This is a genomic window from Pseudomonas sp. MTM4, from assembly GCF_019355055.1.
Lineage (GTDB): Bacteria > Pseudomonadota > Gammaproteobacteria > Pseudomonadales > Pseudomonadaceae > Stutzerimonas.
This window is the reverse complement of sequence record NZ_CP048411.1, coordinates 575,624-633,294: the sequence shown is the minus strand read 5'-3', so window position 1 is coordinate 633,294 and position 57,671 is coordinate 575,624. Positions and strand designations below refer to the sequence as shown.

General features: G+C 58.9%; 50 protein-coding genes and 1 pseudogene (2 of these 51 running past the window's edge). 28 read left to right on the top strand and 23 right to left on the bottom strand.

Annotation, left to right across the window (positions count from 1 at the left end; translation table 11 throughout):
* The 5 genes in view from GYM54_RS02885 to GYM54_RS02865 are tightly spaced (at most 26 nt apart) and all read left to right on the top strand, a layout consistent with a single transcriptional unit that may run on beyond the window.
* On the top strand, nucleotides 1–1,282 hold the 3' portion of the coding sequence (locus GYM54_RS02885) for an MFS transporter (RefSeq protein WP_197445005.1). It extends 284 nt beyond the left edge of the window; 1,282 of the gene's 1,566 nt are visible here — the last part of the coding sequence; its start codon lies off the left edge, out of view; its stop codon occupies nucleotides 1,280–1,282.
* A gap of 20 nt (nucleotides 1,283–1,302) precedes the next feature.
* Complete coding sequence (locus GYM54_RS02880) at nucleotides 1,303–2,349, top strand: HlyD family secretion protein (protein ID WP_197445004.1); 1,047 nt, start codon at nucleotides 1,303–1,305, stop codon at nucleotides 2,347–2,349.
* Nucleotides 2,350–2,375: 26 nt separating this feature from the next.
* On the top strand, nucleotides 2,376–2,696 hold the full coding sequence (locus tag GYM54_RS02875) for a DUF190 domain-containing protein (protein WP_197445003.1): 321 nt from the start codon (nucleotides 2,376–2,378) through the stop codon (nucleotides 2,694–2,696).
* 13 nt (nucleotides 2,697–2,709) lie between these two features.
* A complete protein-coding gene (locus GYM54_RS02870) occupies nucleotides 2,710–2,958 on the top strand; it encodes a hypothetical protein (RefSeq protein ID WP_197445002.1) in 249 nt (82 codons plus the stop codon).
* Between the two features lie 26 nt (nucleotides 2,959–2,984).
* Complete coding sequence (locus GYM54_RS02865; RefSeq protein ID WP_197445001.1) at nucleotides 2,985–3,722, top strand: SDR family oxidoreductase; 738 nt, start codon at nucleotides 2,985–2,987, stop codon at nucleotides 3,720–3,722.
* 93 nt (nucleotides 3,723–3,815) lie between these two features.
* Here GYM54_RS02865 and GYM54_RS02860 read toward each other — a convergent pair.
* The 4 genes and pseudogenes from GYM54_RS02860 to GYM54_RS02845 all read right to left on the bottom strand — a co-directional run.
* Nucleotides 3,816–5,198: pseudogene (locus GYM54_RS02860) on the bottom strand (glycoside hydrolase family 1 protein); the annotation flags it as partial.
* Between the two features lie 148 nt (nucleotides 5,199–5,346).
* Nucleotides 5,347–6,648 (bottom strand): NAD(P)/FAD-dependent oxidoreductase, encoded by a 1,302-nt coding sequence (locus GYM54_RS02855; protein WP_197444999.1) that lies wholly within the window; start codon nucleotides 6,646–6,648, stop codon nucleotides 5,347–5,349.
* Nucleotides 6,649–6,887: 239 nt separating this feature from the next.
* Nucleotides 6,888–8,339 (bottom strand): aldehyde dehydrogenase, encoded by a 1,452-nt coding sequence (locus tag GYM54_RS02850; protein WP_197444998.1) that lies wholly within the window; start codon nucleotides 8,337–8,339, stop codon nucleotides 6,888–6,890.
* Between the two features lie 46 nt (nucleotides 8,340–8,385).
* Nucleotides 8,386–9,525: an NAD(P)-dependent alcohol dehydrogenase gene (locus GYM54_RS02845; RefSeq protein ID WP_197444997.1), complete on the bottom strand. Its 1,140-nt coding sequence runs from the start codon at nucleotides 9,523–9,525 to the stop codon at nucleotides 8,386–8,388.
* Between the two features lie 190 nt (nucleotides 9,526–9,715).
* Between GYM54_RS02845 and GYM54_RS02840 the strand changes: the two genes are divergently transcribed.
* Nucleotides 9,716–10,651 (top strand): LysR family transcriptional regulator, encoded by a 936-nt coding sequence (locus GYM54_RS02840; protein ID WP_197444996.1) that lies wholly within the window; start codon nucleotides 9,716–9,718, stop codon nucleotides 10,649–10,651.
* A gap of 140 nt (nucleotides 10,652–10,791) precedes the next feature.
* Here GYM54_RS02840 and GYM54_RS02835 read toward each other — a convergent pair whose 3' ends face one another.
* Entirely contained in the window at nucleotides 10,792–11,787 is a 996-nt protein-coding gene (locus GYM54_RS02835; protein ID WP_231752166.1) for an alpha/beta fold hydrolase, read from the bottom strand.
* Nucleotides 11,788–12,615: 828 nt separating this feature from the next.
* Here GYM54_RS02835 and GYM54_RS02830 point away from each other — a divergent pair.
* Entirely contained in the window at nucleotides 12,616–13,551 is a 936-nt protein-coding gene (locus tag GYM54_RS02830) for a LysR family transcriptional regulator (RefSeq protein ID WP_197444995.1), read from the top strand.
* Nucleotides 13,552–13,798: 247 nt separating this feature from the next.
* The gene (locus GYM54_RS02825; RefSeq protein WP_197444994.1) at nucleotides 13,799–14,035 is read left to right on the top strand and encodes a DUF2790 domain-containing protein; all 237 of its coding nucleotides are present in this window, start codon (nucleotides 13,799–13,801) and stop codon (nucleotides 14,033–14,035) included.
* A 332-nt stretch (nucleotides 14,036–14,367) separates the two neighbouring features.
* Here GYM54_RS02825 and GYM54_RS21680 read toward each other — a convergent pair whose 3' ends face one another.
* Both GYM54_RS21680 and GYM54_RS02820 read right to left on the bottom strand, forming a co-directional pair.
* Entirely contained in the window at nucleotides 14,368–14,559 is a 192-nt protein-coding gene (locus GYM54_RS21680; RefSeq protein WP_231752179.1) for an AbrB/MazE/SpoVT family DNA-binding domain-containing protein, read from the bottom strand.
* 186 nt (nucleotides 14,560–14,745) lie between these two features.
* Nucleotides 14,746–15,705 (bottom strand): site-specific integrase, encoded by a 960-nt coding sequence (locus GYM54_RS02820; protein WP_197444993.1) that lies wholly within the window; start codon nucleotides 15,703–15,705, stop codon nucleotides 14,746–14,748.
* A 178-nt stretch (nucleotides 15,706–15,883) separates the two neighbouring features.
* Between GYM54_RS02820 and GYM54_RS02815 the strand changes: the two genes are divergently transcribed.
* Entirely contained in the window at nucleotides 15,884–16,873 is a 990-nt protein-coding gene (locus GYM54_RS02815; RefSeq protein WP_197444992.1) for a DNA-binding protein, read from the top strand.
* Nucleotides 16,874–16,942: 69 nt separating this feature from the next.
* Here the strand turns inward: GYM54_RS02815 and GYM54_RS02810 are convergent, their stop codons facing one another.
* Nucleotides 16,943–17,173 carry a helix-turn-helix domain-containing protein gene (locus GYM54_RS02810; protein WP_158188608.1) on the bottom strand — a complete coding sequence of 77 codons (231 nt, stop codon included), beginning with the start codon at nucleotides 17,171–17,173 and terminating at the stop codon, nucleotides 16,943–16,945.
* 101 nt (nucleotides 17,174–17,274) lie between these two features.
* Between GYM54_RS02810 and GYM54_RS02805 the strand changes: the two genes are divergently transcribed.
* Together GYM54_RS02805 and GYM54_RS02800 are read left to right on the top strand one after the other, a co-directional pair.
* A complete protein-coding gene (locus tag GYM54_RS02805) occupies nucleotides 17,275–17,859 on the top strand; it encodes a hypothetical protein (protein WP_197444991.1) in 585 nt (194 codons plus the stop codon).
* Complete coding sequence (locus GYM54_RS02800; RefSeq protein ID WP_197444990.1) at nucleotides 17,856–19,262, top strand: DEAD/DEAH box helicase; 1,407 nt, start codon at nucleotides 17,856–17,858, stop codon at nucleotides 19,260–19,262. Before GYM54_RS02805 ends, GYM54_RS02800 begins: the two co-directional genes overlap by 4 nt.
* A 96-nt stretch (nucleotides 19,263–19,358) precedes the next feature.
* On the opposite strand, the gene GYM54_RS21935 is transcribed toward GYM54_RS02800, so the two are convergent.
* The 4 genes from GYM54_RS21935 to GYM54_RS02785 form a co-directional block, all read right to left on the bottom strand.
* The gene (locus tag GYM54_RS21935; RefSeq protein ID WP_374105179.1) at nucleotides 19,359–20,408 is read right to left on the bottom strand and encodes a TniQ family protein; all 1,050 of its coding nucleotides are present in this window, start codon (nucleotides 20,406–20,408) and stop codon (nucleotides 19,359–19,361) included.
* A 2-nt stretch (nucleotides 20,409–20,410) separates the two neighbouring features.
* The gene (locus tag GYM54_RS02795) at nucleotides 20,411–21,244 is read right to left on the bottom strand and encodes a TniB family NTP-binding protein (protein WP_231752165.1); all 834 of its coding nucleotides are present in this window, start codon (nucleotides 21,242–21,244) and stop codon (nucleotides 20,411–20,413) included.
* A gap of 23 nt (nucleotides 21,245–21,267) precedes the next feature.
* Complete coding sequence (locus tag GYM54_RS02790) at nucleotides 21,268–23,088, bottom strand: Mu transposase C-terminal domain-containing protein (RefSeq protein ID WP_197444988.1); 1,821 nt, start codon at nucleotides 23,086–23,088, stop codon at nucleotides 21,268–21,270.
* Nucleotides 23,089–23,571: 483 nt separating this feature from the next.
* On the bottom strand, nucleotides 23,572–24,276 hold the full coding sequence (locus tag GYM54_RS02785; RefSeq protein ID WP_131648778.1) for a GntR family transcriptional regulator: 705 nt from the start codon (nucleotides 24,274–24,276) through the stop codon (nucleotides 23,572–23,574).
* A 157-nt stretch (nucleotides 24,277–24,433) separates the two neighbouring features.
* Here GYM54_RS02785 and GYM54_RS02780 point away from each other — a divergent pair, with 157 nt between their 5' ends.
* Together GYM54_RS02780 and GYM54_RS02775 are read left to right on the top strand one after the other, a co-directional pair.
* Entirely contained in the window at nucleotides 24,434–26,191 is a 1,758-nt protein-coding gene (locus GYM54_RS02780) for an IlvD/Edd family dehydratase (protein ID WP_181103550.1), read from the top strand.
* A 75-nt stretch (nucleotides 26,192–26,266) separates the two neighbouring features.
* On the top strand, nucleotides 26,267–27,619 hold the full coding sequence (locus GYM54_RS02775) for a gluconate:H+ symporter (RefSeq protein ID WP_181103552.1): 1,353 nt from the start codon (nucleotides 26,267–26,269) through the stop codon (nucleotides 27,617–27,619).
* Nucleotides 27,620–27,719: 100 nt separating this feature from the next.
* Here GYM54_RS02775 and GYM54_RS02770 read toward each other — a convergent pair whose 3' ends face one another.
* From GYM54_RS02770 to GYM54_RS02760, 3 genes are read right to left on the bottom strand one after another with little or no spacing between them, the layout of a single operon-like run.
* Entirely contained in the window at nucleotides 27,720–28,766 is a 1,047-nt protein-coding gene (locus GYM54_RS02770; RefSeq protein ID WP_181103554.1) for a low specificity L-threonine aldolase, read from the bottom strand.
* Between the two features lie 23 nt (nucleotides 28,767–28,789).
* Nucleotides 28,790–29,164, bottom strand: a complete 375-nt coding sequence (locus tag GYM54_RS02765; RefSeq protein WP_181103556.1) for a DUF202 domain-containing protein — start codon at nucleotides 29,162–29,164, stop codon at nucleotides 28,790–28,792.
* Nucleotides 29,165–29,166: 2 nt separating this feature from the next.
* On the bottom strand, nucleotides 29,167–29,535 hold the full coding sequence (locus tag GYM54_RS02760) for a YidH family protein (RefSeq protein ID WP_181103558.1): 369 nt from the start codon (nucleotides 29,533–29,535) through the stop codon (nucleotides 29,167–29,169).
* A gap of 160 nt (nucleotides 29,536–29,695) precedes the next feature.
* Here GYM54_RS02760 and GYM54_RS02755 point away from each other — a divergent pair, with 160 nt between their 5' ends.
* Nucleotides 29,696–30,187 (top strand): copper chaperone PCu(A)C, encoded by a 492-nt coding sequence (locus GYM54_RS02755; RefSeq protein WP_181103560.1) that lies wholly within the window; start codon nucleotides 29,696–29,698, stop codon nucleotides 30,185–30,187.
* Nucleotides 30,188–30,322: 135 nt separating this feature from the next.
* On the opposite strand, the gene gorA is transcribed toward GYM54_RS02755, so the two are convergent.
* Complete coding sequence (gene gorA, locus GYM54_RS02750; protein ID WP_131648771.1) at nucleotides 30,323–31,681, bottom strand: glutathione-disulfide reductase; 1,359 nt, start codon at nucleotides 31,679–31,681, stop codon at nucleotides 30,323–30,325.
* Between the two features lie 72 nt (nucleotides 31,682–31,753).
* Here gorA and GYM54_RS02745 point away from each other — a divergent pair, with 72 nt between their 5' ends.
* Entirely contained in the window at nucleotides 31,754–32,176 is a 423-nt protein-coding gene (locus tag GYM54_RS02745; RefSeq protein WP_131648770.1) for a VOC family protein, read from the top strand.
* Nucleotides 32,177–32,219: 43 nt separating this feature from the next.
* Here the strand turns inward: GYM54_RS02745 and galU are convergent, their stop codons facing one another.
* Nucleotides 32,220–33,059 carry a UTP--glucose-1-phosphate uridylyltransferase GalU gene (galU, locus tag GYM54_RS02740; protein ID WP_131648769.1) on the bottom strand — a complete coding sequence of 280 codons (840 nt, stop codon included), beginning with the start codon at nucleotides 33,057–33,059 and terminating at the stop codon, nucleotides 32,220–32,222.
* A gap of 489 nt (nucleotides 33,060–33,548) precedes the next feature.
* Between galU and hemN the strand changes: the two genes are divergently transcribed.
* The 4 genes from hemN to GYM54_RS02720 all read left to right on the top strand — a co-directional run bounded on the left by hemN (nucleotide 33,549) and on the right by GYM54_RS02720 (nucleotide 40,574).
* On the top strand, nucleotides 33,549–34,937 hold the full coding sequence (gene hemN, locus GYM54_RS02735) for an oxygen-independent coproporphyrinogen III oxidase (protein WP_181103562.1): 1,389 nt from the start codon (nucleotides 33,549–33,551) through the stop codon (nucleotides 34,935–34,937).
* Nucleotides 34,938–35,116: 179 nt separating this feature from the next.
* Nucleotides 35,117–36,757 carry a VRR-NUC domain-containing protein gene (locus GYM54_RS02730; RefSeq protein ID WP_197444987.1) on the top strand — a complete coding sequence of 547 codons (1,641 nt, stop codon included), beginning with the start codon at nucleotides 35,117–35,119 and terminating at the stop codon, nucleotides 36,755–36,757.
* Nucleotides 36,754–39,012 (top strand): ATP-dependent DNA helicase, encoded by a 2,259-nt coding sequence (locus GYM54_RS02725; protein ID WP_197444986.1) that lies wholly within the window; start codon nucleotides 36,754–36,756, stop codon nucleotides 39,010–39,012. The genes GYM54_RS02730 and GYM54_RS02725 overlap by 4 nt, the downstream gene beginning before the upstream one ends.
* Before the next feature lie 293 nt (nucleotides 39,013–39,305).
* Entirely contained in the window at nucleotides 39,306–40,574 is a 1,269-nt protein-coding gene (locus GYM54_RS02720; RefSeq protein WP_197444985.1) for an OprD family porin, read from the top strand.
* 271 nt (nucleotides 40,575–40,845) lie between these two features.
* On the opposite strand, the gene GYM54_RS02715 is transcribed toward GYM54_RS02720, so the two are convergent.
* From GYM54_RS02715 to kdgD, 6 genes are all read right to left on the bottom strand, one after another.
* On the bottom strand, nucleotides 40,846–41,757 hold the full coding sequence (locus tag GYM54_RS02715) for an aldose 1-epimerase (protein WP_197444984.1): 912 nt from the start codon (nucleotides 41,755–41,757) through the stop codon (nucleotides 40,846–40,848).
* A gap of 195 nt (nucleotides 41,758–41,952) precedes the next feature.
* On the bottom strand, nucleotides 41,953–42,882 hold the full coding sequence (locus GYM54_RS02710; RefSeq protein WP_197444983.1) for a 2-hydroxyacid dehydrogenase: 930 nt from the start codon (nucleotides 42,880–42,882) through the stop codon (nucleotides 41,953–41,955).
* A gap of 80 nt (nucleotides 42,883–42,962) precedes the next feature.
* A complete protein-coding gene (garD, locus tag GYM54_RS02705; protein ID WP_131648980.1) occupies nucleotides 42,963–44,516 on the bottom strand; it encodes a galactarate dehydratase in 1,554 nt (517 codons plus the stop codon).
* Nucleotides 44,517–44,691: 175 nt separating this feature from the next.
* Nucleotides 44,692–46,035 carry a glucarate dehydratase gene (gene gudD, locus GYM54_RS02700; RefSeq protein ID WP_197444982.1) on the bottom strand — a complete coding sequence of 448 codons (1,344 nt, stop codon included), beginning with the start codon at nucleotides 46,033–46,035 and terminating at the stop codon, nucleotides 44,692–44,694.
* Between the two features lie 122 nt (nucleotides 46,036–46,157).
* Nucleotides 46,158–47,600 (bottom strand): aldehyde dehydrogenase family protein, encoded by a 1,443-nt coding sequence (locus GYM54_RS02695; RefSeq protein ID WP_197444981.1) that lies wholly within the window; start codon nucleotides 47,598–47,600, stop codon nucleotides 46,158–46,160.
* A gap of 96 nt (nucleotides 47,601–47,696) precedes the next feature.
* Entirely contained in the window at nucleotides 47,697–48,608 is a 912-nt protein-coding gene (gene kdgD / locus GYM54_RS02690) for a 5-dehydro-4-deoxyglucarate dehydratase (RefSeq protein ID WP_197444980.1), read from the bottom strand.
* 558 nt (nucleotides 48,609–49,166) lie between these two features.
* Between kdgD and GYM54_RS02685 the strand changes: the two genes are divergently transcribed.
* The 9 genes from GYM54_RS02685 to GYM54_RS02645 form a co-directional block, all read left to right on the top strand.
* Nucleotides 49,167–50,561 (top strand): enolase C-terminal domain-like protein, encoded by a 1,395-nt coding sequence (locus GYM54_RS02685; protein ID WP_197444979.1) that lies wholly within the window; start codon nucleotides 49,167–49,169, stop codon nucleotides 50,559–50,561.
* A gap of 65 nt (nucleotides 50,562–50,626) precedes the next feature.
* Entirely contained in the window at nucleotides 50,627–51,595 is a 969-nt protein-coding gene (locus tag GYM54_RS02680) for a tripartite tricarboxylate transporter substrate binding protein (RefSeq protein WP_197444978.1), read from the top strand.
* Nucleotides 51,596–51,662: 67 nt separating this feature from the next.
* Nucleotides 51,663–52,151, top strand: coding sequence for a tripartite tricarboxylate transporter TctB family protein (locus GYM54_RS02675; RefSeq protein WP_197444977.1), 489 nt, complete (start codon nucleotides 51,663–51,665; stop codon nucleotides 52,149–52,151).
* 9 nt (nucleotides 52,152–52,160) lie between these two features.
* Entirely contained in the window at nucleotides 52,161–53,681 is a 1,521-nt protein-coding gene (locus GYM54_RS02670) for a tripartite tricarboxylate transporter permease (protein WP_131648756.1), read from the top strand.
* A gap of 457 nt (nucleotides 53,682–54,138) precedes the next feature.
* The gene (locus GYM54_RS02665) at nucleotides 54,139–54,963 is read left to right on the top strand and encodes an NAD(P)-dependent oxidoreductase (protein ID WP_197444976.1); all 825 of its coding nucleotides are present in this window, start codon (nucleotides 54,139–54,141) and stop codon (nucleotides 54,961–54,963) included.
* 39 nt (nucleotides 54,964–55,002) lie between these two features.
* Entirely contained in the window at nucleotides 55,003–55,902 is a 900-nt protein-coding gene (locus tag GYM54_RS02660; RefSeq protein ID WP_197444975.1) for an SMP-30/gluconolactonase/LRE family protein, read from the top strand.
* 88 nt (nucleotides 55,903–55,990) lie between these two features.
* Nucleotides 55,991–56,965, top strand: coding sequence for a TRAP transporter substrate-binding protein (locus tag GYM54_RS02655; RefSeq protein WP_197444974.1), 975 nt, complete (start codon nucleotides 55,991–55,993; stop codon nucleotides 56,963–56,965).
* A 65-nt stretch (nucleotides 56,966–57,030) separates the two neighbouring features.
* Nucleotides 57,031–57,558: a TRAP transporter small permease gene (locus GYM54_RS02650; RefSeq protein WP_197444973.1), complete on the top strand. Its 528-nt coding sequence runs from the start codon at nucleotides 57,031–57,033 to the stop codon at nucleotides 57,556–57,558.
* Nucleotides 57,559–57,671 carry the 5' portion of a TRAP transporter large permease gene (locus GYM54_RS02645; RefSeq protein WP_197444972.1) on the top strand. It continues 1,168 nt past the right edge of the window, so 113 of the gene's 1,281 nt are visible here — the first part of the coding sequence; its start codon is at nucleotides 57,559–57,561; its stop codon lies off the right edge, out of view. It begins immediately after the preceding gene.

Here is a 57,671-nt window from a genome sequence, read left to right as displayed (position 1 = left end):
GCTGTTGCTGGCTGCTGCCCTGCCGTTCGTTCGCGATCTAAATGTGCTGATTGCCTTGCGCCTTCTTCACGGTATCTGTGCCGGTTCGCTGGTTCCGGTTCTCATGATGGCCGCTCTGCGGTTTCTGCCTACATCCATCCGATTGCACGGTCTGGCGTTATTCGCCATGACAGCCACGCTCTCGCCTAACGTCGCCCTAGGGCTTGCGGCTCTGAGCGTGGATCATTTAGATGATTGGCGTTGGGCCTACTGGCACATGCTGCCGCTGGGGCTGATTGCGATGGGGATGGTCGGCTGGGGAATTCCCAAGATGCCCACAGCGCTGCCGCGTCTGAAGCAGGCAGATTGGTTCGGCCTGTTGCCGGGGGTGCCTGGGTTGATGCTTTTGGTGGTTGGCATCGATCAAGGGGTGCGCTTGGACTGGTTTCAGTCGCCCATCATTGTTGCCGCGATTGGCAGCGGCGCTATTTTCACCAGCCTGTTTTTGATCAGCGAATGGCTCCACCCGGCACCGTTCGTGGGGTTGGCCCTTTTGAAGCGCCGCAATATCTGGCTAGGCTTCATTTCTCTCGCCGGATTGCTGGTCGTCATGTCCTCAGCCGTGAATCTTCCAATCAGCGCATTGGGTAGCCTTCATGACTTTCGGCTGGAGCAAAGCGCAGGACTCGGGCTAGCGGTGGGATTGCCGCAACTGATACTCGGGTCTTGTGTAGCGCTATTGCTGTATCGGCGATGGGTAGACGCACGCCACGTCTTCGCTATCGGGCTGGCCTGCATGTCCGGGGCGTGCTGGCTGGCGTCGGCCATAACGGATGAATGGATGGTGCAGCAGTTCCTATGGCCGACTCTTCTTCATGTCATTGGCCAACCGATGGCGATGGTTGCCATGCTGTTTCTCGTCGTTAGTACGGTGCAGCCGATGGAGGGGCCTTTCCTCGCAGGATTGGTCAACATCGTGCGGGTACTCAGCACAGTCGTGGCCGGAGCGCTCGTTAGCCAGCTGACCGCCATTCGAAGCCGCTTCCATTACGAATCGCTGCGTGACCAGGCAGGTAATCTGCTGCCGCATTGGGCTGGAATAGATCTTCTTCCTGGCGCCCTGACCGAGCAGATTGCAAAGCAGGCCAGTGTGCTTGCTATCGCGGATATATATCGCGCGATTGGGCTGCTGGCGCTCCTGCTGATTCCACTCGTCCTGAAATTTCATTACATCCCTGCACCGGTGGTGCTCCGATTTTCCCCCTCCGCCGCAACCGCCGTTCCGGCTGGTGCGGCCTCCTGAGTTGAGCTGGTACAAATTACATGGCCAATAAACTGCGTTACCAAATCGTGATCGGAATGATCGCCATCGCAACCGTTGCGGGGGCGATTTTTATCCTCAATCGTCCCGAAGCGCATGCATCGTCGCAAAGCACTGACGATGCGTATGTTCGCGCGGATCTGACTGTGATCGTCCCGCAGGTTTCAGGCGTCATCATGGCGGTCACGGTAGATGACAACCAGCAGGTTCAAGCCGGCGACCCCCTGTTGCGCATCGACGATAGAGCGCTGCGCATTGCGTTGGACGCTGCAACGGCCACGATCGCCGGGCTTCAAGCGAAACTGCAACTTCAACAGAGCTTGATCGAGCAAGCACGCGCGGAAGTGGCTGCATCCAGCGCCAAGCTCAAGCTTGCCAAAAGAAATCTCACACGCTCGGCAAACCTGGCCCGTGATGGATCGGGGACCGTGCAAGCACTGGAGCGGGCCGAGGCGGAATGGGCAACACAACGTGCGGCCTATGAGCGGGATCGCGCCGGGCTGCGGTCGGCCGAGCAACGGACGGCGATATTGCAAGCCGACCTGGAAAAGGCCAGGTCTGACAAGGCGGACGCCCGCTTGAAGTTGTCCTACACCAGCATCACCGCCCCGGTTGCGGGCGTCGTTGCCCAGCGCCATGCACGGGTTGGCGGCTATGCGCGCCAAGGCGAGCCGTTACTGACCTTGGTCCCCCTGGATGACATCTACATCGAGGCCAATTTTCGTGAGACCCAGTTAGCCAACGTGGATGTCGGCCAGCCGGTTGATATTGAGATAGACGCGCTACCGGGCGTTCAGCTTAAAGGGCATGTCGAAAGTCTAGGTGCGGCAAGCGGCGCGAGTTTCTCGCTGGTGCCGCCGCACAACGCGACAGGAAACTTCACAAAAATCGTGCAGCGCCTGCCAGTGCGAATCCAGGTGGACTCAGGGCAACAGCAGGCTCGGCGGCTTCGTGTGGGCATGTCTGTGAGACCAAGCGTCCACACCGATGCTGCTTCGGCTCAAGAACCTACGCCTGCCACTGCAGCAGTGCAGGCCGAGTCCAAATAGATCCCGTCGCCATTGTGAGGCTCGTCATGAACGGCTATCAGATAACGTTGTTTACCCAGCAGGATCGCCTGATCGGCAATCTTCCCGCCGGGCAGTGGCTGTTGGAGGAGGCCCGGCGCCTAGGGTTGCGCGGTGCCACTTTAAGCGGGGCCGTGGAGGGACTGGGTCACGACGGCGTCATCCACGCAATCAACCTGTTTGATCTTTCGGATCAACCCGTTCAAGTGACATTGGTCGTTACCGAAGCGGAAGCGGAAATGTTTTTCGAGCATCTAACCCAACAGCGCGTGCATGTGTTCTATGTAAAGGTAGCGGCAGAGTTCGGAACGCTGGGCGAAAGTAATTGAGCGCCGGTGCGGGTTGGTTTTGATAAAAGGCGCATTCCGCGAAGACGGCGACAAACTCTACATCTTCGAACGCTATAGTCAGGCGGCGCGGGTGTTCGTCGACGTCACGTTCGCGCCGTTTGGCGGGCGGTTCCTGGAGCGCGTCAGGATCACCAATCTGACCGTATTCGGCAATGCAGTTGCCGAGATTATCAAGCGTCTGGACCCCTTCAACGCGACGTATCATAAAACCCACACCGGTTTCGACCGGTTCGCCGACTGAGCCGTCGGCAGCAACGGAGGAGAAAAATGAATACTTCCCAGAAGGTGGCCTTGGTCACCGGCGCGACCCGAGGCATCGGCTTCGAGACCGCACGTCAGCTGGCCGAGGCCGGTATCACCGTCCTGCTGGCCGGCCGTGATCCGCAGCGCACAGCTAGCACTGCAGCGTCCCTCGAGGCGGAGGGACTCCCGGTCCAGCCGATTACTCTCGACGTGGCTCGCAGCGAGAGCATCGAGCAGGCGGTCGGCGAGATCCAGTCGCGCTACGGCAAGCTGGACATCCTGGTCAACAATGCCGGCATCATGATCGATGCCGCGGACAAGGCACCGTCTGCGCAGAGCCTCGCCACCTGGCGTGAAACCTTCGACACCAACCTATTTGCCGTGGTGGAGCTGACTCAGGCGCTGTTGCCACTGCTCAAGCAGGCCCCGGCCGCGCGCATCGTCAACCTGTCGAGCCAACTGGGTTCGCTGGGCTGGCACACCGATCCGGGCTCGCCGATCTACGACTTCAAGGCACCGGTGGCCTATAACGCCTCCAAGACCGCCATCAACGCCTGGACAGTTCACCTGGCCTACGAACTGCGCGATACGCCGATCAAGGTCAACGCGGTCCATCCTGGCTACGTTCAGACCGACATGAACGGCGGCGCGGGCGAGATCGACGTCCCCACCGGCGCCAAGAGCAGCGTGGAAATGGCACTGCTCGACGAGCATGGCCCGTCGGGCAGCTTCACCCACCTGGGCAAGACCCTGCCCTGGTAAGCACCCGCGCGGCCGGCAAGCCCGACCCGTGATGCAACGAAAACGGCCGGTATCACACCGGCCGTTTTCATCGTCCCTGCTATCGCTTTAGCCTTACGGCTTCGCCCCCGGCGCGCACATCGCCAGATCGGGCTTCCTGGAACGGATGATCTGGGCGTAAACCTGGGCACTCAGCTTCGGGATCCGCTGCTGGGTATCGAAATCGACATAGACCATGCCGAATCTCGCCCCGTAGCCGAACAGCCACTCCAGATTGTCGTGGCTGGACCAGACATGATAGCCGCGCACATCGGCGCCATCGCGCATTGCCACCGGCATCGCCGCTACGTGGTTGGCGATATAGGCGCAGCGCTTGACGTCCTGGACCTGGCCATCGACCAGCTCATCATCGCCAACGAAACCGGCGCCGTTCTCGGTGATGTACACCGGCGGATTGCCGTACTCGGTGCGGATGCGATCCAGCAACGCCGTGAGCTGGTCGGGCCGGTTCGGACCGTTCTGTGCAGTTTCCACGCCCTCCGGAACGAAGCTCTCCGGACGATACGGACCGGTACCGGTGGTCTGCCGCACGAACAGCGGCGCATAGTAGTTCACACCGAGGTAATCGAACCTGGCCGCTGCCACCGTCGCCGCGTCGTCCGGCTGCACGCCAGTGTCCAGGCCCATCGATTTCGCAGTCCCCAGCACGTCGGACGGATACGTGCCACGGTACATCGCATCCAGGAACCACCGGTTCAACACACCATCGGCCAGTTTCGCCGCCTTCGCGTCCTCGGAGGTCGCGCCCTCGTCGGTCAACACGGGGAACAACAGCACGGCAATCCCCAGTTCACCCTGATAGCCCTTCTCCTCGAATGAGCGTTTGGCCGCAGCCGCCGCCAGCAGGATGTGGTTGAACCTGCGTAAGGAAACACCGAGGTCCGCGGCGTCAGGGATGATCCTCAGTTCACCCAGCTTGCCGGCACGGCGCTCGGCAACCGCGTTCGTGTAGGCGCTCTCGGCCAGCGGTTCGTTGATCAGCACGAAAAGGTCGGCCTTGTCATGGTAGTTGTCAAACACCACCTGCGCGTATTGGTTGAACCACTCGATCGACTTGCGATTGTCCCAGCCACCATTCCTGGCCAGCTCCGCCGGCATGTACCACTGATAGAGCGTTACCATCGGCTCGATGCCCGAAGCTCGCAGATCATCGATGAAGCGGCGGTAATGATTGACTGCCGCTGGATTCACCGCGCCGGTACCATCGGGGATGATCCGCGGCCAGGAGATCGAAAAGCGATAGCTGGTCAACCCCATCTGCTTGAACAGCTGGATGTCCTTCAGGTACTGCTTGCGGTCGTAGAAGCCGATCGCGGCATCTCCGTCGACGCCGGGACCGGACAATTGCTCGTCGTGCAGATAGACATCCCAGACCGACTTGCCTCGTCCACCCGCCTGGGTGGGGCCTTCCACCTGATAGGCGGCCAAGGACGCTCCCCAGCGGAAATCCGTGAATTTTTACGCCATGGCCGGAGCGGCGAAGGGCAGCGCCGCCGCCACTACCGCCAGCCAGGGACCTCTGTTTTCATCACGGCACGTCCTTCTTCCTCTTCAGCACTTCCAGGTCACGATAATCATGCCCGTCTTAATGCAGCTTCAAGCGCGGCACCGTGCCCCGTCCCAGCCTGTCACCGAGCATGCGAAGCAGCATTCGCCGGGTGCCATACAGCGCACGCTGATGCATGCGATACAGCGATACGTAGAACATCCGCGCCAGCCAGCCTTCGACCCTTAAGGTACCCATCCGGTTGCCCATCAGGGTTCCCACCGCACCCGACTTCGACAGCGAAACCAGCGAGCCATAATCCCGGTAGCGATAGGCAGGCAGCGGGGACTTGCCCTGGAGCCGCTTGGCGATCGAAATGGCCAGCAGCTCCGCCTGCTGATGCGCAGCCTGGGCCCTCGGGGGGACGGTACGTCCGTCACTGCCCTCGAGCGGGCAGGCAGCGCAATCGCCCAGCGCAAACACCGCATCGTCCAGCGTCGTCTGCAGTGTCGAACGCACCACCAGCTGGTTGAGGCGGTTGCTCTCCAGCCCGCCGATGCCAGCCATATATTCGGGCACCTTGATGCCGGCCGCCCACACCTTCAGTTGCGCCCGGACGTGTGACCCATCGGCCAGTTGCATGCCTTCGGCATCCACGTGGCGCACCGCCGAACCGCAAAGGACGCGAACACCCATGCGGGTGAGCATCTGCTGCACCAAAGTGCCGACATACTCAGGCAACGCCGGCAGCAGACGTGGCCCCGCCTCGACCAGGGTGACCTGCAGATTGCCGGGCGCGATGTTGTCCAGGCCGTAGGCTGCGAGTTGGGCCGAGGCGTTGCGCAGTTCAGCCGCCAGTTCCACGCCGGTAGCGCCACCGCCGACGATGGCGATCTCCAGCCGGTGCGCCACCTCGCCGCGCGCCTGCGCCCCTACGTACTGGCGCAACATGCGTTGGTGAAAGGCGATCGCCTCGTCCGGGGAATCGAGAAACAGGCAATGGTCCTTTGCGCCCGGGGTGCCGAAATCGTTGGTGCGGCTGCCGACCGCCAGTACCAGCGTGTCATAGGGTAGGCGTCTGCTTTCGGCCAGCACCTCGCCATCGGGCCCGTACAACGGCTCGATCTCGACGTACTTGGCGCTGCGGTCGATACCGCTGAATCGGCCCAGCTGGAACTCGAAATGGTTCCAGCTGGCCTGGGCGAGATAGTTCAGCTCGTCTTCGGATGCGTCCAGCGCACCACAGGCGATTTCATGCAGCAGCGGTTTCCACAGATGCGTCATCCGCATGTCCAGCAGGGTGATTTGCGCCTGCCCTTTCCGCCCCAGCGTGCGGCCCAGGCGCGTAGCCAGCTCCAGGCCACCGGCACCTCCGCCAACGATCACGACTCGATGTGTCATTACCTACTCCAGCTCCATCATGAATACAGAGCCCAGGGCGTTGCTGGCTTCAGGTGAGCTTGGCGCGCCACAGGCGTCGAGACGGGATGGATCCTGACCACGACAAGGTCGTACTGGACGGCCGAGCGCCATTGAGCAGCAAGGCCGGCTCAAGGCCGGAAACGACCGCGGTGCACATCAGCGCACCGCGTTGCAGCCCCCACTGACAGCGTGCTGAGACTCGTCAGGATCCCACCCGCTTAGAACGGGTAGGCCTGACGCGGATCCTCAAGAGTGACCCACTTGATCTCGGTGAACTCGTCGATCACCGCGCGACCGTCAAAGCGACCGTAGCCACTGTTCTTCATGCCGCCATACGGCGCCTGCGGCTCGTTTTGCACGGTGGCACCGTTGACGTGCACGCAACCGGCCTGGATCCGCGAAGCCGCCGCCAGCGCGCGGGTCAGGTTGTTGCTGAACACCGCCGAGGACAGCCCATATTCGGTGTCGTTGGCCACCCGAATCGCTTCCTCGTCACCGTTGACCCGAACGATGGTGGTCACCGGGCCGAAGGTCTCCTCGTCATAGATGATCATGCCTGGCTTAACGTGATCGACGATGGTCGCGGACATCTTCGCGCCGCTGGCCTCGCCTCCGGCCACCACCACAGCGCCCTTGGACACTGCATCCCGCAGCATGTGGTTGAGTCGCTCGCCAGAGCCTGCGTCGATCATCGGGCCGACCACGCAACCCGGTGCCTCACGCGGGTCGGATGCCACCAGGGCCTCGGCGCGCTCGGCGAAACGCCGCACGAACTCGTCGGCAATCGCCTCATCGACAACGAAACGCTCGGTCGACATGCAGATCTGCCCCTGGTACAGGAAGCTGCCGAAAATGGCGGCATTGACCGCTCCTTCCAGATCGGCATCGTCCAGCACCACGAACGGCGCCTTGCCGCCCAGCTCGAGCAGGCAGCGCTTGAGGTGGCGTGCCGAGGTCTCGGCAATGATGCGGCCGACCTTGGTCGAGCCGGTGAAGTTGACCCGGCGCACCGCCGGATGGGCGATCAATGTCTCGGTCACCGCGCCGGCGTCGGCTACGGCCGAGGTGATGAAATTGAGCACGCCGGCCGGCAGACCCGCCTCGATAAAGCACGACGCCAGCAATTCATGGGTGCGCGGGCTGTTCTCGGAGCCCTTGAAGATCACCGGATTGCCACAGGCCAGCGGGTAGGCGATGGCGCGCACGCCGAGCAGGATCGGCCCGTTCCAGGGAACGATGCTCAGCACCACACCCACGGCCTGGCGCAAGGTCATCGACACCGTGCCCGGCTTGTCGGTGGGCAGCGTTTCGCCCTGGATCTGGGTCGTCAGCCCAGCCGCCTCGCGCAACAGCGAGGCCGAGCCCATCACGTTGAAGCCGGCCCACAGTTCGGAAGCACCTACTTCCTTGGCCATCACTTCGCAGAACTCCTTGACCTTGCCTTCCAGCAGGTCCGCTGCCTTCAGCAGAATCGCGCGGCGTGCGGAGGGTCCGCTCGTCGACCAGCTCGCGAAAGCAGCGGCGGACGACTCGGCGATGGCCTTCGCATCCTCTACGGTGGCGGCCGCGCCCGTGCTGATGAGCTCACCACTCAACGGATGACGGCGCTCGAACGTGGCGCCGTTGGATGCCGGACGTGCAGCATTGTCGATGATCAATTGGGTATGCATGTTCAACTCTCTGATCGTGATCGGTTTCGTGCAGCCTGATGGGGCATTACACGGTCTGGGCGAAGCGCAGGACCGGCTTGATGGTGGTGCCGCTCTCGCTGTCGGCCATGGCCTGATTGAGGTCTTCGAAGTCGTAGAACTTCACCAGCCGGTCGAACGGAAAACGCCCCTGGCGGTAGAGCTCGACCAGTTCCGGAATGAAGGTCCGCGAGACCACATCGCCTTGCACGATGCCGATGATGCGGCGACCCGGAATCATCACATCGTTCACATTGAAGGCCACCTCGGTGCCCTCCCGGGTGGCACCAACGATGCCGCATGAGCCCAGCAGGCCGAGGCTGTCGATGGCCTGGCGCAGCACCTCGGCACGGCCACTACATTCCAGGGTGAAATCCGCGCCGCCGCCGGTCAGCTTGCGGACCTCGGCCACCGGGTCGGTCTCGCGGCTGTTGAACGCATGGGTAGCGCCCAGTTCCAGCGCCAGCGCCAGGCGCTCCGGGTTGACGTCGATTGCGATGATCGAGGTGGCACCGGCCACGCGCGCGGCCATGATCGCCGCCAAACCCACCGCGCCAGCACCGAAGGCGACGAAAGAAGAACCCGCACGGACCTTCAGCGCATTGAGGACCGCCCCCGAGCCGGTCTGGATGCCGCAGCCAAGCGGCCCCAGCAGCTCCAGCGGGACGTCCTTGCGGACCTTGACGACGTTCAGTTCGTTGACCACCGAATAAGTGGCAAACGATGACTGCCCGAAGAAGTGGTCGTGTAGCTCACCGCCGTGGGCATCGCATGCCGAGGACGAACCGTCCAGACGACCGCCGCCAAAATTCAACTGACCCATGTTCGCGCAGTGTGCCGGATGGCCGGTGGCGCAGGGAGCGCACAAACCGCAGTAAGCGTAGGTCAGCACCACATGGTCACCCACCGCGACCGTGGTAACCGCAGCTCCGACTCGCTCCACCACGCCCGAGCCTTCGTGACCGAGGATCATCGGCATGGCGGTTTTGTACATCTGGTCCCGTACCACCATGTCGGTATGACAGACGCCGCTGGCAACCATGCGCACCAGCACTTCGTTGGGGCGCGGCTCCTCCAGCGAGGCATCCTCGAAAACCAGAGGTGATTGCGGTTGGCGCAATACGGCGGCGCGAATCGGCTGCCGCGCATGCTCGGCGTGACGGTCCATACACTTCTCCTAAGAAACGGTTTTGCGTTGGATGGCTCGAAGCCATCTAGCCAGTACGGACAGAAAGTCTGCGCGGCAGGCCCTCCCGCGTAAAACACCGTTTGCGTATCCTAAATATCGGTTTGATATATGATCGACGACATCAACGGCCATTGGCCCGCCCGTAACAGATTAAGCGGTATATTTCGATATGGACCTGAAGCGACTTCGCTACTTCGTCACCGTCGCACGGACTCGAAGTTTCATGCGCGCAGCCAAAGCCTTGAACATCTCGCAGCCGCCTTTGAGCCAGCGCATTCAGGAGCTGGAAGTGGAGGTAGGTGCGCCATTGCTCAACCGGGATTCGCGACCGCTTACCCTGACATCCGCCGGTCAGCTGCTATATGACCAGGCGGTAGACATCCTGCGCCGTACCGACGCGATGACCGCTAGCCTGGAGCGAATGCTTGGCAACCGACGCCCGACCTTCACCTTCGGCATCGTCCCGGCGAACTTTCACGGGAATTTCGCTCTGATCATCCGCCAGTTCCGCCAGGCGGTGCCCCTGCTAAGGGTGCGGATCGTCGAAATGGACAGCCATCAGCAGATCGAAGCGCTGCGCGAAGGCCGCATCGATGCCGGAGTAAGTCGAGTAGACATTTCCTCCGACGGAATTCGCTGCATCGTTCTCAAACACGAGCCGATGCTGGCGGCGGTGCCGGCGGACCATCCGCTGGCATCTCGGGACAGCCCGATGCAACTGGCCGAACTCAAGGACGAATCGTTTCTCATTTACGCAAACAACCCGCGACCCAGTCTGGCCGATCACATCCTGTCGCAGCTGGCCGAGCCCCAGATCGTGCTTTCCGACCCGCAGGAAGTAAACCAGTACGACACCGCACTGTTGATGGTGGCAGCCGGCTGTGGGGTATCGATCGTCCCGGCATCGGCGCAACTGGTGCCGATGCCGGGCGTGGCCTACCGCCCCCTGGTTGAATCGATCACCTCGCCGGTCGTCCTCCGACACCGCAGCGATGACGCCTCAGCGGAAATGCAAGCGCTCTTCTTCGTCATTGGACGATTCCTGTCCGAACGCGGCCATGAAGTCCCCGCCGAGCTCAGGCAGGACGGTCTGGAGCCCGTGTAACCATTGCTCCGGCCAGGGCCATGCGGCTTGTCCAGATTTTTCGAAGCACGACAGCAGGTGCTATACCGAAGCCTCGGAAGTGGGTAACCGTCGTCCGGTGATTTCGAAGGGAAGTCTGTTCTGGCCAGCGCGCCCGCGGCTCAATTCTCCAGGAAGCTGCGCAGGTCACTGGTGAATTTGACCGGGTTCTTGAACATCAGGAAATGATCGCCCTGCTCTGCCTTGCTGTAGACGAACAGCTGCGACTGCGGCAGCGTTTTGTGCATCCAGCGCTGACTCGGCAGGTTGTTGCTGTACTCGCCCGAGAAGATTGCTACCGGGACGTCGATCTTGTGTTGGATTACATCGCGCCAGTCGTTGACGATGTGGTTGAACAACACCCGACCCACTGCCTTCGGATCGTTCTTGATGAAGTGCTGTGAAAAGCTTGCAGAATTCTCGTAATAGGGCGAATCCATCAGCGGCGCACGCTCCCACGGCACCAGGTCGGTGACCAGGGCGTTCAGCGGCTTGCCACCGGTGAAGCCATCAACCATACGCTCGGGAGATGTGGTGGTGCCGCCCGCATCCAGACGTTCCTGTTCGGACCAGTCCACGTGCGAATAGATCGAGACCGGCTCGTCGACGAAGACCGCCTTGTCTATCCGGGAGGTGCCGAACAGATCGATGTAGCCCCACAGCACCGAGGCACCCATTGACCAGCCCGCGTAGTTGGCCTTCTCCAGCTTGAGATGATCGGACAACTCCTTCAGGTCCATCGAGAAGCGCGAGATCCGGCCACCGTGCTCCACGCGCTGGGACAAGCCCTGGTTGCGCGGATCCATTACGTAGACGTGATAATGCCGACTGAGCAGATACATCACATTGATGTATTCGGCGCCATTGGCCGACCAGCCCGGAATGAACACCAACGGCTCGCCCTCGCCGGCCTCCCAATAGGAAATCCTGACGTCGTCAGAGGTAGTGAATGAATCGATTTGCAACCCATGGAAGTCCGAGAGCTTGGCAGGCAAACCTTCGATTTTGTTGGGGAAGTTATAGTCTCGGCCAAGCACCTGGAGCGCCGGTTCGGCCAAAGCACTGCCGGCCAGCGCCAGACCGACAGCGCATACGGTTGCGAGCATGGAAGTACGCATGGAAGGTTCCTCTGGACTTTAACGGGCAGTAGGCTCGTTTGAAGCTACTTTGAATCTGGACGCGCCCTGCGTGGAGCAAGACACTGTTTTCTCATAACCACAAAATGCGGTCGCAATCAGGCTGCGTAGAAACATAGTTAACACCGGAGACGCAGTACCCGTTTTCCGGGCGCGGAATACAAAAAAGCCGCTCATGTTTCAAGCGGCAGAGGGAACGTTTTCAAATGTGGCGTCACGCATCGATCATCGAAACGCAACCAGCTGAGATTAGCTGTCCTTGTATTTCTCTGACGTCATCGTAGCGTGGGCCCGATGTGAGTCGGTAGAGGGCTGACGGGCAACGGCCCGCTCAGCGGCGGCGCTATTAGCCTGGTCAAGTATTGAGGAAAAATGAGCGACGAATGCAGGCGATTCTTCAGCAAAGGAAACGGGCGACAGTATCAGGGCGCAAGCGGCAAGCGCTGCTGCTGAGAGAGTATTGCGGTTCATATGAGTTACCTCTTGGTGCGCTGTAGCATGGAACATAGGGCAAGCTTAAGACGCACCTCGAATTGCAAATAGGCAGCTACGGATGAAGCACCTTTACGTCGCACGCAACAACAGTTACGGCTCGCGATTGTGCCTAGCGGCACGCCCCCGTTCGTCTCGCTTGAATGCGTGCTTCGACGCATTTGCTTGACACCGTGATAGCCCAGAGGGTGTGGGACACACCGACGCTACGTTCTGGCGCTCCAGCTTCATCCATTGGCATGAAGCCAAAACACATTCACCTTCGCGCTCAGGCTCGACATGCGGGCCTGACCACGCGCCACAGAGAGTAAGAACACAATGGACATGCTGCACGCGATGAGGGCGTTTGTACGGGTCGCCGACGCTGGTAGTTTCACTGCCGCGGCGCTGCAGTCCGATACGTCGACCGCTCAGGTCTCGCGATTGGTGTCGGAGTTGGAGAATCATCTTCAAGCACGTCTTCTGCACCGAACGACCCGGCGACTGGCATTGACCGAAGCGGGAGAGCGCTTTCTGCAGCAATGCCGAGCGATTCTCGATCAGGTTGAACAGGCACGAGCCGAAGCAGGAGGTGCGCACCTGGTTCCCAAAGGCCACCTACGGGTGCACTCGACCATTGGCCTTGGCATTCAGCTGTTAGCGACACTCGCCGGCCGTTACAGCGAGATTTATCCCGATGTAAACCTGGAGCTACTACTATCACAGCGCAAGCCCGATCCGCTTGAGGACAACCTCGATGTGATCATCACCCTCGTGCGCGAGCTGCCTGATTCCGAGCTGATCGCGCAACAACTGGGCACAGTGCTCCATGTGGTCTGCGCATCGCCCATCTACCTCAAGCAACATGGCGCGCCGCAGACACTGGCCGATCTTGAGAATCATAGATGCCTGCGCCTCGCAGATCCGGTGTTCAGCGATAGCTGGAACTTCATTGTCAATGATGCGGAGCAGCCAGTTTGGCCTGGCAACACCTTCAAAGTGAACGTGGCAGAGGCAATGAGCAGCGCCGCCGAGGCGGGAATGGGCATTTGTATGCTGCCTGATTATGTGGCTGTCCCTGCGCTACAACGCGGTTCATTGGTGCGACTGCTACCGCACGACCAGCTGCAGGAAAAATATATCTATGCGCTCTACCCTTCGCGGCGATTCCTCGACGCGAAGGTGAAAACCTGGGTGGACTTCCTCAAGCAGGAACTACCGCAAGCCTTTCAGGGCTACCACGAGGTGCTGCAAAACCACGTGTACTGGGCCTAAGCATTCTTACGGTTTCGGTAAGACTTCCTCTCGCTAGCCGCTATTTTTTCCGCCCCCCGCCAAATTTTACTATTTGTTTCAGAGATATGACGCGGTTGATTTCAATCCCGCGACCTGTCGTTCGATTGATTGCTCTTTTAGATCGTCGGCACGTGTCTCTTTCGGCTGCCTCCCTCGTTGGCAGCCTGTTTTATTCCGAGCGCACGCCAGAAACCTCTGGCGTGCCTCAACTTACGAAGAGGTCACCATGAAAAAACTTATCTGGATTGCCAGTTTGTCTCTGTTCGCACAACTGGCCACTGCCGCACCACAAGCTACGCCGTACCACTATGGCGACGATCTCGACATCGCTAAGGTCATTTCCGTGAATGTGCCCAACGGTGGATGTTCAGTGGTTGAAGCCACGATGACCTATCTTGATTCTCGCGGCGAGACCCATGTAATGACTTACCTGCGCCAGGGCGCTGACTGCAACGACTACTAGATATCACCTCCTTTCTCTAGCACCACCGCCGGTAAATATGGCAACCGAGCGCTGGCAGGATGACCACAACCTGGACAGCTTCAGCTTGGTAACGGACCGGTCCCGCTGGTTGGGTTAGATGTTTGCAACCGACTACCGCGACGCAGCAGTTACCCTTGTCATTTCGTAGCGTGCAACGCGGCGTTCGCGCCTTGTGGTCGGCGGGTTCGTTGGGCACGCGGCCGGATGGAACTGGCTGCGCCTGCAGGCAACCCATCGATAAGGATAGTCTGACTGTGGCACGCCAAGAGTGGATGGTCGTGACTGGAAACGGATGCTGCCAGCGGTCCGCCCTAAAAGGGCGTGCTTACCGTTCGCTGTTTGAGCTTTAGAGAAATCCCTTTCTCCCTCTTCTCAATTACTAGTTCATCCCCCAAAGCCCAACCAAGCTTCTCAAGTAGCTCGGATGGAAGCTCAACGATAACGTCTCCGCTGCCGTCTTCTGGATCTTGGCAGACAACACGCCAGCTATCAGGTGTGTCTATAACGGTACGGTCATCACAGAAGCTGCAAGGCACGGGCACGCTTTGGTGTGGCATTCAATATTAGGGAAACGCCATGCCGTAGCGCGCCTATGTCGTAGCAGCTGGGTCTCAGGCAGGCCGATGAGGATCGCGGCAATAGAAAAGCCCACTGAGTGGGCGGGCTTTCGGTTGCCTCCTAAGGAACGTCTATGGAAGTCGCTCCGGGCGACCGGGGATGTGTTGTAGCGCACCCAACTGCCCAGGGAACCCGCCCATGCTATCGACATAGCGTAATGCAGATTTACCATCGCTCCAGCCTACGTACTGCATCAGCGTCTTGAGATCCCAGCCGCTGCGGGTAGCCCAGGTGGCAAAACCGCGGCGCAGCGAGTGACTGCTGTAAGACTCAGGAGACAATCCAGCCAAGTACAGTACGCTGCGCAAGAGAGTGACAACGCTATTTGGGTGCAAGCCCTGCTCACCTAAGTGCCCCCAGCGATCAATGCCGCGAAATACAGGCCCTCGAGCTATGCCCGCCAAGCTGATCCAGTCGACGTAGGCCTGCACCGGGCACAACTTGGCCAATGCTGGCGCGCTAAAGGTCTGGCCATGGTTATCCCGGTCACCTTTGCTCCTGGGAAGGAACAGTTGCATACCCTCCCCGGGCCGCACCTGGATGTGCTCGACTCGTAGGCGGCACAGCTCATCACTGCGAAACGCACGCCAAAAGCCAATCAGGACCAGCGCGCGATCACGGCTACAGCGTAGCAACCGCGGCCAGTCGTTCTCCGCTCGCGCGCTCCTCTCGGCCTCCTCTAACCCCTGCGCACATTGTTCGAGTTGACGTAATTGCAGCGGCTCTGCCTGCTTCTCCTGGCGGGGATGCAGCGTACGGATGCCCTTGAGTATCTGGCGAACCAGTGGAGTCTTGGTCGGATCCGGGAAGCCATGGCTGACATGCCACTGCGCCAGGGCCGCCAGGCGCAGCTTGAGGGTGTTGCTGGACAGCGTGGCAGCGTGATCGACCAGGTAGCGCACGATGGCATCGCTGGTCGCAGGCAGAAAGCCGCCATAGGTGACCTCGTAGTGATCGAGCGCCTGCTTATAGCTGCGCCGAGTGTTGGCCCGAATGCTGGCCTGCAGGTACCGCTCGATGTCTTGGCTCATCGGAGCGCATCCTCTTGTGTACCGGTGATCAACAGGCAAACGATAAAAATACCGCTTCACCTTTAATAATTCTAGATTATCCAATCCTATATCAGACTCTAACCTAGCGCCAAACTAGATCTTCTATAGAATGTAAATACATAGCATGTAGCACGGTACGAAATCGTAGGAGGTTAAAATGGCGCGAGGCGGAATTAATAAGGTGGTTGTTCAAAAGGCACGCACCGCCCTTCTCGCCCGCGGCGAGCATCCAAGCATCGATGCAGTACGGGTCGAGCTCGGAAATACAGGCTCGAAGAGCACTATTCACCGCTACCTTAAAGAGCTCGAGGCCACGAATAACGACCGAGCAGGTGGGCCGATCACGCTAAGCGAGCAATTGGCAAACCTGGTGAATCAATTGGCCGATCAGTTGCAAGAAGAAGCCCAAGCAGCCATTGCTGGTGAGCGAGAGGAATTTGGGCGGGAGCGGATCGAATACCACCATAGGATTCGACAGACCGAAATTTGCGTGCAACAGCTGGAAGACCATGTAGCTGCAGACGCCGAACGATTTCAAAAAACCGAAAACGAGTTGCTGAATGAGAGCCGGCAACGTCAGCAGGCCGAAATCGAAATCTCACGTCTGCAGCAAGCCAATCGGGATTTGGAGGGGCGGCTCAGGGATCGCGACGCGCAGATTTGTTCGCTTGAGGAAAAGCACCAACATTCGCGTGATGCCTTGGAACACTACCGCCAGGCCAGTAAGGAACAGCGCGAACAGGACCAGCGCCGAAATGAGTCACAACTACAGTTAGTTCAGCTGGAAATACGTCAATTGCAACAGACGCTGATCGTCAAACAGGACGAATTAACCCAGCTGAATCGTGACAACGAACGCCTTCTCACCGAGGCAAGACTACAGCAGAGGGATCAACAGGCCCAACAGCGCCAGCTCGATCAGAATATTCAAGCCCGGGAAGCCCTACAGAGTCAGCTCAAGGTGGCAGAAGCTGTCAGGCGAACTGTTGAGCAACGAAATGACGATCTACAAACCAAACTGGATAGCTTAAGCAAGACGAAAATGAGGCAGAGCAGCCGCCAAAAGCCGCGCCGGACTGAGCTTGTAGTTGGAGCTGCAGAGAAAGCACCTCTACCAGCAAAAAGAAGAAAAGGCCCAAGCGCCTAGGTCAGCAACCCTTCTCGGACAGACCATTCCGAAGCAGCTCCTGCCCTACTCATTAAGCTAAAGGGTAGTTCAGGGTCGTTGCAATTCGGACTGAGTAGGCAGCAGATAACCGGGATCGCAAGCAAGCTGGTCTGCGATCCGATAAAGCTTCTCAACGGTGATACTTACTTCACCACGTTCGATCCGCCCCATGTAGCTGCGGTCGATACTACAGGCCAGCGCGAGTGCATCCTGAGAAATGTGGCAAACCTTTCTCTGCGCTCGGATGCGTTCGCCCAAGGCCTTCGCCAAATATTCCATGACCGTCTCAGTTTCATCGAGACGGCAATATCATGCGTTTACGGACGGTCAGGCCACGGACTATAATCCGTATTTAACGCGCTACTCCCTCTGGTACTGCAATGAAATCAGCCTCGTTCATTTTCGATAGGCGGCTGTACGAGCTGCTTCAGAAGGAAGGCCGCACACGATTCACGGTACGTGAACTGCGTGACGCCTATGCCAAGCGCCTGGAAGGCATGAGTTTCCGCATCAATGACGTACGCCGCTATGTGTACGAACAAATACGCCGGATGTTGCGCGTAGGCTGGATAGTACTTGACGAAGAGCGTCGTGTCCGGGGGCAGATCTACCACCTGCTGCCCGTCCCTGCGCATCTGCAACTGGACCTAATCGACAATGGGTTCGAAAACTACCGTAAGGCTGAGCCAGAGCAGATGCAATCAGAGCCCACCGATCCGCTTGCACCGCTTCACCCCTCAGATGATGCAGACCAGCACCTAGAGGCGCTTCTTAAAGAAATCAGGCTGGACTTCCTGACCTCCATGGGTGAGGCGGAGCGGTACAAGCTGCTCATCGATGAAATGCCGCACCTCCGCGATACTGTGGAAGGCGACTATTTGGACGCCCGAGATCGCAGCTCACGCCTACTGGGTCATCTCCGCGCCATCGAAAAAACACTCAAAACTCTTTCGTCCATGCAATGAACAAACAATTGCGAAACTGGCAGCGCCAATGCGTCGACACGGCGCTAGATCACTATTTGCGCGCGTCTCACTTTTTCTGCCAGGCAACGCCAGGCGCCGGCAAGACGCGCATGGCCGCCGAATTGGCCAACAGGCTGCTTGAGCAAGACAGAATCGATCTGGTGCTTTGCTTTGCACCGTCCTGCCAGGTTGTCGAAGGCCTTCGCTCGTCTTTCTGCACTGTTCTTGGTAGGCGCTTCGATGGTCAACTCGGCGCAGTGGGGGCAGCGTTCACCTATCAGGCGATGGAATACCGTAGTGAGGCGTTCTGGACGCTGCTTGATGACTATCGTGTGTTTGCCGTTTTTGATGAAATTCATCACTGCGCCGGCCACGACATGGTCCTGAGCAACGCATGGGGCCAGCAGATACTTCAGCGAATACAGGACAAGGCCGCTTTAACATTGGCTCTATCCGGCACGCCGTGGCGATCGGATGATCGACCCATCGCACTCGCCCGCTACTCCTCGCCCGAGGGGCGGCTGATCTGTGACTACCGCTACGGGATGCAGCAGGCTGTGGCAGACGGGGTATGCCGCTCCCCTCGAATTGTCCTACTCGACAACCAAAAGGTGAGGTTTACCGAGGAGTTGGACACAGAAAACATTGTCAGAACTTTCCCGAACATCGCTACGCTGTTGGGCGAGTCCCCTGTCACTTACGAAGAGCTGTTGCGCCATGATGAGGTTGTAGATCAGCTACTTGATCTTGCTCGCGCGAAGTTAAATGAGGTTCGCCTGCTCGACCCTGAAGCGGCTGGCTTGGTAGTTGCCACTGATATCGTGCACGCCCATCAGGTCGTGAAAGCCCTGAAAGAAAAGGGTGAAAGTTGCCAGCTCGTGACCAACAAAACCCCAGATGCGCAGCGGGTAATAAATCTATTTAGACGCAGCCGCTGTCAATGGATCATCGCTGTTGGAATGATCAGCGAAGGGACGGATATCCCCCGACTCCGAGTGTGCTGCTATCTCAGCCGTATTCGTACCGAGCTGCATTACCGACAGGTGCTTGGGCGAGTGCTTCGTCGTACCGGGCAGTCCGATGACGAGGCTTGGTTGTTCATGCTAGCGGAACCAACATTACAGAGCTTAGCGGAGAGGATTGCAGATGATCTTCCGGAGGACTTGGCGGTACTGAGCAGGATGCCAATGCCTACGCCAGACTCAGCTCTAGATTCACCTACTGGTCGAGCTTCGGTTGTAGGAAATGAAGACCAAGCCAAAACGCACTTGGATACTCTCTCCTCGCTGAAATTTGAAGGAGGAGCCACAAGCGTCTATACCTCTAAGAACCTATCAACTCAGTCGAACTACCAAGTCAGTTTCTCCAAGCATTACCGGCAACAGCTGCTTGCTTGTTTTTGATGCTTATGTGCCGAATGGATGCGCATGGCATTGGAGGTATAATCGCACTGTTACGTTAACTTACTGGTCAAGCCCTCTTCCTTGATGCCAGCACCTCTAGTTATGAGTAGCTCCAAATCGGTGCGCACCAACCACGCCTTCGCGAGCATATCGAACCTCCTGAAGATACAAATGGCGATCCAATAACGGAAAGTCCTTTCGTGGGAACGCACCCAAGTATTGATGCAGGACCCGATACCCAGCCTTGTCGACATGAGGAAAAGCCGCTGCCTTATGCAGGTCATTGGGTAACAGCAAACCCGTTTCAGTATCCTCACATGCCTTAATGAAAATTGAAAACCTAGATGGAGGAAGTACGCCTAGTAGTGAGGCTGCCAATAACATGCTTCCAAATCTGCTTGGCGGGTCCGCTGTAGACGGACCCTTTAAGATGCTCAGATCAAAGGACTCCGGATCAGCAAATCGAGTGCTAACTTTGGACTGAAAATAAATCCTCGCCGCTCCACCTCTGCTCCCATGAAAGGGGGCCTGGAGCAATATGTCAAACAAACTATTAAACAAGCCAAACAAAATGTTTCGCTGATTGGGTCTTTTATATGCCAAGAGGTGCTCGATCTTGCTTAGCGTGGTAAGACGAAAACGAGCGAGCTTTGAACCTTTAGCAGCTATACTCCTTGAGCTCGAATTGCACTCCTGAACAAAAGCATTCCAAGCCTTAGAATAGTGAGACGCATCGGATAGCATTACTAAATCTCGACCGTGCACGTTGCAAATAATTGAATTAACATAACACCAATGTTTTCGCCACATAGGCAAATGACCATTAGCGACGTCGTCTCTTAAACACTCTGGACAAAAGAAATGACGATACCTCCACTCAGCGACGACTCCGTTACGCAGACAGAAATACTCTTTTAATAGTCTAGGATGTATATGTTCGCCCCCGAGCCTTATACGCTTGCTAGCTGACAAGAAATCAGTATCCGGGTCAGCATACTTTAGCTCCAACCCTTCCCAACATTGCAATGGACGTGCATTCAACGCCAAGCGCGTCATGTTTACTGTATGTTTATGAAAACTACATCGAAAAAGCCATGACGATAACGTCTCGTCAACACCCGGCGTTGGCAGAGTGTGTAGCCCCATACCTAGTACCCCCAGGGATTTTTGCTTGCACGTCGCAGCATCTCTAGATCAACCTTCTCCACGCCCAGCTTTACCGCATAACACGCCGCACCTCTAATCAACTCGAGAGTCTTATCCATCCTCCCATAAGTAATAGATAATATCGATCTTACCATTTCCTCAGAGTACAATTGCGACGGCAGCTGTAACGGCAATGATTCCTCGACCTCTAGCAGAAAGGATCTAAATGCCTCATCTTCACACCAATCTGCAAGGGCGATCTCATGAAACCGCCTTTTGAATTCATCATTAGACTGAAGGGCATTCCTCGCGCTAACTGTACCAAAGCAGAACAGCTTCAAGCCATACTCCAATCCCAGCAGTTTCTTAAGGATAGACATATTGATCCGTTGTTCCTGCTTGGAACGCAGCAGCGCATCATGAAACTCATCAATAACTAGCCCCCAAATTTTCCTAAGTTTGATGACTTCTCTGATTTCGTTTGGGATATCCGGGCCGCTTTTAGGCCTCCCTCCAGATGCGACTGGCAAACCAAGCGCCAGCGCAAGCTCAACTTTAAGACTCTTCTTTACGTTAATCTCGGGTGATTCTGCCATGGAGAGGATGGCTAATCCTTCGCTGTTTCTAACTCGTTTAGGGATCTTCGAGATAATCGCGGTTTTACCGGACCCGCCGGGACCAACCACAAGCAACGCTGGCGCATTCATACGCTCTGGGACGGCCGCTATATTATTCATCATTCGAAATACAGCTTCGCTGGAATTATTATCCACCCAAAACTCTTGATGAATTGCAGCAATTCGCACATCTATATCAGCGGTCAGATACTTTTGCATGTCATGTCGAACGTGCTCCCCGCTCATTTCGGGTCCTCAGGCTTGAATCTCTTTGGAGGAGCCGCATAGTCAGGCTTTATCTTAACCGGCTTAACTGCCGAATTATCCCCGGTGGGCATTGGCTGAGCATCAAAATAAGCTTTTTCTGCGGCATGTCGGCGTCTCTCCTTTCGAGTTAGCCTGGTACTCTCCGCCTCGATTTCTTGCTTGGCCCTGTAGGCTTTGCGCCCTCTATCATCACAGATAGCTCCAGAGCGTACCGCTCGACGATGGAACTTACTTGCGCGATATTCTTCATAGCTGGGTGCCTGTCCCGTCAGGTCAGCCAGGGGAATAGGACAAAATTGGCCATTCAATTTCACCCACACCTGATTCATATTGAACGGATCTGACTTAACAATTACATTGCTTGCACCAACAAAAGGTGTTAGTACAGGATCCCAATAGACTTGGCCATGCAGCTTGATACCTCCCGGATTAACTTTACGGCTTTCTTGAGGCATGAACCAAAGTTTCAGCTGCTCGGGGTCCGAAAGTTTCGGAGGATAAGGAATACCCCCGTTTGGTGCAAAATAGTCAGCCCATGTTTGTCGCGGACTAATTTTCAATGCGCTATGTATCGTAGAATGGTAGACAACCACTTCGCGCGCAAACCAGCCAAAAAAATCAGAGAAGGTCATGGTGGCGCTCTTTTCACTATTGAGATCCCGGCGCGCAACCGAATTCGACATCGTAGTGCCCTTTAATAAGTGCACTTTGGTTGTCATGAACGTACCAATCAATCTTTCCACATGGCCGCCAAAGTGCTTTTGACCAATTGGACGGTACGCAGGATGTATTCCAAATGCTTCGCATCCAGCCTTGAATTTTGCACTTGTAAACTCTGCGGCATTATCCATGTGCAGAACCTCGGGCTTGCCATAATAGGGATAATCTTCAGAATCTATGCCAACAGTTCTGGCAAAACCTACTTTAGGAAGCACACTCTGGCTAAGTGCACATGCTACCGAAACAGTCGACGGAACGTGAAGACTGAGGTAGTACCCAAGAATTACTCGTGTGTATACGTCAATTGCTACCGTTAACCAAGGGCGACCAATCACATGGACACGATCGTCCGCTAGCAGAATGATGTCGACCAATGTGTGGTCCATTTGCACCCACTGTAACGGTCTTTGAACAGTTTTCTTACCTGCGCGCGCTATAAACTTTTGGGCTGCCGCGTCAGGGCCCCGTTTTATTTTTAATCTGTTTTTTTCTGATAAAATTGATCGCACGCGCCGCAAAACTGTATCCTTACAAGGAGAAGGAAAACCCTGCTCTTTACATTTAACATCAACTTCCACCCAAACTTTGCTATAACTAGCCCCTCTCGACGCGTACACTTTTTTAGTCGCTTCAAAAATTGCCACTTCAACTGATTCATCCAACCGGGTTACACCTTCCTTAACCCCCCGCTTCTGGAGAACTAGAGACAACGGACCAACGTCCTCGTCGAACTTCTTGGCCAATTGGAAGAAATAGCTCCGCGATACGTTTAGCAGCAGACAAGCTTCACTTATCGTTACTTCCGCTAATTTCCACTTCCTAATTACGTTATAGCGTTCAGCGGCAAGAGATAGCTCATCTTCTGTATAGTCATTAACATTTAGACGAACTTCATTAGCAACGCTCAGTTTATCGGCGACCCCTGCAATCCGCTCGATATCGCGCTTAGAAACTATCAGTGCCTCGCCAGAAGCATTAATAATTACCCTGATATGCTTGTCACTGAATACCGTTTTAACTGTGGCAAGCTTTCCCTTCGCAACCACAAGCTCTCCAGAAACTAGCTGGTCGGTCATAAGTTATATCCGACAAATAAATGCGTTAACTAGCTCAACGGCGTAGCCCAACGCAGATGTGAAAAGCGCGTAAATTTCCAACAGTGTGCAGCCTCAAGTTATGCATGAGAGCGCATGATAAAAAAGTAGACCACGACCGATTTTATCGCCACTGCAATCTACTTTTTAAATCTTAATCGACTTAAGTCATTGATTCGTCTGGACAAATTTGCCAACATTTTTTAAGTAGACGCCACAGCCGTATGTATCTCTTCTCTTTGCACCCAATTTGGTGCTGCATTGCAAGGCGACGCCGTGGCCGGCAACGGCACTACCACATCGTAATTCGCCGTCCCAATCGGGCCCCGTCGGCCCTGTTCGATAGCCAGTGTGCCCCGCGTTCCCAATCAAATCTTGCCGAACACTCGAAGCGGCTGATACTTCCACGCGTGTTCCTGCACACCGTCTGGGCAGCCTTGCCCACGAGTGCTCCGCTTGAGCCGATTATCTGGCGGCAGACAGCTTGTCGACTGGGCCAGCACGTAACTTTTGCGCTTGGATATACGCTTCCTTAGATGGAGACAGGTGCCCGCGGCACAGCGAAACCAAAGCCTCTACGTCGCCACCTCGCAGTGCATTTATCAATTCCCAATGGTCTTGGCGTGAACGTTCGAGCTGGGACGGCATGGCGATGGTTGACGAGCGCATCGAATGGGCTCGCTGGGCATGGTTGCTGATGGCCTCGACGAGTACCGGGTTCTTCGCCAGGCTGAACAGCTCTCGGTGAAAGCGCACGTTCAGGCGAAAGAGCTGGCGCAGATCGCTACGTTCCACCGCATCATCATGGGCGTGTTGGATCGACAGCAGAGTCTGCAGGCGCTCTTCAGGGACCGGAAGCTGAATGAGGCGGACACAATAGGTTTCGAGCAGCTCGCGGACCTCGTAGAGATGCTCGACCTCTTCGATCGTATAGGCCTTTACCAACGCGCCAATATTGCGTTTGCGTTCGACAAGCCCCATTTGCTCAAGCTCCGCAAGAGCGTTCCGTACCGCATGGCGCTTGAGTCCGAAGCGCGCCATCAGATCGTCTTCGACCAGGCGCTCGCGCGGGTGCAGCGTACCGAGCACAATTTCTTCTTCCAACGTCTCGATTACTGACTGCGGACTGTTAGCCGCATCTGAAACCGGCGTTATCTGCGATTCATCCAAGGGCATTTCCAGGTGCTATCGAACTTATCAGCAGGACTATAGAGGGATTCTGGTACTGCCTCAACGGGACGCGCCGCATGGGTTGCCACGATATTCATATCATGGCTAAATGCGTCCATCAGATTATTGATAATAATATCGACAAAGGTGAAATCCGATGGTGGACAAGAAAACAGACGACGCCGTGGTCGTACCGACGGGCCTGCGCAAGGGGCTTACGAATTATGGAGATACCGGCTTCTCGCTCTTTTTGCGTAAGGCGTTCATCAAGGGCGCCGGCTATACGGACGATGCGCTGGACCGCACCATCGTCGGCATCATAAATACCGGTAGCGGTTACAACCCCTGTCATGGCAATGCACCGCAACTGATCGAGGCGGTTAAGCGCGGCGTGATGCTGGCCGGCGGACTCGCAATCGACTTCCCCACCATTTCCATCGGTGAAAGCTTTTCCACGCCGACCAGCATGTACTTGCGCAACCTGATGTCGATGGACACGGAAGAAATGATCCGTGCACAGCCCATGGACGCCGTGGTGCTCATTGGTGGATGCGACAAAACCGTACCCGCACAGCTGATGGGCGCCGCCTCGGCAAACATCCCCACCGTGCAACTGATCACCGGCTCCATGCTGACGGGCGGCCATCGTGGGGTACGCGTCGGTGCCTGTACCGATTGTCGACGTTACTGGGGACAGTACCGTGGCGAGGAGATCGACGAGGCTGAAATCGTCGAGGTCAATTCGAAGCTGGTTGCCAGCGTTGGAACTTGCTCGGTAATGGGGACCGCCAGCACCATGGCCTGTATCAGCGAGGCGCTGGGTATCGTGTTGCCCGGCGGAGCGACGCCACCGGCCGTTACCTCCGATCGCATGCGCATTGCCGAACTCACCGGCAAGCAGGCCGTCGAAATGGCCCGCAGCCAACTCACGCCCGACAAGATCCTCACGCCCAAGGCTTTCGAGAACGCCCTGCGCGTGCTGCTGGCCATCGGTGGCTCCACCAATGGCATCGTGCACCTGACCGCCATTGCCGGACGCATGGGCTATGACATCGACCTGGAGGCCTTCGATCGTATGAGCAGGGACACTCCGGTACTGGTCGACCTCAAACCGTCCGGCCAGCATTACATGGAAGACCTTCATCGCGCAGGCGGGCTGCAGACGGTGCTGCGCGAACTGCGTCCGTTGCTCCATCTCGACGCGCTCACCGTTACCGGTCGCACGTTAGGCGAAGAGCTCGATCAAGTGCCGGTCTTCAAGCAGGACGTGGTGCGCAGCGTGAAGGACCCGATCTATCCGGTCGGTGGCATCGCGTTTTTGCGCGGCAGCCTTGCGCCCGAAGGCGCCATCATCAAGCAGTCCGCCGCCGACGCGACGCTGATGGAGCACGAAGGCCGTGCAGTCGTGTTCGAAAACTCGGAGGATCTAGCCCGGCGCCTGGATGATCCCGACCTCGACGTAAACGCCGACGATGTGCTGGTGCTCAAGAATATCGGCCCAATTGGCGCGCCCGGCATGCCTGAAGCTGGCTACCTGCCCATTCCGAAAAAACTCGCGCGCGCTGGCGTCAAGGACATGGTGCGGATATCCGACGGTCGCATGAGTGGCACCGCTGCCGGGACCATCGTGCTGCATGTGACGCCGGAGGCTGCATTGGGCGGACCGCTGGCTCTGGTGCAGAGTGGCGATCGGATTCGCTTGAGCGTCTCCAAGCGCAGCATCGACTTGCTGGTAGCCGAGGATGAACTCGAGCGCCGGCGCGCAGCCCTTGTGCTGCCCAAACCCCAGAACGCCGAGCGCGGCTACCGCAAGCTCTTCTTCGAACAGATCACCCAGGCCGACAAAGGCTGCGATTTCGACTTCCTGCGTCCACCGACCATGCAAGGTCGGGTCCCCAGTGGTTCCAGCGACTGATTTCGCTCAGCGCTTGCGCATGCGCCGGATGACCGGCGCGCTTTTACGCTCCTCACAATAACAATCGGAGTCCGAATGGAAAGTAATGCCCTGATACTGACGGTCACAGCGACGTCGATCGTCGCCCTGCTCTTTCTGATCGTCAAACTTAAATTCCAACCCTTCCTTGCGCTGATTCTGGTCAGTCTCGGCGCGGGCCTCGCCATTGGCATGGCGCCGCAAGACCTCCTCGCTTTCATCGTCAAGTCGATGGGCGGCACGCTGGGCTTCGTCGCGTTGATTATCGGACTCGGATCGATGTTCGGCGAGATGCTGCGCGTCTCGGGCGGCTCGGAGCGCTTAGCGCTGACCCTGATCGACAAATGCGGGGACCGCAGCGTTCCCTGGGCGTTGGGACTGGTCGGATTCCTCGTCTCCATCGCCGTGTTCATCGATGTGGCCATCGTCATCCTGGTGCCCCTGATCTACGGCATCGCACGCCGTACCGGCAAGTCCCTGCTCTATTACGGCATCCCGCTGTGCGCAGGGCTGAGCGTGACCCACACTTTTCTGCCGCCAACCCCCGGCCCGATCGCGACCGCCAGCATTCTGGGCGCCGACCTCGGTTGGGTCATCATCTGGGGCGTGATCGCCGGATTGCCAGCGATGGCCGTCGCGGGTCCCATGTTCGGCAAGTTCATTTCGAGCCGTATCTTCGTTCCGGTGCCTGAATACATGGTGACCGGGGAGAGCAAGTTCGATGACCCGAGCAAATTGCCGGCATTCAAAGGCGTGGTCCTCACCCTTCTGTTGCCGCTGGTGCTGATCCTCGGAAACACCTCGGCCGAGATGCTGCTGTCCGAAGGAAATCCGCTACGTGACATCTTGATGTTTATCGGCAACCCGATCATCGCCCTGCTGCTGACGACGCTGCTGACCTTTTGGATATTCGGACATAATCGCGGCTTTACGGCGGACCAGTTGCAGAAGATCGCTACCAAGGCGCTGGAGCCAGCCGGGATCATCATCCTGATCACCGGAGCGGGTGGTGTGTTCGGCAAGGTGCTGGTCGAATCAGGCGTCGGCAAGATCCTCGCCGATGCGATGCAGGACATGAACATGCCGCTCGTGCTGTTCGGCTTTGCAACGGCGGCGATCATGCGGATTTCCCAAGGGTCGGGTACCGTAGCGATGATCACTGGCGCAAGCCTGACGGCACCGGTGGCTCAGTTGCTTGGCGCAAGTCCGCAAATGCTGGCGCTGTGCACTATCGCCATTGCCTGTGGTGGCGCCGCCTTCTCGCACGTCAATGATTCAGGCTTCTGGATGGCCAACCGGTACTTCGGCATGAGCGTCTCCGACACGCTGAAATCCTGGACGGTGATGAAAACGATCGTCGGCCTGACCGGTCTCGCTATCTGCCTGGTGATCAGCCTGTTCATAACCTGACCCCCATCGGGCCTGCCAACGGACCACAGGGAGCCCCGTCGCATGCGGGGCTTTCTTTTTTCGCGGCTCCGGAGGCTCGACGCACAAGCCCCTCCCCTGACTATCGGTGCTGCAGCACGACACTACGGATATCGTCGGCCAGCTGGCGTACCCGCTCTTCGCTGGTGTCCCAAGAGCACATGAAGCGTGCGCCGCCGACACCGATGAATGTGTAGAACATCCAGCCGCGGTTCCTCAACGCTTCTAGCGCCAACGGCGGAATGCTCACGAAGACGCCATTTGCTTCGACGGGAAACATCAGCTCTACGCCCGGCACGTCGCTGATCAGTTTTGCGAGCAATTGGGCGCAGTGATTGGCGTGCTCGCCATATTTGATCCAGGCGTTGCTCTCCAGTAATCCAACCCATGGTGCGGACAGAAAGCGCATCTTGGATGCCAGCTGACCAGCTTGCTTGCAACGGTATTCGAAGTCTTCGGCCAGCTCCCGGTTGAAAAACAGGATCGCTTCGCCCACGGCCATGCCGTTTTTGGTACCTCCGAAACAAAGCACGTCCACGCCCGATTTCCAGCTCAGCTCGGCGGGCGTCAGGTCGAGGAATGCACAGGCATTGGAAAACCGCGCGCCATCCATGTGAAGATGCAGCCCAAGCTCCTTACAGGTATCGCTGATCGCACGGAGTTCGTCGGGCCGGTAGACGGTACCGATTTCAGTGGCTTGCGTAATGCTGACGACACGCGGCTTGGGGTAATGGATGTCCTTGCGCTTGAGCGCGACTTCGCGAATCGCCGCCGGGGTCAGCTTGCCCTCCTCGGTCCGCGCCACCAGCAATTTGGAGCCGTTGGAGAAGAATTCCGGCGCGCCGCATTCATCGGTTTCGATATGCGCGATATCTCCGCAGATGACGCTGTGATAGCTCTGGCACAAGGAAGACAGCGCCAGGGAGTTGGCCGCCGTGCCATTGAATGCGAAGAACACTTCGCAATCGGTTTCGAACAACTGGCGGAAATGGTCAGCGGCGCGCGCAGTCCACTGGTCATCACCGTAGGCCCGGTCGTGCCCCTGATTAGCTCTGGCCATGGCATCCCAGGCCTCAGGGCAGATGCCTGAATAATTGTCGCTGGCGAATTGCTGATTAGCGGTGGTCATTTAAGCCTCTTTTGGTTGCTGCCTCAGCGAGTGATCGGCAAGAAGATAACGGTGTAAAGCCCCAGAACCCCAAGCATGAAAACCGAAGCGCCCAGCCACAGGATCGAGGACGCATCGGCATGAATGCGTCCACTCTTCAGTGCGCTGGCGCTACGTGTATAGCGGCGTTGCTGCGTGGCCCAGATGTACAGCCCCGTGATCAGCGAAACCGCTAACAGCATGCCGACGAAGGCTCCGTGATAGGGCATCCAGCGCAGGAACAGCGCGCTGACGGCGATCATGGTGAGCAAGGTCCGCCCCCATGCCAGCGATGTGCGTTCCGGCTGCAGGCCGGGATCTTCGTGTAGCGGCGGACGTGGCGGTTTGGGTTTCAGGCTTCGACGAACGGATATGTGCATGGTCAACCACGAAGCGCGATGAAACTGATCAGGGTCAACGTGACGAGCGTGCCGCCGATCGACAGGATCGGGATCAGCAGCGGAAACGGCAGCGGCCTGTTGTGGCGCATGGCACGCTCGATGTTCAGCCAGCGGATACAAGCCGTCGAGCTGATGAACATGGCCAGCAACAGCAGTGAAATCGACAGGAGCTTGCGTAGCTCCAGCGCAAATATGCTGCCGGCAAAGGCTTCGACTGCTACGCCGCCAGCCAGTAGCGCCAGCGAGGTGCGGATCCAGGCAAGAAAGGTTCGCTCGTTGGCCAGGGTGAACCGGGGATCGGGCTCCCTTCCGCCGGATAGTAACCGGTGACTCCAGCGACTTCGTTCCATCAAGTGATGCGTCTCCGATGGGGGTTGGACCAGACTCATTCAAACAGAAACGTTACCGCCCTGCAGGTTCATTTGTGGCGATTTCACCGATGCGTCGGCACAGCGAAGGCGCGAGTTCTCATGCTACTGTGCGCCATCGAAAACCGCCCTGGAGAGACTCATGCTGCTTCGTCTGGTCACCGCTTTCGTTCTCGGCACCGCCACCCTGACGGCCATGGCAAACGACCCTGCTCACGCCCATCATGCAATGGCCGGCGCGCCTGCCGTTACGCAAGCATGGTCCCGCGCCATGCCGCCAAGCGCGCCAACCGGCGCCGTGTATTTCACGTTGCGTAATCCGGCCGATAAGCCGGATCGGCTTATCGGCGTGCAGACCCCCCGCGCGGAGAAAGCCGAACTGCATACTCATTTCCATGAAGGCGAGGTCATGCGTATGGAACGAATCGACGCGGTAGACCTACCTGCCGGTGGCGAAGTTGAGTTCAAGCCGGGCGGCAATCACGTCATGTTGTTCAAGCTGAGCGAACCGCTGGTAGCCGGCGAGGAGTTTCCTCTCACGCTGATATTCGAAAACGCTGGAGAGGTGGCCGTCGAGGTTAGCATTCAGCACCAGGCCCCGGAGTCGAACGACAACGGGCATATGCATCACTAAAGCCTTGGCGAGTCAGCGCGGCGGTTTCGGTCCTGCCGCGTCCGTCGATAGAGCCACCCTCCTCTTTAGCCGTTAGAAAACGGCTGCAGTTGATTTGCTGCGCAATCCAACCATGCGGACGACGCAGCATCCCGATCAGAAACCCGTTGGCGTTCGCATGGTGACGAACTCTTCGGCTGCCGTCGGGTGGATGCCGACGGTATCGTCGAAGATGCGCTTGGTCGCGCCCGCCTTCAGTGCCACAGCCATGCCTTGCATGATTTCGCCCGCGTCCGGCCCGGCCATGTGGCAGCCCAGTACCTTGTCGGTGTCGGCATCGACCACCAGCTTCATCAAGCTGCGCTCGAGGCTGCCGGTCATGGTCAGTTTCATCGGCCGGAAGCGACTCTCGAACAACGTCACCTTGTGGCCTTGCTCGCGGGCTTCTTCTTCGGTCAGCCCAACGGTCGCCATGTTCGGCAGGCTGAATACCGCCGTGGCGATGGTGTTGTAGTCGACCGGCCGGTATTCATCGGGCTTGAACAGTTGACGCGCCACCGCCATGCCTTCGGCAAGCGCGACGGGCGTCAGTTGGATTCGCCCGATCACGTCACCGATCGCCAGGATTGAGGGCGCTGAGGTCCTGAACTGCTCGTCAACCGCGATGAAACCCCGATCATCGAGCGCGACGTCGACGTTCTCCAATCCCAGTCCTTCGAGCATCGGCCGCCGCCCCGTGGCGTACAGGATGCAGTCCGCTTCAAGGGTACGCCCATCTTTCAGCGTGGCGAGCAGGCTGCCATCAGTCTGTTTGTCAATGCGCGCGATGTCGGCGTTGAACTGTAGGTCGATGTCCTTCTTGATCATCTCGTCCTTCAGGTGATCACGCAGCGAGCCATCGAAACCACGCAGGAACAGCTCGCCCCGGTACAGCAACTTGGTATCGGCGCCACAGCCATGGAAGATCGAGGCGAACTCGACGGCAATGTAGCCGCCCCCAACCACCAGCACGCGGCGCGGCAGTTCGTCGAGGTAGAAGGCTTCGTTGGAGGTGATGGCGTGCTCGCGGCCTGGAATCTCCGGCACGAAGGGCCAGCCGCCAGTCGCGACGAGGATATGTTCGGCGCGGTAGTGCCGGCCTTCGACTTCAACCGTATGGGCGTCAATCAGGCGTGCGTGCGCTTGCAGCAAGGTGACGCCACTGTCGGTCAGCAGGTTCTTGTAGATGCCATTGAGTCGCTGGATTTCACGGTCCTTGTTGGCGATCAGGGTTTTCCAGTCGAAGGTCGCACCATCGATCGTCCAGCCATAGCCTTGGGCCTGGCCGATGTCTTCGGCATAGTGGGCTCCGTAGACCAGCAGTTTCTTCGGTACGCAGCCGACGTTTACGCAGGTGCCGCCCAGATAACGGCTCTCGGCGACCGCGACGCGGGCACCGTAGCTGGCAGCGAAACGTGCCGCGCGGACGCCGCCGGACCCTGCGCCGATGACGAAAAGATCGAAGTCGTAAGCCATGAACTGTTGTCTCCCTTGTAGAACGGACAGCATAACCCAGGCTGTTGGCCTGATTCACCGGAGGTCTGCCGCATGCGCCCTACCCTGACCCATCTCGCACTGCATGTTCCCGATCTGGATGCCTGCATCGCGTTCTATGCGCAGTTCTGCGGTATGCACGTGTTCCACGAACGCGCCGGAAAAGGGTCGCGCATCGTTTGGATGGCTGAGCCTGGAAAAGAGCGCGAATTCATCTTCGTGATCATGCCGGGAGGCCAGAACCGTAAGCTGGCTGAAGATGATTACAGCCATTTCGGCTTCGCGCTGGCGAGTCGCGCAGACGTCGATACGATTGCGGAGCGCGCCAGACAGGCCGGATGCCTGATCTGGGAGCCGCGTGACGAGCCCTATCCGGTCGGTTATTACTGCGGTGTTCGTGATCCGGCTGGCAACTATGTCGAATTCAGCTATGGCCAGCCATTGGGTCCGGGCGCCGAGGATATGCCGGCGCCGTGAAACACAAAGGCCACCCGAAGGTGGCCTTGTTGCATGGCGTAGGTCAGAACGCCTTGCCGGTGAGGTAGAAGTTCTCGTAGCAGAAGTTGGTCGCCGCGATATAACCCTCGGCACTACCGCAATCAAAACGCTGACCCTTGAACTTGTATGCCAGCACGCAGCCATCCTGAGCCTGACGCATCAGGGCGTCGGTGATCTGGATTTCGCCGCCCTTGCCCGGCTCGGTCTGCTCGATCAGGTTGAAGATGTCCGGGGTCAGGATGTAACGGCCGATGATCGCCAGGTTGGACGGCGCGTCTTCCGGCTTGGGTTTCTCGACCATGTGGCTAACACGGAAGATGTCGTCGCGGATCATCTCGCCGGCGATGACGCCATATTTGCTGGTTTCTTCCGGCGGCACTTCCTGGATGGCAACGATCGAGCAGCGGAACTGGTTGTACAGCTTGACCATCTGCGCCAACACCGGATCGCCATCGAGGTTGATGCACAGGTCGTCCGCGAGGACCACTGCGAAGGGCTCGTCGCCGATGAGCGGACGGCCGCTGAGAATGGCGTGGCCAAGCCCCTTCATTTCCACCTGACGGGTGTATGAAAAGCTGCATTCGTCGATCAGTTTACGAATGCCGACCAGGTATTTTTCCTTGTCGGTGTTGCGGATCTGGTGCTCCAGCTCGTAGCTGATGTCGAAGTGGTCTTCCAGGGAACGTTTGCCACGGCCGGTAACGATCGCGATCTGGCTGAGCCCGGCTGCCAGTGCCTCTTCTACCCCGTACTGAATCAGGGGTTTGTTCACTACCGGCAACATCTCCTTGGGCATGGCCTTGGTCGCAGGAAGGAAGCGCGTGCCATATCCGGCCGCAGGAAAAAGGCATTTCTTGATCATGTGAGTCCTTGAGAAGATTGTTCCGGTTGATGCACTGCGCCTGGATCGGTCAACAGCCATACCCTGCACGTCCTGCCGCCAGCGGCTGACTAGAGGCTACGACCACCGAAACGGCGAGGGGTTCGCACATTTTCTGAGCCAATTCGAGGCCACGTTGGCAATCAAGCGACCGGCGGTTATTGACCTACGCACCGACATAGCTTGATCGGTGCTGAGCCGCTTGCCAAGTGGGCGTGCGAGATCGGCATGAGCGGACCCTCGCGTCCGAGTTGTTGCACAGCGTGATGACATCGATGCGACGCTGGCAGAGAAAAATCGACCGCAACATCACAATGTTGAAGCCGGACTTCAGCCCCGCTTGTGCCGCCTTCTTGATCTGGGACAGCCGACTCGTGAACTAGAATCGGGATAATCGTCGCCATGAAGTCGCGGGCCGTCGACAGCGACCCGTCCGACCACTCCCCTATCAACCGCAAGGTGAGAGCAGACATGGACCAAACGCCGAGCTTTAACCGCGCCCTGGTCGAGAAGTATGACCGTCCGGGGCCTCGCTATACCTCCTACCCCACCGCGCCGCAGTTCCATCAGGCTTTCGCCATGGACGACTACCGCAGCGCCGCGACGGAAACCAACGAGGCCGTGACGCCCAAGCCGCTGTCGGTGTATATCCATATTCCGTTCTGCAAGAGCCTTTGCTACTACTGCGCCTGCAACAAGATCATCACTCACAAGACCGATCGGGCCGTCGAGTACCTGGACTACCTCAAGCGTGAAATAAAGATGCAGGCCGAGCTGTTCGATCGCTCGCGCAAGTTGACCCAGTTGCATCTGGGCGGTGGCACGCCGACCTACCTCACCAGCGAACAGCTGGCGGACCTGATGGCCGCGCTGCACGATGCTTTCAATATGGACGACAGCGACGATCACGAGTTTTCGCTGGAAGTCGATCCGCGCACCGTCACCCCAGCGCAGATTCATCAACTGCGCGCGCAGGGCTTCAACCGTCTGAGCTTCGGCGTGCAGGACTTCGACGAGCAGGTGCAGATCGCCGTCAACCGTATCCAGACCGAAGAGCAGACCCGCGAGTTGGTCCAGGCTGCCCGAGACGCGAACTTCAAATCGATCAGCGTCGACCTGATCTACGGTCTGCCATTGCAGACGGTGGACAGCTTCAACACCACGCTGAACAAGATCATCGACATCCGCCCCGACCGGATCGCCGCTTACAGCTACGCGCATTTGCCTGACCTGGTTCGAGCGCAGAAGCTGATTCGCCCTGAAGATATGCCGCCGTCGGAACGCAAGCTGGAGTTGCTGGAACTGACCATTAAGCGTCTGACCGATGCCGGGTACGTCTACATCGGTATGGATCACTTCTCCCTGCCAGAAGACGAGCTGACCCTCGCCCGTGCCAACGGCACGCTGCAGCGCAACTTCCAGGGCTACTCGACCCATGCCGATTGCGATCTGATCGGCCTCGGCATTTCCTCCATCGGCAAGGTCGGCGACAGCTACAGCCAGAACGTGAAAGAACTGTCGCAGTACTACGCGCGTTTGAACGAAGGGATGCTGCCGGTGCACCGCGGCTACAAACTGAGCGAAGACGACCGCCTGCGCCGCGACGTGATCATCTCGTTGATGTGCCACGGCCGCATCGACTTCGCCGAGATGGAGAAGCGCTACGGCATCGTCTTCCGCGATTATTTCACCGACTCACTGGCCAAACTCGATGAGCACGTCGCCGACGGCCTGGTCGAAATCCGTGACGATGCCGTGGTGCTGTTGCCTCAGGGCCACCTGATGATGCGCAATGTGGCCATGGCCTTCGACGCCTACCTGGGCGGTGAACAGCGCGGACGGTTCTCGCGTACCGTCTGACGCTTGGCTCGCGCCTCCTGCATCAAACACAGGAGGCCCACCTCCGCGATACCCCCGCGCTATCCATGCACGCCATGATCGAACCACTGATCGTCCCGGCGTTGCCAAACCCAACGACAACTGTATAAATACCCAGCTCGACGGGCGATGTTGCCCGCGCCTACCGAACCGGACGTTCGATGCGCCAGGCCCTAGAAAACCCCTTCTATTACCTCGACAATTTCTGCCAGGTACTCGCCTGGGTCGGCGAGCGCCACGGTGATTTGCTGGACGACGACGAACGCGCGTTCCTTGATCGCTTTCCACAGATTCCTCAAGCCTCGCAAGCCCTGCTGGTGCGCATGGTGATGCGTAAAGGCACGCTGTTTCGCGCCAGCAAATTGCGCTACGAGGAGATCGGTTGTCCGTTGCAGGCTTCGGCTGTGCTGATCGAGCACGGCTGGATCGAGGCTAACCCGGTGCTGGATCTCGTCCAGCTGTTCGGCCTGCTGAAGAAAGATGAATTGCTGCGCGTGTTCGGCGGCGCCGTCAACGGTCAGCGCAAGAGCGATCTGCTCCAGGCCTTGCTGGCTGAACATGAGCAGGCAAAACCCTTCGCCAGCTGGTGCGAAATGCTCGGTGATGCGGCGTTCGGCCTGGCCATCGGCGACCTGTGCGACCGGCTGCGGCTGATGTTCTTCGGCAATATTCATCAGGACTGGTCCGAGTTCGTGCTTGCCGATCTGGGCATCTTCCGTTACGAGCAGGTCGCCTTCTCCCCCGCTTCCCGTGCCTTCCACGCGCGCGCCGAGGTAGATGCCTACTTGCATCTGCACCGCTGCCGCGAACGTTTCGATGCAGGTGAGTCGGTCGAAACCGTGCTGCTGGATATCCCGGCGACGCCGTACGCCAACGACTGGCTGGAAAACCGCCGCGGTAAGTTGCTGCTGAGCCTGGCTCGGCAATGCGAGCGCAACGGTGATCTGTCCCTGGCGTTACAGTTGCACGCTGCGAACCGCTACCCCGGCGCACGCGAGCGAACGATCCGCGTGCTGGAACGTTGCGATCAGCCGGAAGCCGCACTGCAACTGGCTCTGGCCGCCCAGGCTGCGCCTGAAAGCGAGCACGAAGCCCAGCAGCTGCAACGCATCCTGCCGCGTCTGCGGCGCATCCTGGGTGAGCCCGCCACGCGCCGCGTCAGCATTGCCCAGCCGGAACGAATCGACCTGATCTTGCCCAGACCGAACGGAATGAGTGTCGAACACGCGGTACGTGAGCACCTGACCCGTGACGATGCGCCGACCTATTACGTGGAAAACGCGCTGATCAATTCGCTGCTGGGCCTGCTCTGCTGGGAAGCGATTTTCGCGCCCGTGCCCGGGGCGTTCTTTCATCCCTTCCACGCCGGACCGGCTGACCTCGCTCGCCCCGATTTTCATGCCCGCCGCGCCGAGCTGTTCAGTGAATGCCTGAGCAAGCTCGGTACGGACGAATACGGTGAGTGCATACGCCGGGTGTATCGGCAGAAGTTCGGCCTGCAGTCGCAGTTCGTCAGCTGGGGACTGTTCGACGACAGGCTGCTGGACGTGGCGCTCGACTGCATCCCGGCCGAGCATCTGCGCGCCTTTTTCCAGCGCATCCTGCAGGACGTGCCCAGCCGCCGCAGCGGGTTACCGGATCTGGTGCAGTTCTGGCCCGGCGAGCGGCGCTATCGGCTAATCGAAGTCAAAGGTCCTGGCGACCGCCTGCAGGACAACCAGAAACGCTGGATCGATTTTGCGTTGCATCACGCCGTGCCGATTGCCGTCTGCTATGTGCAATGGGCCGAGGGCGACCGTTGAGCTATCGAGTCGCGGTCCGCGCGTTGTGTGAATTTACCGCCAAGACGGGTGATCTGGACCTTCGTTTCACACCTTCTCCCACCGCGCTGGAAGGGATCGCCGGGCATGCCACGGTGACCGCTCGCCGAGCAGAGGGCTACGAACGCGAAGTGGCGTTGGAAGGGACATACGTGGATTTGCTGGTTCGTGGTCGCGCCGATGGTTACGACCCGGCGAAGAATCAGCTCGAGGAAATCAAGACCTACCGCGGCGACCTCTCGCGCCAGCCCGCCAACCATCGCCAGTTGCATTGGGCGCAGGCCAAGATCTACGGCTGGCTGTTGTGTGCGTCACGGGAGTTGATCTCGCTGAATGTAGCGCTGGTGTACTTCGATGTGGTGAGCCAGAAGGAAACGCTGCTGGTCGAAACCTACAGCGCGACGCAGCTGCAGGCGTTTTTCGAAACCCAGTGTCAGCATTTCATCGCCTGGGCCGAGCAGGAGCTGGCGCATCGGCGTGAACGGGACCAGGCACTGACCGAACTGAAGTTTCCCTATGTCGAGTTTCGCCATGGTCAGCGGCAACTGGCCGAAGCAGTGTACAAGGCGGCCTGCACCGGCACGCATCTCATGGCGCAGGCGCCGACGGGCATCGGCAAGACGCTCGCCACGCTGTTTCCGCAGCTCAAGGCGTTCCCCGGTCAGCAGTTGGACAAGCTGTTCTTTCTTGCAGCCAAGACTTCTGGACGGCAATTGGCGCTGGATGCGCTGAACAGCCTGACGACCGACGCAGCTCCCTTGCGGATATTGGAACTGACTGCGCGCGACAAGTCCTGCGAGCACCCGGACAAGGCTTGTCACGGCGAGTCCTGCCCGCTTGCTCGTGGATTCTATGACCGCCTCCCGGCGGCGCGTGCCGAGGCGATGACGTATCCGATGCTCGACCAGAAAGCATTGCGCGAGACAGCGCTGCGCCATCAGATATGTCCTTATTACCTCAGCCAGGAACTGGCCCGATGGGCCGATGTGGTGGTAGGCGATTACAACTATTACTTCGACATGAGCGCCCTGCTCCACAGCCTGACGCTAGTCAATCAGTGGCACATCAGCGTGCTGGTGGACGAGGCTCACAATCTGTTGGAGCGCGGCCGGAGCATGTACACCGCAGAGCTGGATATCAGGCACTTCAAGGGTTTACGAAAAACAGCTCCCGCACCGCTGAAGAAGCCGATCGAGCGAATCCTACGCAGCTGGGGCGACGTGCACCGTCCGCAAATCGATACTTATGAGGTGCAGCCGGAACTGCCGCAAAAACTCATCGGCGCGCTGCAACAGGCTATCAGTGCGATCACCGATTACCTCGGCGAACAACCGGCTGGCATCGATCCCGCCTTGCAGAGTGCGTATTTCGACGCGATGCACTTCTGTCGCCTGGCCGAGTCGTTCGGGCCACATTCGCTTTTCGACTGCACGCTGCTGCCACAACGCAGCGTTCATGGTGGCCGAAGCTCGATTCTCTGCATCCGCAACCTATTACCGGCGCCTTTTCTCGGCCCGCGTTTTCGAGAGGCACGTTCCTGCGTGCTGTTTTCGGCCACGCTCAACCCGAGGCCGTTCTATTCCGACACCTTGGGGCTGCCGCCGAATCATGTCTGGATCGATGTCGAATCGCCCTTTCGAGCCGAGCAGCTGGAAGTGCGCCTGGCGCGCCATATCTCCACCCGCTATCAGGACCGCGCCGCCTCGCTGCAGGCCATCGTCGATCTGCTCGCGCAGCAGTATCACCAGCGCCCCGGCAACTACCTGGCGTTCTTCAGCAGTTTCGATTACCTGCAGCAGGTGACCAGGCTGCTGGCGGCGCAGCATCCGAATCTGCCGTTCTGGGAACAGACGCGCGGCATGCCTGAAACGGCTCGCAGCGCCTTTCTTGGGCGCTTCACCGAGGAGAGTTGCGGCATCGGTTTTGCGGTTCTGGGCGGCGCCTTCGCCGAGGGCATCGATCTGCCTGGGAACAGGTTGATTGGCGCCTTCATCGCGACGCTAGGCCTGCCGCAGGTCAATCCGGTGAATGAGCAGATGAAGGCTCGAATGGATGAACTGTTTGGCGCCGGCTACGACTACACCTACCTCTACCCCGGCTTGCAGAAGGTCGTACAAGCTGCGGGCCGAGTCATCCGAACCACAGACGACCAAGGCGTGGTCCATCTAATGGATGACCGCTTTGCACGTCCAAACGTCAGACAACTTCTGCCCGGTTGGTGGAACGCTATTTCTTGATGTCCTTTAGATTTAGATCCCTTCACAGCGCGTCCAGACCGCAAGAACAACGCTGTGCCTACCCCTGCAGCTTAGAAAGCCTCGCTTAGACAAAAGTCTCACGCCTTACATTTCTTTGCAGATTGCATTGACAAGCATTCGGCTGTCGCCATAATTCGAAACGTCATATGACGACTGATAACAGATATGCGTCAAGACATGCGCCGCCTGCGTGCGGTCGCGCTACACCCCGTCTCGCCTATCGCCGTACGGCTAAGCGGGGCGGATAAATCAAAAAAGGGAGCACAACAACAATGACCCTACGCAATCCATTGTCCGCCGCCGTTTTCGCGGGCACGCTGTCGCTGGCGCTTGGCATACCCGCTGCTGCTCACGCAGCGGAAGGCTTTGTCGAAGGCAGCAAAGTCACCTTGAACGCACGTAATTTCTACATCAATCGCAACTTCGTCGATCCGGCCTATAACGGTGGTCAGAACAAGGCCGAAGAATGGACGCAGAGCTTCATTCTCAACGTTCAGTCCGGCTATACGCCCGGTCCGATCGGCTTTGGCGTTGATGCGCTGGCCATGCTGTCGGTCAAGCTGGATGGCGGCGGCGGCACTTACGGAACGGCCCTGCTGCCGACGCACGGCACGGGCGATGATCGTCACCCCGCCGATGATTTCGGCCGCATCGCCGTAGCTGCGAAAGCCAAAATCTCGGAAACCGAAATCCGTGTCGGTGAATGGCAGGTAGTCGTGCCGGTACTGCGCGCGGATGACGGACGGTCGCTGCCGCAAACCTTCGAGGGCGGCATGATCACTTCCAAGGAGATCAGCAACCTGACGCTGTACGGCGGCCAGATGCGCCAGAACAGCACCCGTGACGACGCCAGTATGGAAGACATGTTCTTCGGCGGCGCGAGTTCGGATCGCTTCAACTTCGCAGGTGGCGAATACGCCTTCACCGACCAGACCAAGGTCGGCCTGTGGCATGCCCGCCTCGAAGACATCTACCAGCAGAGCTACGTTCAGCTGCTGCACACCCAGCCTATCAGTGACAACCTCGCCTTCACGGCGAATCTCGGCTACTTCACCGGCAAGGATGAAGGCAGCGCGCTGGCCGGCGACCTGGACAACAAGACCTATTCCGGTCTGTTCGGCCTGCAAACCGGTGCCCATACCTTCTACGTCGGTTTGCAGAAAGTCAGCGGTGATCAGTGGATGCGCGTCAACGGTACCAGCGGCGCCTCGCTGGCCAACGACAGCTTCAACTCCGCCTACGACGCCGCCGATGAGCGTTCCTGGCAGCTGCGTCATGACTACAACTTCGCAGGTGTTGGCGTTCCTGGGCTAACCCTGATGAACCGCTACATCAGCGGTGACAACATCACTACCGCAAGCGGTGACGAAGGCAAGGAATGGGGCCGCGAGTCCGAACTGGCTTACACCGTACAAAGTGGTGCGCTCAAGAACCTGAACATCAAGTGGCGTAACTCCAGCATGCGTCGGGACAACTCGTTCAGCAACAACGAGTTCGACGAGAATCGTCTGATCTTCAACTATCCGATTTCGATCCTGTAAGCATCATTCACCACGCTGGACGCAACACTCCTCGCTCCTGTTGCGGAAACTTTGCCCGTCCTTGTGACGGGCTTTTTTCGTCCCGCGAACGAGCATGTGCGGGCGACTGTGCGAGGCGGAGACAGTGATGGGTTGCACCCATCCTACGAAGCGGTGATGCTTTTTCGCATGAGGCGTGGCGCTGGATGATATGCAGGCGGGAAACCGTCGATAGACGTTGCGGCCGACACAATGCGCAGCCCGCGCTGAAGAATGGCTGGTCGGGACTCTTCTACGATCCCGCGCGGACCACCCGCTCGATGCTGAGCCGGCAACTGACCCGCATGACCTCGCCGGGCTCCAGGGTGCGCATTCCGTTCGCCATCGGATCGCTCATGCCGAGCGCGTTGTTGGCGTGGGACACCGGTTCCACCGCGAAAAAACCCATCTCCGCGGGCGGCGTGAACACCACCAGATGCCTCACCTCACTCGTCATTGTCAGCTCGATACCTTTGCCCGGCCAACCGATCCGCGCCGGCCCATTCCAACCGACGAAGCAATTGTCCAGGTTCGGGGACTCCAGGCGCCGTGGTTGCCGATAATCCCACTGGGTCGGCACTTCCTTTAACTCAGCCGGCAAGTTTCGCTCATCGCTCAGCCAAACCGACTGCGCGGAGAATTGCAGGATGCACGCGTCATGACGGGCGAAATACGGGTGCCAGCCGAGGCCGGCGGGCATCGAGCGCGTATCGATATTGCGCAGGCTCAGGCGCAGATCGACGCCCTGCTCGTCCAGGCGCAGCTCATGTTCGAGGTCGAAGGCGAACGGCCAGTCCAGCGCCGCTTCGCCCTCGGGTCGATGGGTGAAATGCAGGCTCAGGTTGGCAGCGCCCTGTTCGGTCACGCTCCAGGCCCGCTTCCAGGCAACGCCATGAATCGGCAATGGATGTTCGGCAGACAGGCTGCGCAATGGATAGCGTTGGCCTGCGTGCTCGAAGGCAGCGTCACCGACCCGGTTGGAAAACGGTGCCAGCACGAAGCAGCCGGTGCGGCGCACGCTGTCGGAGCCGTCCCATGGCCGCAACAGGTCGATGTCATCGACGCTCAGCCGTGTGATCGCCCCGCCCAACGCCTGGTAGACCGACAGTCGCAGTGCGTCATGTCGCAGTTCGATCTCCGTCAGATCCGCTTGGAAGCTGGGCATTGAGGTGTTTCTCCTTGGCGAGTGCAGGCCCGCGAGAATTGCAATGTAAGCGGAGCGGCGCTCCACGCCAGCACGCTTGTGGCTTGCGGCATGGCAGCGCCATAAGGACAACTCTAAAGGTGTCGGCCCCGAGCTTTTGGCCAAGCGCCGTGGCGACTAGCATCGCCTCAGTCTGCAGCGTACCGGTGAGTGCGCTCAGACTGCTGTCAGCACCTCTCCACGTTCGAGAAACGCACGTAGATTGGCGAACAACAGCTCTTCCATTGCCAGCCGCGTTTCCGCAGTGGCACTGCCGATATGCGGCAACAGGACGACATTGGGTAGCTCGAACAAAGCCGGCGGCACCTTGGGCTCTTCAGCGTAGACGTCGAGCCCCGCGCCGCCCAGCCGCCCTTCGAGCAGCGCCTCGACCAGTGCTGGCTCATCCACGACCGAACCGCGCGACACGTTGATCAGGATGCCGTTCGGGCCAAGCGCGTCCAATACGTCCCGATCGATCAGGTTGCGAGTGCTCGCCCCGCCCGGGCAAGTCAGCACGAGAAAATCGCTCCAGCGCGCCAGCTCGATCAGACTCGACTCATAACCGTAAGCGCTGCCATCAACCGGTCGACGGTTGTGGTAACGCACCTGCATGTCGAAACCACTCGAGCGCTTGGCTACCGCCTCGCCGATGCGGCCAAGGCCGACGATACCGAGCCGTTTGCCGCTGACACTGGTCGCCAGCGGTAAACCGCCGGAAAGCCATTCGCCCGCGCGGACAAAGCGGTCGGCACGCGACATCTGCCGTGCACAGTCGATGATCAGCCCGAACGCCAGATCCGCCACGCAATCGTTGAGCACGTCCGGCGTGTTGCTCACAGGAATGCCGCGCGCCCGCGCCGCCGCCACGTCGATGGAGTCATAGCCGACACCGAAGCTGATGATCGCGCGCAAGTTGGGCAAGCGTTCGATCAGAGCCGCCGAGCACCCGAAACGCGCGGAGGTCACCACGACCTCGATACGGTGAGCCTGACGATCAAAAAACGCATCGGCATCCTGCTCCCAGATGCGCAGCACCTCATGATCCGCAGCTAGGCTGCGGTTGAAACGTTCGGTAAGGGGGCCAAGCTGGAGAATGCAGGTCACGGGACTACCTCGAAAAGAATGGCGATTCGGTTCCAGCGCAGGGTACAGGGATGTGCTATTGGCTCAACCTGACGGGGCAATCAGGTGATGGGTGCTGGGTTGAACAAAGTGATGTCGTTGTGAATTTTGTGTTGCTCGGCCCAGGTCTTCTTCCGGCCGCTGGCGACATCCAGGTAGTAGTGGAACAGCTCCCAGCCCAACTCCTCAATGCTGGAACGCCCTGTGGCGATGCGCCCGGCGTCCACGTCGATCAGGTCTGGCCAGCGCTCGGCCAGTTCGGTGCGGGTCGAGACCTTGACTACCGGAGCCATGGCCAAGCCATAAGGCGTACCACGTCCGGTGGTGAACACGTGCAGGTTCATCCCCGCAGCCAACTGAAGCGTGCCGCAGACGAAATCGCTGGCCGGTGTCGCGCAATAGATCAGGCCCTTGCCGCTGAAGCGTTCGCCTGGGCCGAGTACGTCATTGATGGCGCTGCTGCCGGACTTGACGATGGAGCCCAAGGATTTCTCGACGATATTGGACAGGCCACCCTTCTTGTTGCCAGGCGTGGTGTTGGCGCTGCGATCCGCCGCGCCGCGCTCCAAGTATTGGTCGTACCAGTCCATTTCACGCACCAGCGCTTCGGCCACTTCTGGCGTTTCGGCGCGTGAGGTGAGCATGTAGATGGCGTCGCGCACTTCGGTCACTTCGGAAAACATCACCGTAGCGCCCGCGCGGATCAGAAGATCCGAGGCGTAGCCCAGCGCTGGATTGGCGGTGATACCGGAAAAGGCGTCGCTGCCACCGCATTGCATGCCAAGGATCAGTTCGGATGCTGGAACGGTTTCGCGCTGGCGACGATTCAGCTTTTGCAACCGCGTTTCGGCCAGCGCCATGATCTGTTCGATCATTTCCCCAAAGCCGGTGGTGGACTCTTGCAGGCGGTAGAGCCAGGGCTCGCTGAGATCGACCGAGGCGTCGCCCTCGTGCATCACCTGCTCGGCCTGCAGCTTCTCGCAGCCGAGGCTGATAACCAGGGCTTCGCCGCCAAGATTCGGATTGCGCGCAAGATTGCGCACGGTGCGGATCGGAATGTAGGCGTCCTTGGCGCTGATCGCCACGCCACAACCATAGCTATGCGTCAGCGCGACGACATCGTCGACGTTGGGGTACTTGGGCAGCAGCTCCTTGCGAATGCGCGCGACCGCATGATCGAGCACGCCGGTCACGCATTGCACGGTGGTGGTAATGCCGAGCACGTTGCGCGTGCCGACGGTGCCATCGGCGTTACGGTAGCCTTCGAAGGTGAAGCCTTCGAGCGGCTCGAGCCGCTGCGGTACGGCGTCGGCCATGGGCAGACTGTCGAGCGGCGGCGCTGAGGGCATGCGCAGCTGGGTTTCCTTGACCCATGAACCGCGGGCGATAGGTTCGAGCGCGTAACCGATGATCTGGCCGTAACGACGTACCGGCTGGTCAGGGGCGATGTCTACCAAAGCGACCTTGTGACTCTGCGGCACCGATTCGACCGTGACCAACCCATCTTCGAAGCGAGCTCCGGTCGGTACGCCACCATCGTTGACCACCACGGCCACGTTATCCGCTTCGTTCAGGCGGATATAACGAGGCGAGTCTTGATGCTGAATCAATTGCACGGTTTCGTTCATTTACGTCTCCGGAGCAGGCCGGTTGGAATTGTTGTTCGTATCGGTGAGCTGTGCGTTGGGATTTGGTGGGCTAAAGCCCACCCTACAGATGCCATGAGTGAGCGTGTCAGCCGTAGGGTGGGCTTCAGCCCACCGAAACTCACAAGCCGCCCCACCCTACTGGTCAACGCACCATGCAGGGCCGCTTGTTGTTGAACGTCCAATCCGGGATCAGGAACTGCATGGCGATGGCATCGTCGCGTGCGCCAAGCCCTTTCTCCAGATACAGCTCATGGGCTTTATGCAGCGCATCCTGATCCAGCTCTACACCAAGACCCGCCTTGGCCGGCACGGCGACCTTGCCGCCAACGATCTGCAACGGTTCACGGGTCAGATATTGGCCGTCCTGCCAGATCCAATGGGTGTCGATCGCGGTGATTTTGCCCGGCGCCGCGGCGGCCACGTGGGTGAACATCGCCAGCGAAATGTCGAAATGATTGTTGGAATGCGAGCCCCAGGTCAGGCCCCAGTCATGGCACATCTGCGCAACGCGCACCGAACCGCTCATGGTCCAGAAATGCGGATCGGCAAGCGGAATATCCACCGACTGCAACTGAACGGTATGGCCCATCTGACGCCAATCGGTGGCGATCATGTTGGTTGCAGTCGGCAGGCCAGTGGCGCGGTGGAATTCGGCCATGACTTCACGACCGGAGTACCCGTTCTCGGCACCGCACGGGTCTTCGGCATAGGCCAGGACACCGTGCAGGTCTTTGCACAGCTCGATGGCTTCGGCCAGTGACCAGGCCCCGTTGGGGTCCAGAGTGATGCGTGCATCGGGGAAACGCTCGGCCAGCGCGCGGATCGCCTTGACCTCTTCGCGGCCCGGCAACACGCCACCCTTGAGTTTGAAATCCTTGAAGCCGTAACGCTCGTAGGCTGCTTCGGCCTGGCGAACGACCGTCTCGGGGGTCAGCGCTTCTTCGTTGCGTACGCGGAACCAGTTATCGCTGGCGTCCGACTCGTCTCGGTAACCGAGGTCAGTCTTGTTGCGATCGGCAATGAAGAACAGATAGCCGAGCATCTCGACTTCGTCGCGCTGCTGACCGTCTCCGAGCAGGGCCGCAACCGGCACGCCGAGGTGCTGACCGAGCAAGTCGAGCAGGGCCGACTCCAGCGCAGTGATGGCATGGATGGCAATACGCAGATCGAAGGTCTGCAGGCCGCGACCGCCAACATCGCGGTCGGCAAAAGCCTTGCGCGCCTGATTCAGAAGAGCGTTGTAATTGCCGACCGACTGACCGACAAGGATGGAGCGTGCATCTTCCAGGGTCTGGCGAATCGCCTCGCCACCGGGGACTTCACCGACTCCGGTATTGCCGGCGCTGTCTTTGAGAATGAGGATGTTGCGGGTGAAATACGGACCATGTGCGCCGCTCAGATTGAGCAGCATGCTGTCCTGACCGGCGACCGGAACCACCTGAAGTTCGGTGACGACCGGAGCGCCTCGATTCGCAGAATTGTTCATACGCTTCTCTCTATTGTTCTTATGGTCCGCTGCGCGAAAAACGACTTTGCCGCCATGGATTGCAACTTGCCGAGCTGCTCGAGCGACTCGGCGAGTTGCGTCACATGAAGCGGCACGGCTGATCAGCCGATGTAGGTGGTCTTCACCGTCGTGTAGAACTCCTGGGCATAGCGCCCTTGCTCGCGTGGGCCGTAGGACGAGCCTTTGCGGCCACCGAACGGCACGTGGTAATCCACGCCGGCAGTCGGCAGGTTGATCATCACCATCCCGGCCTGGGAATGACGCTTGAAGTGATTGGCGTACTTCAGCGAGGTGGTGCAGATGCCTGCGGACAGCCCGAACTCGGTGTCGTTGGCCATCGCCAGGGCTTCGTCGTAATCCTTCACGCGGACCACGTTGGCCACCGGTCCGAAGATCTCTTCACGGCTGATGCGCATGTCGGCGGTGCTGTCGACGAACAGTGTCGGCGCGAGGAAGTAACCTTCGGTGCCGCACTTGACGCGTTCTCCACCACAGGCCAGGCGTGCGCCCTCTTCCTTGCCGATTTCGATGTACCGCAGGTCTTGTTCCAGCTGGGCCTCGGAAACCACCGGACCGACGTCCACGCCCTGCTCCAGGGCCGAACCGACCTTGATCTTCTTGATGCGCTCGATCATGGCTTCGACGAAACGGTCGTAAATGCCTTCGGTGACGATAATGCGGCTGGACGCGGTGCAGCGCTGGCCGGTCGAATAGAAGGCGCTCTGGGTGGCCAGTTCGACGGCGGTGTTGAGGTCGGCGTCATCGAGGATGATCTGCGGATTCTTGCCGCCCATCTCCAGCTGAACCTTGGCATGACGGCCTACACAGGTCGCGGCGATGCCACGGCCGACACCGACCGAGCCGGTGAAGCTGACGCCATCGACGCGTTTGTCGTTGACGATGGCTTCGCCGACTTCACGGCCCTTGCCCATCACCAGATTGAACACGCCTGCCGGAAAGCCTGCGCGGGAAATGATTTCGGCGATGGCCCAGGCGCAGCCAGGGACCAGATCAGCCGGCTTGATAACCACGCAGTTGCCGTAAGCCAGCGCCGGAGCGATCTTCCAGGCCGGAATGGCGATGGGGAAGTTCCAAGGGGTGATCAGGCCGATCACGCCCAGTGGCTCACGGGTCACCTCGACGCTCACGCCCGGACGGACCGACTGCAGGGTTTCGCCGGCCTGACGCAGGCATTCGCCAGCGAAGAACTTGAAGATGTTACCGGCGCGAGCCACTTCACCGATGGCTTCGGGCAATGTCTTGCCCTCTTCGCGCGCCAGGAGCGCGCCCAGCTCTTCGCGGCGGGCAAGGATTTCCAGACCGACTTTCTCAAGCGCATCAGCGCGTGCCTGGATGCCCGACGTAGACCACGCCGGGAATGCCTTGCGTGCTGCTGTGACGGCGGCCTCGACCTGTGCAGCGTCCGCCTGGGCGTATTCGCCGATGACGTCCGAGAGATCGGATGGATTGATGTTGGCCTGATAGTTCTTGCCGGTTACCCACTGGCCATCGATGTAGTTGTCGTAACGTTTTACGTCTGCCACGGAGCTCTCTCCTGCGTGAGGTCCGCCGACCGCGCCATGCCAATGGATGGCGGGCGCCGGCGGCGGGTGGGGCGAGTGATAGATCGGGCTGGACCGTTATTGAGCGCCCTGCTTTTCGACCAAAGCGGCGAGCGCTTCGTATTCTTCAGGTCGCAGCTCGGTCAAGGGTGCGCGAACCGGGCCGGCATCGTAACCAGAGATACGCGCGCCGGCCTTGACGATGCTGACCGCGTAGCCCTTGCAACGGTTGCGGATGTCGAGATACGGCAGGAAGAAATCATCGATCAGCTTACCGACGGTTTCGTGATCCTCGCGGGCGACGGCATGGTAGAACTCCATCGCCATCTTCGGAACGAAGTTGAACACCGCCGATGAATAGACCGGAACGCCGAGTGCCTTGTATGCCGCGGCATAGACTTCGGCAGTCGGCAGGCCACCCAGATAGGTCAGACGCTCGCCGAGACGACGACGGATGGACACCATCAGCTCGATATCGCCCAGGCCGTCCTTGTAACCGATCAGGTTGGGGCAGCGTTCGGCCAGTTGCTCGAGCAGCGGCGCAGTCAGGCGGCAAACGTTGCGGTTGTAGACCACCACACCGATATTGACCGACTTGCACACCTCCTCGACGTGTTTGGCGACACCTTCCTGGCTGGCTTCAGTCAAGTAGTGAGGCAGCAACAGCAGACCTTTCGCCCCCAGACGCTCCGCTTCCTGGGCATAGGCGATGGCCTGACGAGTCGGGCCGCCGACACCAGCGAGGATCGGCACCTGCCCGGCGCAAGTATCGACAGCGGTCTTGATGATGTCCGGATATTCCTGAGGTGTCAGCGAGAAGAATTCGCCAGTGCCACCCGCAGCGAAAAGCGCCGTCGCACCATAAGGCGCCAGCCATTCCAGGCGCTTGATATAACCGGCACGGTTGAAGTCGCCCTGCTGGTCGAAATCGGTGAGCGGGAAGGACAGCAGACCAGAAGAGAGGATGGCCTTCAGTTCTTGTGGATTCATTGTTCGAGCATCCTAATGAAACTAATCGGTATGAGTGGGGCCGCAGCCTTGGAGATACGTTATCGTACAACTATTATGAATGCTAGCCGTTTATAGAAAGTTTCTCGAGCGGCTCATGGCAGCGCCTCTGAACGACATGGAGCGAGCGGTAGACGTCCGATGATGCTTCGATGGCAAAGCAGTACCAAAACGCAATAAGGCTGCTTAACCGATGAATCGCAAAGATGCTGTTTGGGACGTTTCAATTGTTTGACATCCACCCAGAGCGCTGCTAAAAAATCAATCAAGTCATACGACAACGTATAACAAAAACAGAGCTCAAGAGCCATGAATCACTCCCGCCCTCCTCTAGCGATCAAGCTGTCTCTTACGCGTCGAGTTCCGTTTGCGGGATCGATGAGCTCTGCACTGTTCGCTTTTCACGTTACAGATCAAATCGACCTCACCGTCAGTCCGGGCTGCCCCGCTGCTGCAAAGCTGGCACGGAGACGCTCGGCCCTCGCGATACACAACTGATCAACCCTCGCTCACAACAACAATCAAGGAGCTATGCAGCAGATGCTAGACGCAAAGACGGCGACCCCGGCGGTAACTGAAATGCAGGTGATTCCGGTGGCAGGTTACGACAGCATGCTGCTCAACCTCTGCGGCGCGCACTCTCCGTATTTCACCCGCAATCTGGTGATCCTCAAAGACAGCGCCGGCCGTACCGGTATCGGTGAAGTGCCTGGAGGTGAAGGCGTCCGACAGGCGCTCGAACGTACCAAGGGGCTGGTGATTGGTCAGCAGATCGGTCGTTACAACCGAGTATTGAATACGTTGCGCCATGCCATTGCCGGTGGCTCGGCTGGTGGTCCACAGACTACTCAGCATCAGGTCACCTCGGAGGCGGAAGCCGCTGTATTAAAGCAGCCGCACGAGATCAACCTGCGGCTGGACAATGTCATCACTGCGGTCGAAGCCGCCCTCCTCGACCTGCTCGGCCAGCATCTCGACGTGCCTGTGGCAGAGCTGCTCGGCAATGGACAGCAACGTGACAGCGTGCCGATGCTGGCGTACCTCTTCTATATAGGGGATCGCGATCGCACCGACCTGCCCTATCTCGCCGGTACGGGTTCGGCCGATGACTGGTACCACATCCGTCATCAAGAGGCAGTCACACCCGAATCAATCGTTCGGCTGGCGGAGGCCGCCGCGGCGCGCTACGGCTTCAAGGATTTCAAACTCAAGGGCGGCGTGATGCGCGGCAGCGAAGAAATGCAGGCGATCGCCGGCGTCAAGGCGCGCTTCCCTGACGCGCGCGTCACGCTGGACCCTAATGGCGCCTGGTCACTGGCCGAGGCCATCGAACTGTGCAAGGGCCAAGGCCATATCCTCGCGTATGCCGAAGATCCTTGCGGACCGGAAAATGGTTACTCCGGTCGTGAAATCATGGCCGAATTCAAGCGCGCAACCGGTATCCCGACCGCCACCAACATGGTGGCCACCGACTGGCGGCAAATGGGGCATTCGTTCCGCCTGGATGCCGTCGATATTCCGCTGGCCGATCCGCACTTCTGGACCATGAGCGGCTCGGTGCGACTCGCTCAGCTATGCGAGCAGTTCGGCCTGACCTGGGGTTCGCACTCCAACAATCACTTCGATGTTTCCCTGGCGATGTTCACTCACGCCGCCGCGGCTGCGCCCGGCAAGATCACCGCGATCGACACCCACTGGATATGGCAGGAAGGCCAGGAGCGCCTGACTCGCGAGCCCCTGCAAATCGTCGGTGGCGAAGTACAAGTGCCGGACAAGCCGGGCCTTGGTATCGAGCCGGACATGGACCGGATCATGGCCGCGCACGAGCTTTACAACAAAGTCGCCACTGGCGCCCGTGACGACGCCATGGCTATGCAGTATCTGGCGCCAGGCTGGAAATACGACCCCAAGCGCCCCAGCCTGGGCCGTTCATGACCCCAACGCGAGCCAAGCAGAACGATAAGACGAAGCGCCGCACCCCCGACCGGAGAGACTTGACAATGAAAAAAGCAATTAGCGCCTCCCTTGTGTCCGCCGTACTGGCAACTGCCGTCAGCGGCGCGTTTGCCGCCGAGGCCGAATGGCCCACGCGTCCGGTTCAGGTCGTCGTCATCGCCAATGCCGGCGGTGATACCGACTTCAATGCCCGCACCATGGCCAAGTACTTCACCAAGATCACCGGCGAAGCGATGGTCATCACCAACGTAGCCGGTGGCGGCGGCACCCTCGCCGCCGAACAGGTCAAGCAGGCCGATCCGGATGGCAACACTATTCTGTTCACCCACACCGGGCAGATGATCGTCAACGAAGTGGCGGGATTGAGCGAAGACAGCCTCGATGCCTTCGACATCTGTTGCATTGCAGGCGTCGACAAGGGGGCTATTTTCGTCGCTTCGAAAAGCTCCGGCCTGACCTCGCTGGACGATCTGATCTCCAAATCCAAGGCCGAGCCAAGCAGCGTGACCTATGGCACCGAGATGGGCAGCTACTCGCACCTGCAGGGCTTGAAGTTCGAGGGCCTGACCGACACCAAGCTGAAGATGGTCGACGCCGGTACGGTTTCCGAGAAGGTCGTCGCGCTGTTGGGTAGCCGTATCGACCTCGCCGCAATCAGCTACGGGTCCGTTCAGGACTACATTGCCAGCGGCGAGATGGTGGCTCTCGGCCAACCCAACGACGAGCGCAACCCATTGCTCGGAGACGTCAAGACGTTCAAAGAGCAAGGCGTCGACTTCGTCATGGATAAGCCCTACATCGTTGCCTTTCCGGACGGCACCGACCCGGCCATCGTGGACAAAATGGCAGGCATCGTAAAACAGATCACCGAAATGCCCGAGTACGCCGATGAGTTGCGCAAATCCTTCAAACAGCCAGTCAGCTATTTCGGCAAGGAGGAGTCCATAGAGCGCCTGAAGAACACTCGCGAAGACTTCATGGAATACAAGGACGAGTTGCGCCAAAGCAAGTAAGCACCGCGACACGATGCCGGGCACGCGCCCTGCGCCCGGCAATTCTCCCTCCGATACGAGAATCGCCATGCATACCTATAAGAGAAAGGAGTTACTGGTCGGAGCGCTGATGCTGGGCGCCGGCCTGTTCTACCTGTTCCTGACCATGAACCTTCCGCGCAAAGGCGCCATTGACGCTGCCACCGTTCCCTACGTTCTGTCGATCGGGCTATGCCTGCTCGGTGTGCTGCAACTGCTGACCGCGACCAAGGCCACACAGCCCCCGGCAGACCCAGACGCAGATGCAGAACTACCTGACAGCACGCCGCCGGACTACCCCACCGTGTTCAAGACACTGGGATTGATCGCCGTGTACGTTGCGTTGCTGCAGAAAGTCGGCTTTCCGATCATGACTGTGCTGTATCTGTATGCGCAGTTCATCGTGATCACTCCGCGCGAGCGGAAGATCAACCATGTCGCTTATATCGTCATTGCGCTGGTGTCATCGGCCGTCATTTTCGTCACCTTCCGCCAGGGCTTCGATCTGATGCTCCCGGCCGGCTTTTTGAAATTCTAGGAGACGGACATGATCGAACTCTTCCAGACCGGCTTCGCCGCGGTCTTTTCCCCCTACATTTTCATCCTGATCACGCTTGGCGTAGCCGTCGGCATCGTCTTTGGTGCGGTCCCCGGATTGTCGGCGACGATGGCGATTGCGCTCTGTCTGCCGCTCACGTATGCCATGGGTCCTGCCGCCGGGCTGTCGCTGCTGGTCGCGCTGTTCGTTGGCGCCACCTCGGGAGGCTTGATTTCGGCGATTCTGCTGAAGATTCCCGGAACGCCCGCCTCCATCGCCACCACCTTCGATGGTGGGCCGATGATGGAAAAAGGTGAAGGGTTGAAGGCGCTTGGTGTGGGTGTGGTGTTCTCCTTTCTCGGCACCATCTTCAGCATCGTCGCCCTGCTTTCGATTGCCCCTTCACTGGCCAAAATCGCCTTGCGCTTCGGGCCGCACGAATACTTTGCCATTGCGATCTTCTCGCTAACGCTGATTGCGACGCTCTCCACCGGCTCGCTGCTTAAAGGCATTTATGCTGGCGTCCTGGGTTTTGCGTTCTCCACCGTAGGCATCGCGCCAGTCGACGCCATTCGCCGCTTCACCTTCGACTCGCCCAACCTGAACGGTGGCTTCGCCATGTTGACGGTCATGATCGGTATGTTCGCGGTGGCAGAGGTGATCAAGATCGCCGAGACCGGCCGGGCAGCGCACAAAACCAAGGTCGCCTCTGTAAGCATGAAGAACGTTAAGGGCTTCGGCTTTTCACTCAGGGAGTTTTTCGGGCAGATTCCAAACGCGTTCCGCTCAGGATTGATCGGTATCGGTATCGGCATCCTGCCGGGTATCGGCGCAGGCACGTCGAACATCGTCTCCTACATCATTGCGAAGAAGCGCTCCAAACATCCCGAGCAGTTCGGCAAGGGCGCCGTCGAAGGCGTGGTCGCCAGTGAAACCGCGAACAACGCAGGCATCGGCAGCGCCATGATTCCGCTGATGACGCTCGGTATTCCAGGGGACACCGTCACCGCGATCCTGCTCGGTGGCTTCATGATCCACGGCATTCAGCCCGGACCGCTGCTGTTCATCAGCCAGGGCGAGCTGGTCTACACCATCTTCGCGGCCCTGATCCTGGCCTCGGTTTTGATGTTGGTGCTGGAGTTCTATGGGCTACGGATCTTCATCAAACTGCTGGCCGTGCCCAAGCATATTCTGCTGCCGATCATCCTGGTTCTATGCGTGGTAGGTGCTTTCGGCTTGAGCAGTCGCGTGTTCGATGTCTGGACCATTCTGCTGTTCGGCCTGATCGGATACGGCTTCGTCAAAGGCGGGATGCCCGCGGCGCCATTCATCATTGGTTTCATCCTGGGCCCGATGGCCGAGACCAATCTGCGTCGCGGCCTGATGCTGTCGGATGGTGACTTCATGGGCTTTTTAACGAATCCGATCTCGGCCAGTTTCCTGTTGCTGGCGCTTGCGTCGGTGCTATGGCATCTAGTGACCGCGCTGCGCCACCAAAGGAGTGCCGTAACCAAGTTGCAGGGCGCCTGAAACAACCCCCAGTTGCGGCAGAGATTGGGAGTTGTGCTAGACCGCCGACCGCGCCCTTTGGCGCGGCCCTTTGTTTGGTGAAGCTGCCAACAAGGGTTTGCCGATGCACTCGGCCAGAGCTTGTAACGCGACTCCGTCATCATACAACCTGAGTGGAATATCGGAGCTTTCCCGCTACACGCCGGTGTGCTGGCCATCACGACTTTAGTGGGATGTGAAAACGCCGTACGGATAGTTAGCGTGGTGGTCGATACTACTGGCGGAGTGCTCGCAAGTCCGCACTGGATGGTTATTTCGTGGCCTCCAGTACCTAGCCGGTGGAAGGCTATTTCATAGATCGTTTGATGAAGCGTTATTCGCTCAGCGGGTTGACAAACACCTACGGCGGCGCAAATAATCGAGCACAAGTCATCTGACAACCGATGACATTAAAACAATAAGCGACAGGCAGATCCTCATGACAAGTAAGACAACCACTGCCACACCCTTCAATCGCCTCCTGCTAACGGGAGCGGCAGGAGGTTTGGGCAAGGTGCTACGCGAAACGCTTCGCCCTTACGCCAATATCATTCGCCTCTCCGATATCGCCTCGATGGAGCCCGCTGCTGGCCCTCACGAAGAGGTAGTGACCTGTAACCTCGCCGACAAAGCCGCCGTACATGCCCTCTGCGAAGGCGTCGATGCCATCGCGCATTTTGGTGGGGTATCGGTCGAGCGGCCTTTCGAGGAAATTCTCGAAGGCAACATTCGCGGCGTGTTTCATGTCTACGAAGCCGCACGCAAGCACGACATCAAACGCGTTGTCTTCGCCAGCTCCAACCATGTGATCGGCTTCTACAAGCAGACCGAAAAAATCGACGCCAGCGTCGCACGCCGTCCGGACAGTTACTACGGCCTGTCCAAGTCCTACGGTGAGGACATGGCAAGCTTCTACTTCGATCGCTACGGCATCGAGACCGTCAGCATCCGCATTGGCTCTTCGTTCCCCGAACCGCTCAACCGCCGAATGATGGCCACCTATCTGAGCTACCGCGACCTGACCGACCTGATCGAGCGTTCGCTATTCACCCCAAACGTCGGGCACACCGTTGTCTACGGCGCATCGGCGAACCGTGACGTCTGGTGGGACAACCACATGGCGGCCCATCTGGGCTTCGAACCCAAGGACACATCCGAGGTGTTCCGCGAGAAGGTTGAAGCGCAACCGCCCTACGCTGCCAATGATCCTGCCTTGATCTACCAGGGCGGCGCCTTCTGCGAAGCAGGTCCGTTCGACGATTGACTCTTCCCGCCACGCCGAGAACAACGACAGAGAATCGCCATGGCAAACCAAGCAGAACTGATAGTCGATGCGCAGAACGCCACTGGAGAAAGTCCGGTCTGGGTCGCGCATGAACAAGCGCTCTACTGGGTCGATATTCCCAACCGCCACCTGCTGCGCTGGCAGGCGGCGGACGCCAAGGTAACCCGTTGGACAGCCGACCAGATGATCGCTTGCATCGCTCGCCGTGAGGGTGAAGGCAATCGCTGGGTCGCCGGCATGGAAAACGGCTATTTCGATCTTACTCCGCAGGACGACGGCTCCCTTCACGCCACACGCCTGGCCGGTGTGCAGCATGGCCACGGCAACATGCGTTTCAATGATGGCCGCTGCGACCGCCAGGGGCGCTTCTGGGCGGGAACCATGGTCATGGATATGGCCGCCGGCATTTCCGCAGGCGCGCTGTATCGGCTCGACGGTGCCGTCGACAGTGATCCGCTCAGTGCACGCCTGAACGATTTCATCGTACCCAACGGACTCGGCTTCAGTCCCGATGGCCGCACCATGTATCTGTCGGACTCCCACCCCACCGTGCAGAAAATCTGGGCCTTCGATTACGACATCGAAAGTGGTACGCCGAGCAATCGCCGGCTGTTCGTGGACATGAACCAGTATCCCGGTCGCCCGGATGGCGCAGCCGTCGACATCGACGGCTGCTACTGGATCTGCGGTAACGACGCAGGCCTGATTCATCGCTTCACACCTGACGGTCGTCTCGACCACTCGCTCGAAGTGCCGGTAAAGAAACCTGCCATGTGCGCCTTTGGCGGCCCTGGCTTGGACACTCTGTTCGTCACATCCATTCGCCCAGGCGGTGACCTCTCCGACCAGCCACTGGCTGGCGGCGTATTCGCGCTGCAACCCGGCGTCGCCGGAATGGAGGAACCCCGCTTCCGCTAACGCTTCACCCACCAAGGACAGGCCCGCAGTCGCCCGACCTTGTCGCTCGCAACGCTGCAACATCAACAACAACAAGATGGAGATTCACATGAACTTCAAACGCAAGTTGCTCATCGCCGCGCTTCCCTTCGCCCTGTGTCTGCCGGGCCTCGCACAAGCCGCCACCACGCTGAAAATGGCCGAGGTTCATCCAGCCGGTTATCCGACCGTCGTGGCCATGGAAAACCTGGGCAAGAAACTCGAAGACGCCACCGATGGCGAACTGAAGTACCGGATGTTCTCCGGCGGCGTGCTGGGCTCGGAAAAAGAAGTGGTCGAACAGCTCCAGATCGGCGCCGTCCAGATGACCCGAGTCAGCCTCGGCACGCTCGGTCCGGTGGTGTCCGACGTCAACGCCTTCAACATGCCGTTCGTGTTCCGCGATCACGAACACATGCGCAAGGTCATTGATGGCGAAATCGGCCAGGAGCTTCTCGACAAGATCACTGACTCCGAATTCAACATGGTCGGTCTGGCATGGATGGATGGCGGCGTCCGCAACATCTACACCAAGGAGCCGGTACGCAGCATCGAAGATCTCAAGGGCATGAAGATCCGGGTGATTGGCAACCCGCTGTTCATCGATACGCTGAATGCCATGGGCGCTCAGGGCGTGGCGATGGATACCGCGGAAATCTTCAGCGCACTGCAGACCGGCGTCGTCGACGGTGCCGAAAACAACCCGCCGACGCTGCTCGAGCACAACCATTACCGCACAGCCAAGCATTACACCCTGACCGGTCACCTGATTCTTCCCGAGCCTATCGTCATGTCCAAGACGGCCTGGAACAAGCTCACCCCGGAGCAACAGGAACTGGTGAAGACGTACGCTAAGGAAGCGCAGCAGGAAGAGCGCAAGCTCTGGGATGAAAAATCCGCCAGCAGCGAAGAAAAGCTCAAAGCCGCAGGCGTGGAATTCATCGAAGTCGATAAGAAGCCCTTCTACGATGCCACCGCCCCGGTACGCGAAAAGTACGGCGCCGCCTACACCGATCTGATCAAGCGTATCGAAGCCGTCCAGTAATAGGTCGTTCAGAAGAACCTCGCGACGCCGGCCCGCAGCCGGCGTCGTGCTCGCGGTGAAGCCTCATGAAAAATTCCTTACTACGCGTCAATGACGTGATCTACCTCAGCTGTATCTGGGTTGCCGGTTTGTCCATTACGGCCATGGCCCTGATCATTCCATGGGGCATTTTTGCCCGCTATGTACTGCGCACTGGTGCCGGCTGGCCCGAACCAGTGGCGATACTGCTAATGGCCATCTTTACCTTCGTCGGCGCGGCGGCCAGCTATCGTGCCGGTGCGCACATGGCGGTCACCACTTTGACGGATCGCATGCCCGCTTCCTGGCAGCGTTACATTGATCTTCTGGTTCAGTTCCTGATGGCCGCAATCTGCCTGTTCATGCTGATCTGGGGCATCAAACTGTGCGTCGCCACCTGGAATCAATATATGAGCACCTTGCCAACGCTACGCGTGGGCATCGCTTACTCACCCATTGCCATCGGCGGCTTCCTGAGTCTGATCTTCATCGTTGAGAAGCTCTGCTTCGGCGATCAACGCCATCGTCGCTCGGTCAATTTCGAGCTTTTCGAAGACAGCAAGGAAACACTCTAAATGGATGCGCTCATACTGGTAGGCAGCTTCATCGTCTTGATTTTCCTGCGCGTCCCCGTCGCTTATTCGCTGGGCCTGGCTGCGCTGGCAGGCGCCTGGTGGATCGATATTCC

What these genes read in the sequence shown, in the direction of transcription:
- GYM54_RS02685 (WP_197444979.1), top strand. Translation starts at nt 49,167, where the DNA reads ATGCTAGACGCAAAGACGGCGACCCCGGCGGTAACTGAAATGCAGGTG.
- GYM54_RS02760 (WP_181103558.1), bottom strand. Translation starts at nt 29,535, where the DNA reads ATGGAACGAAGTCGCTGGAGTCACCGGTTACTATCCGGCGGAAGGGAG.
- GYM54_RS02790 (WP_197444988.1), bottom strand. Translation starts at nt 23,088, where the DNA reads ATGACCGACCAGCTAGTTTCTGGAGAGCTTGTGGTTGCGAAGGGAAAG.
- GYM54_RS02835 (WP_231752166.1), bottom strand. Translation starts at nt 11,787, where the DNA reads ATGCGTACTTCCATGCTCGCAACCGTATGCGCTGTCGGTCTGGCGCTG.
- GYM54_RS02820 (WP_197444993.1), bottom strand. Translation starts at nt 15,705, where the DNA reads ATGAGCCAAGACATCGAGCGGTACCTGCAGGCCAGCATTCGGGCCAAC.
- galU (WP_131648769.1), bottom strand. Translation starts at nt 33,059, where the DNA reads ATGATCAAGAAATGCCTTTTTCCTGCGGCCGGATATGGCACGCGCTTC.
- GYM54_RS02755 (WP_181103560.1), top strand. Translation starts at nt 29,696, where the DNA reads ATGCTGCTTCGTCTGGTCACCGCTTTCGTTCTCGGCACCGCCACCCTG.
- GYM54_RS02865 (WP_197445001.1), top strand. Translation starts at nt 2,985, where the DNA reads ATGAATACTTCCCAGAAGGTGGCCTTGGTCACCGGCGCGACCCGAGGC.
- GYM54_RS02880 (WP_197445004.1), top strand. Translation starts at nt 1,303, where the DNA reads ATGGCCAATAAACTGCGTTACCAAATCGTGATCGGAATGATCGCCATC.
- GYM54_RS02745 (WP_131648770.1), top strand. Translation starts at nt 31,754, where the DNA reads ATGCGCCCTACCCTGACCCATCTCGCACTGCATGTTCCCGATCTGGAT.
- GYM54_RS02765 (WP_181103556.1), bottom strand. Translation starts at nt 29,164, where the DNA reads ATGCACATATCCGTTCGTCGAAGCCTGAAACCCAAACCGCCACGTCCG.
- GYM54_RS02825 (WP_197444994.1), top strand. Translation starts at nt 13,799, where the DNA reads ATGAAAAAACTTATCTGGATTGCCAGTTTGTCTCTGTTCGCACAACTG.
- GYM54_RS02775 (WP_181103552.1), top strand. Translation starts at nt 26,267, where the DNA reads ATGGAAAGTAATGCCCTGATACTGACGGTCACAGCGACGTCGATCGTC.
- gudD (WP_197444982.1), bottom strand. Translation starts at nt 46,035, where the DNA reads ATGAACAATTCTGCGAATCGAGGCGCTCCGGTCGTCACCGAACTTCAG.
- GYM54_RS02855 (WP_197444999.1), bottom strand. Translation starts at nt 6,648, where the DNA reads ATGACACATCGAGTCGTGATCGTTGGCGGAGGTGCCGGTGGCCTGGAG.
- gorA (WP_131648771.1), bottom strand. Translation starts at nt 31,681, where the DNA reads ATGGCTTACGACTTCGATCTTTTCGTCATCGGCGCAGGGTCCGGCGGC.
- GYM54_RS21935 (WP_374105179.1), bottom strand. Translation starts at nt 20,408, where the DNA reads ATGGGGCTACACACTCTGCCAACGCCGGGTGTTGACGAGACGTTATCG.
- GYM54_RS02675 (WP_197444977.1), top strand. Translation starts at nt 51,663, where the DNA reads ATGCATACCTATAAGAGAAAGGAGTTACTGGTCGGAGCGCTGATGCTG.
- GYM54_RS02650 (WP_197444973.1), top strand. Translation starts at nt 57,031, where the DNA reads ATGAAAAATTCCTTACTACGCGTCAATGACGTGATCTACCTCAGCTGT.
- hemN (WP_181103562.1), top strand. Translation starts at nt 33,549, where the DNA reads ATGGACCAAACGCCGAGCTTTAACCGCGCCCTGGTCGAGAAGTATGAC.
- GYM54_RS02840 (WP_197444996.1), top strand. Translation starts at nt 9,716, where the DNA reads ATGGACCTGAAGCGACTTCGCTACTTCGTCACCGTCGCACGGACTCGA.
- GYM54_RS02830 (WP_197444995.1), top strand. Translation starts at nt 12,616, where the DNA reads ATGGACATGCTGCACGCGATGAGGGCGTTTGTACGGGTCGCCGACGCT.
- GYM54_RS02665 (WP_197444976.1), top strand. Translation starts at nt 54,139, where the DNA reads ATGACAAGTAAGACAACCACTGCCACACCCTTCAATCGCCTCCTGCTA.
- kdgD (WP_197444980.1), bottom strand. Translation starts at nt 48,608, where the DNA reads ATGAATCCACAAGAACTGAAGGCCATCCTCTCTTCTGGTCTGCTGTCC.
- GYM54_RS02850 (WP_197444998.1), bottom strand. Translation starts at nt 8,339, where the DNA reads ATGCATACCCAATTGATCATCGACAATGCTGCACGTCCGGCATCCAAC.
- GYM54_RS02810 (WP_158188608.1), bottom strand. Translation starts at nt 17,173, where the DNA reads ATGGAATATTTGGCGAAGGCCTTGGGCGAACGCATCCGAGCGCAGAGA.
- GYM54_RS02800 (WP_197444990.1), top strand. Translation starts at nt 17,856, where the DNA reads ATGAACAAACAATTGCGAAACTGGCAGCGCCAATGCGTCGACACGGCG.
- GYM54_RS02730 (WP_197444987.1), top strand. Translation starts at nt 35,117, where the DNA reads ATGCGCCAGGCCCTAGAAAACCCCTTCTATTACCTCGACAATTTCTGC.
- GYM54_RS02845 (WP_197444997.1), bottom strand. Translation starts at nt 9,525, where the DNA reads ATGGACCGTCACGCCGAGCATGCGCGGCAGCCGATTCGCGCCGCCGTA.
- GYM54_RS02655 (WP_197444974.1), top strand. Translation starts at nt 55,991, where the DNA reads ATGAACTTCAAACGCAAGTTGCTCATCGCCGCGCTTCCCTTCGCCCTG.
- GYM54_RS02795 (WP_231752165.1), bottom strand. Translation starts at nt 21,244, where the DNA reads ATGCAAAAGTATCTGACCGCTGATATAGATGTGCGAATTGCTGCAATT.
- GYM54_RS02720 (WP_197444985.1), top strand. Translation starts at nt 39,306, where the DNA reads ATGACCCTACGCAATCCATTGTCCGCCGCCGTTTTCGCGGGCACGCTG.
- GYM54_RS02660 (WP_197444975.1), top strand. Translation starts at nt 55,003, where the DNA reads ATGGCAAACCAAGCAGAACTGATAGTCGATGCGCAGAACGCCACTGGA.
- GYM54_RS02770 (WP_181103554.1), bottom strand. Translation starts at nt 28,766, where the DNA reads ATGACCACCGCTAATCAGCAATTCGCCAGCGACAATTATTCAGGCATC.
- GYM54_RS02670 (WP_131648756.1), top strand. Translation starts at nt 52,161, where the DNA reads ATGATCGAACTCTTCCAGACCGGCTTCGCCGCGGTCTTTTCCCCCTAC.
- GYM54_RS02780 (WP_181103550.1), top strand. Translation starts at nt 24,434, where the DNA reads ATGGTGGACAAGAAAACAGACGACGCCGTGGTCGTACCGACGGGCCTG.
- GYM54_RS02805 (WP_197444991.1), top strand. Translation starts at nt 17,275, where the DNA reads ATGAAATCAGCCTCGTTCATTTTCGATAGGCGGCTGTACGAGCTGCTT.
- GYM54_RS02875 (WP_197445003.1), top strand. Translation starts at nt 2,376, where the DNA reads ATGAACGGCTATCAGATAACGTTGTTTACCCAGCAGGATCGCCTGATC.
- GYM54_RS02815 (WP_197444992.1), top strand. Translation starts at nt 15,884, where the DNA reads ATGGCGCGAGGCGGAATTAATAAGGTGGTTGTTCAAAAGGCACGCACC.
- GYM54_RS02715 (WP_197444984.1), bottom strand. Translation starts at nt 41,757, where the DNA reads ATGCCCAGCTTCCAAGCGGATCTGACGGAGATCGAACTGCGACATGAC.
- GYM54_RS02680 (WP_197444978.1), top strand. Translation starts at nt 50,627, where the DNA reads ATGAAAAAAGCAATTAGCGCCTCCCTTGTGTCCGCCGTACTGGCAACT.